A 55,805-nucleotide genomic window follows, 5' to 3' on the forward strand; every position below is an offset into this window, starting at 1 on the left:
GACCGCGACGACCATCTCTATTGCGGCACCAGGCATGGCGAGATCGTCCGTTTCTTCGCGCCGGATTATAAGCGCTCGGAGGTCTTTGCGCATATTGGCGGCTTTCCACTCGGCCTGGCCTTCGACAAAACAGGCAATCTGATCAGCTGCGTCGGCGCGATGGGCCTCTATTCGGTCTCGCCGGAGCGGGAGGTGAAGCGGCTTTCGGCGGAAACGTCGCGCTCCTGGACTTCGATCGTCGACGATGCGCGGCTGCGCGATCCCAATGATTGCGACATCGCGCCGGACGGCCGCATCTACTTCACCGATTCCACCAAGCGCTATGACGCCCACGACTGGGCGCTGGACTCGATCGAGAACCGCGCCACTGGGCGGCTGCTCGTCTATGACCCGAAGGACGCTTCGACGAAGACATTGCTCGACGGCTATCGCTACACCAACGGCGTGTGCATGGCGCATGACGGCAAGTCGCTGTTCTTTGCCGAAAGCTGGGCCTGCCGCGTGCACCGCTACTGGCTGGAAGGGCCGAAAGCAGGCACCGCCGAATGCGTCATCCGCGACATGCCGGGCTACCCCGACAACATCAACCGCGCCTCCGACGGCAACTACTGGATGGCCTGGCTCGGCATGCGCACGCCGAGCTTCGACCTGTCGCTGCGCCATCCCGACATGCGCAAGCGCATGACGCGCCGGCTGCCGCAGGACGAATGGCTGTTCCCCAACATCAACACCGGCGGTGTGGTCAAATTCAACGAGAAGGGCGGCATCGTCGAAGCGATGGGCGACCTGTCGGGCGCCGCGCATCCGATGGTCACCTCGATGCGCGAGCACAAAGGCTATCTGTTCGTCGGCGGCATCCTCAACAATCGGATCGGCCGCTACCGGATTGCCGGTGCCGACCCGAACTGGACCAGCCCCGCTTCCTATTGGGGAGCGAAGCCATGATGCTGGACCCGATCCTCGACATCTTTCGCGGCAAGGCGGTGACCATCCCGCCGCTCGATGGCGCCTTCAGGCCGAATACGCTGCTGGACGATGTTGCGGCCTTCGCCGAACTGCCCGAGCCCGATAATCTGCTGGTCGCCGACGGCCGGCTGCTGGTTTCCAGTGCCAATGCCGTCTACGCGGTCACCGCCGGTGCCGCGCCGACGATAGTCGAGACATTTCCGTCCCCGGTCATCGCGCTCGCGCGCTCGCCCGCCGGCGAACTGACGGTCGGGCTCGAAAGCGGCAGGCTGTTGATCGCAGGCAAGGACGCTTCCCTGCCGGCCGAGATCCGCTGCATCACAGCGCTCGCCTACGCAGAAGATGGCACGCTTTGGCTGGCCAATGGCTCGGCCCACCACGCGCCGTCGCAATGGGCCGCGGATCTGATGAAGAAGGGCGCTTCCGGTTCGCTGTGGAAGCGCGATCCGGCAGGCAGCGAATTCCGCAAGCTCGCCGGTGACATCGCCTTTCCCTATGGGCTGTATCCAACCGGCAAGGATGTGTTGGTCAGCGAGAGCTGGCGGCACCAACTCGTCCGCTTCGATAGCGCGACAGGCAGCCGCTCGACGGTGCTGGCGCATCTGCCTGGCTATCCCTCGCGCCTGTCGCCTGCCGCCGGTGGCGGTGCCTGGCTGGCGCTGTTTGCGCCCCGCAACCGGCTGATCGAATTCGTGCTGCAGGAAACGCACTATCGAAACGACATGCTGGCGCAAGTGCCGCCGCAGCACTGGATCGCGCCGGCACTTGCCTCCAACCGCAGCTTCCTCGAGCCGCTGCAATGCGGCGGCATTCGCACCATGGGCATTCACAAGCCATGGTCGCCGAGCCGCTCCTACGGCCTGGTGGTCAGGCTCGACCGGGAGATGCGGCCGCAATTCAGCCTGCACAGCCGCGCCAACGGCACGCGCCACGGCATCTGCAGCGTGGCGGAGAAAGACGGTCGCCTGTTCATTGCCTCGAAAGGCGGCGATTGCCTGCTGGCCATCGACTTGGGTCCAGGAGGACATCGCTGATGGAACCGATCGTCCGCCTGGAGAACGTGACCAAGACCTATCGCGGCGTGCCCGCGGTGAAGAATGTCAGCTTCGAGCTGCGCAAGGGCGAGATCCACGCGCTGCTCGGCGAGAATGGCGCGGGAAAATCGACGCTGACCAAGATCATCGCCGGCGTCGTCGACGCGACCTCGGGAAAGATGTTCCACAACGGGCAGGAGATCGCCTACGCCTCGCCGCATGCGGCCCTTCAAGCCGGTATCGCCATGGTGTTCCAGGAGACCAGCCTGGTGCCGTCGATGACGGTGGCGCAGAACCTTTATCTCGGCACGGAAAGCTTTCTCAACCGGCTGCGCGGCACCTACATTTCAGCGCAGCAATTCCTGCAGTCGTTGAACTTTCCCGTCGACCCGAACGCCATGGTGGCGACGCTGGGCGCGGCCAAACGGCAGATGGTCGAGATCGCGCGCGCCGTCCACCACAATGCCGAGATCATCATCTTCGACGAGCCGACGGCGACGCTGACGCCGGAGGAGAAGCGGCACTTCTTCGCGCTGATCCGCCGGCTCAAGGCAAGGGGTGTGTCGATCGTCTTCATCAGCCATGCGCTCGAAGAGGCGCTTGATGTCGCCGACCGCATCACCATTCTGCGCGACGGCGAACTGGTGATCACCGACGACACAGCCGCCTTCGATCGCGACAGGATCGTCGCCGCCATGGTCGGGCGCACGCTGTCGGGGCAGCTCTACAGCCAGCGCGACGAGGCCAAGCTGCGCAAGGCCGGCAAGAAGGTGCTGTCGGTGCAGGACATCTCGATGAGCAATGTCGTGCGCAACAATTCCTTCTCGATCTTCGAGGGCCAGATCACCGGGGTGTTCGGGCTGATCGGCTCGGGTCGCACCGAGACGTTCAAGATCGTTTCCGGCATCTACAAGCGCGACTTCCTGCGCGGCGGCACCATAGAGCTGGACGACCGGCCGGTGCGCTATCTCGTTCCGAGCGAGGCGGTGGCGGACGGCATCGTCTATGTCACCGAAGACCGCAAGAGCGAGGGGATTTTCGAGACCATGGACGTTGCCGAGAACCTGTTCGGCGGCTTTTTGGCGGCCGGGCGGGAAAAGGGCTGGGTGATCAATGCGCAGGAGATGCGGGCGCTGTCGGCCGAATGGACCAAGACGCTGAACGTCAAGGCGATCAACGACAATGCGCGGGTGGTCGAGCTCTCGGGCGGCAACCAGCAGAAGGTGGTGATCGGCAAGGGGCTGGTGCAGAAGCCGCGCATCGTCATCTTCGACGAGCCGACGCGCGGCGTCGATGTCGGTGCGATCGCCGAAATCCACCAGATCATCAACCGGCTGGCCGATGAGGGCCTGGCCGTCGTCGTCATCTCGTCCTACCTGCCGGAGATCATGAACCTGTCCGACCGCATCCTGGTCTGCCGGCAAGGCCGCATCGTCGAGGAGTTCTCGCCGGCCGAGGCGACGGAGGAGAAGATCATGTATGCGGCGGTTCATTAGGTTCCAGGCGATGCGTACTTCGACAATTGGCGGAGTCACCAGTCCATTCGTCATCGAGGGGCGAAGCAAGGAGCGCAGCGACGCGGCGCAGACCCCAGGATGACGACGGTGAGGGCCTCTGCATTTCCAGGGTTCTGGGCCGGCCTGCAAAACGTGAATCACCAGAGCAAGTTAGCCGCATTCGCTACCAAGCCGATTCAACGACCTCTCTCATCGATTCAAACCGAAAGGAGCCTGCCCATGGCCACCACAAGACTTCTGACCGATGCCGAGGTCGAGGCGATTCCCGCTGTGAAGGCCGTGTTCGACGACATCCGCGCGACGCGCAAATCCGATTTCGTCAATAATTTCTGGCGCGGGCTGGCCAATGATCCGGTCTCGCTGAAGCGGGTGTGGGAACAGCTCAAGGCGGTGATGGTCGCGGACAGCGCCATCGACCCGCTGACCAAGGAGATGATCTACATCGCCGTCTCGACCGCCAATGGCTGCTCCTACTGCGTCCACTCGCACACGGCGGCAGCCCGCGCCAAGGGCATGACCGAAGCGCAACATGGCGAGCTGGTGTCGATCATCGGACTGGCGGGGCAGACCAACCAGATGGTCACTGCGATGCAGATCCCGGTCGATCCGCAGTTCGAGGTGCGGTGAGGCGCGGCGCCTTCCCTTCTCCCCTTGTGGGAAAAGGTGGCCGAGCGAAGCTCGGTCGGATGAGGGTGCCGGAAGGATTGCTAGCTTGAAGACGTAAGTGCTTCAAATTGCCTGTATTTCCACCGCCGCGTTCCTTCCAACACCCCTCATCCGTCTCGGCGCTGCGCGCCAATCCACTTTCTCCCACAACAAGGGGAGAAGGGAATGCGCGCTACACCGGCCGATAAACCCGCTCCGCCGTGTTCCAGTAGATATCGGCCTCGGCGGCTGCGCCGTGCTTGCCCACCGCTTCCCGGTGCGCCTTGATCAGCTCGGCGTGGCTGGTCCACAGTTTCTCGATCGGGAAGTTCGATCCGAACATCAAATGGTCGCTGCCGAGGATGTCGATGGCATTGTCGACGATATAGCTGATCAGCGCCGGGTCGTTGCGGTGGACGAAGGTGCCGAGGCCGGACAGTTTTGCATAGAGGTTGGGGGCCGCTGACAGCGTGCGCAGGCCGGCTTTCCAGGCCTCGGTGGTCTCTGGCTCCATGTCGGTCAGCATGCCGGCGTGGGTGAGGATGAAATTGGTCTCGGGGTTCTCGCCGACAAGCGTCAGCCCGTCCTTCATCTGGGCGGGGAAAAGCTGCAGGTCGAAGGACAAGCCGTAGTCCTTCAGACGCGCCACATTGGCCCGCACCTTCGGGTCGATGACCTGATCGGCCGAGGCAGCGAAGCGGAAGGCCGGCATTTCGTGCCAGTGCAGCTGCATGCGCACGCCGCGCAGCAGGGGGTATTTGATCAGCCGGTCGATCTGGGAACGCACGTCGTCCACGGTCATGTCGGCATAGCCGACGATGGCGTGCGGCCAGCCGGTTTGTTCCGCGGTTTTCTGCAGGAAGGCGACCTCATTCTCGAAATCCTCCTTGGCCCAGTTGGTCTGGACATAGACCGCCTTCTCGACGCCCGAGCCTTGCTGGTCGGCGAGGAATTCCCCGATAGGATAGTCGCGGCGGATCGGCTCATACGGTCCGAAGATGCGCGGCACCATCGGCCCGACCAGCCAGGGCTGGTCCTTTTGGCGCCAGATGTGGAAATGCGCGTCGATCGCCTTCTGCATCACGAAACCCTCCTCCAGATTGCCGCGGCCGCCGGGGCTGGGCGGGCGAGCGACAGGATGAAATCGGTGAGGCCGGCGATCGACGAACCGTCGACCAGGTCGTCGAGCACTGGCAGGATGGCGCGAAGCGCTGCCGTCGCCGGCCGAAAGCGTGGATCGCCGGCCAACGGCGTCGCCAGCGAAAGCCGAAAGGCGCGGGCGCTCAGCCGGCGCATCGCCGTCTTCAGCTCGGCATGATCGCCGCGCTCCAGCGCATCCGACAGGATGACGATCGCCGCCCCGCGCGCAAAGGCCGAAAAACGCGGCACCGAGAGGAAGGCAAGCAGTGTCGGTCCCATGCGGGTGCCGCCGTCCCAGTCGTCGACCTGGGCAGCGGCGCGGGCCAGCGCCTGGTCGCGGTCGCGAATGCGCAGCGCCGAGGTGATACGGGTCAGTCGTGTGCCGAAAGTGAAGACCTCCGCCCGGTCGGCGCCTTGCACGGCCGCATGCGCCAGCTTGAGATAGTCTGAGGTGTAGAGTTTCATCGAGCCCGACACGTCGATCAGGATGAGTAGCTTGCGTGGCACTGTCTGCCGCCGGCGCAGCAGCGGCGAGGGGATATCGCCGTCGGCACTGACGATTTCGCGCAGCGAGCGGCGCAGGTCGAGCTTGCCGCGCGCATGCGTGCGCACCGTGCGGAAGGAGCGGCGGGCGGGCAAAGCGGTGGCGAGCTTGCGGCGGAAGGCGGCAAGCCCGTCGCTATCGCGGCTGAATTCGCGGACGCTCAACTGTTCGCTGGCCGAAGACAGTTCGCCGCCTTGCTCCTGGCGGACCACCTCGATTTCTTGTTCGCTGGTTTCGCCGTCATCCTTGATGCGGGTTTCCTCGTCGGCCTCGCCTCCGACCACTGCCGCGGTGCTGCCATAGAAATGGCTCCGAAAATGCGCCTCGAATTCGTCGCGGCGGTCGGGCGGCGGCGCCAGCGTGGCGAGCGCCGCTTCGCGGATGTCGGCCATCGAGCGCGGCCCAAGCAGCGTCACCGCTTGCATGAAGCCGGAGACCTGCTCGGGCGCCACTGAAAAGCCATAGCGGCGCAGCAGCCGGCCGAAGCCGAGGAAGGGCGTCGCCCCTTGAGGCAGATCCGCGGGGCTCACGCCAGCGCCTCCTCGACAATCTTGCCGAAGTCGGGCGCGATGCAGGAAAGGTCCTCCTCGTCCTTGATCAGCACGCCAATGGCGCGGCGAAACGCTTCCGGCCACGGACTGCCGCCTTTTTCGAGGATCGTCGCGGCGTTCGCCCATTCGACCGCTTCGGCGATGCCGGGCGGCTTCGCCAGCGGGCGGGCGCGAATGTCGCGCACTGCGGCAGCCCCCGCGCGCGCCGTGGCCTCGGCGACGTCGCCGGCGCGCAGCATGATGATCTCGGCTTCGCGCCGGGCGTCGGGATAGGTGATCCAGTGGTAGACGCAGCGCCGCCGCAGCGCTTCGGCAAGCTCACGGGTGCGGTTCGAGGTCAGGATGACGATCGGCTGCGCAGTCGCGCGAATGGTGCCGCGCTCGGGAATGCTGATCTGGAAATCGGACAGGAACTCCAGCAGCAGCGCTTCGAATTCATGGTCGGAACGGTCGATTTCGTCGACCAGCAGCACGCGCTTTTCCGGCGCTTTCAGCACCTGCAGCAGCGGCCGCGCGATGAGAAAGCGGTCGTCGTAGATGTCGACCTCGTGCTCACCGGCATGGCGGATGGCGAGCAACTGGCGCTGGTAATTCCATTCGTAGAGCGCATGTGCGGCGTCGATGCCCTCGTAGCATTGCAGCCGCACCAGGTCGCGCCCGAGCACCTCGGCAATCGCCTTCGCAGCTTCCGTCTTGCCGACGCCGGGTGCGCCTTCGAGCAGCAGCGGCTTTCCCAGCCTGATCGCCAGGAAGATGGCGGTGGCCAGGCTTTCATCGGCGAGATAGCGCGAGGCGGCGAGGCGCGACGCCACCGCCTCAGGCGAGGTCGCGACTGTCTCAGCGCTTCTCTTGGGCATTTTCAGCACTCAGTTCGGGGCTTGCGCCTTCAGCGCCCGCAGGATGCGCTCCGGCGTGATCGGCAGCGTATCGATGCGCACACCGACAGCGTCGAAGACGGCATTGGCGACCGCCGGGATCTGCGGGTTGGCGCACATTTCGCCCGGCCCCTTGGCGCCATACGGCCCGTCCGCCGAGGGCCGTTCCAGCACGATGATCTCGGTTTGCGCGAGATCGCCAGGACCCGGCATCAGATATTGGTTGAAGTCGGTGCCGCCATGGTCGCGGTTGGGATAATAGGGCTCGGTCGTTTCGTAGAGCGCATGGCTGATGCCCATCCACGAGCCGCCAACGAGTTGCTGCTCGACCATTTTCGGGTTCAGCGCGCGGCCGATCTCAAACACGTTCTTCACCGTCAGCACGGTGACCTCGCCGGTCTCGTCGTCGACCTCGACCTCCGCCACCGTGCAGGCATGGGCGTAGCAGGTAGACGGCTTCATCGCTCCGGTCTCTTTCTCCGGATAGGAGCGGGGGATCAAAAACATGCCGCGGCCGGAAATCGAACGGCCGCGCTTGAAATGCGCCGACAGCGCGACATCGAAGATCGAGATCGATCTTTGCGGCGCGCCCTTGACCAGGATGTTGCCCTCGCCATCGGTCTCGAGGTCCGAGGCGTTCACCTCAAGTTCCTCGGCCGCCACTTCCAGCATCACCTGGCGGGCTTCCCTGGCGGCCTGGATGACCGCATTGCCGGCCCGATGCGTGCCGCGCGAGGCGAAGGTGCCCATGCAGTGCGGGCCGGTGTCGGTGTCGGCGGTGTCGACGACGACGCGGTCGGTCGGTACGCCGATCGTCTCGGCGCAGATCTGTGCCATGATCTGCTTCATGCCCTGGCCCAGGTCGACGCTGGAGAGCGTGACCATGAAATTGCCGGTCGGCGTCGAATGCACCAGCGCCTGCGTCGGGTCGCCGCCGAGATTCATGCCGGTCGGATAATTGATCGCGGCGACGCCGCGTCCGCGCCTGATCGCCATCTCAAGCTCCCTTCGCGTAAGACGACATCGTCATGAACTTCTCCGCCACCGGCCAGTTGGCGGCGCGCGAGGCTTCCTGCATGCACTCGATCAGCGCCGCCCCCTCCGTCGGCTGCCGGTGTGCCTTCATGTCGCCGTCGCGGTAGGCGTTGATGAAGCGGAATTCGAGAGGGTCCATGCCGATCAGCCGGGCGAGCTTGTCCATCTGCACCTCCAGCGCGAAGTCGCCGATGGTGACGCCGAAACCGCGCATCGCCGAGGACGGGGTACGGTTGGTGTAGACGCAGTAGGTGTCGATCCAGACATTCGGGATCGTATACGGGCCAGGATAATGCCCGGCGCCCTTCTGCGCGCCGTAGGGCGAATGGCGCGAATAGGCGCCGGCATCGGTGTAGCCGGTCACTTTCCGCGCCACGATGCGGCCGTCGTTCATGACGCCGTCCTTGATGACGACCTTTTCGGCGGCGCGCGGCGAGGAAATCTGCATCTCCTCCTCGCGGCTATAGACAAAACAAACCGGTCGTCCGGTTAGTTTGGCGCCGAGGATGGCGATCGGCTCGACGATGACGTCGACCTTGCCGCCAAAACCGCCGCCGACGGTGCCGCCGACGAAATGCAGCTTGTTGCCGGGCATCTGCAGGATGATCGAGGCGTTGTCGAGCGTGAAGAACATCGCCTGCGTGTTGGTGTAGCAGGTGAAGCGGTCGTTGCCCTCCGGTGCGACGATGCAGCCGGTCGTCTCGGTCGGCGCATGCTCGATCGGCGAGGACTGATAGGTCTGTTCGAGCACGTGGTCGGCTGTGGCAAAGCCTGCCTCGACATCGCCAAAGCGCACCTTGCGGCATTCGCCGCTGTCGTAGAGGTAATAGTTCCGGCCGTGATACTCGTTGACGATCGGCGCGTCGGGCTTCAGCGCTTCCTCCATGTCGAAGACGGCCGGCAGCACCTCGTAGTCGACCTTGACCTTGGCGGCGGCTTCCTGCGCGGCGCGCTCGGTCTCGGCCAGCACCGCCACCACCGCCTCGCCCTTCCAGCGCACCTTGCCGTCAGCCAGCACCGTCTCGTCCTCCGGCCCGATCTGGATCAGGATCAGGATGGTGTAGACATTGTGCGGCACATCCTTGGCGGTCAGCACCTTGACGACACCCGGATGCTTTTCCGCCTCGGACGTATCGATGCTGCGTATGCGGGCGTGATGGTGCGGGCTGCGCACCATCTTCAGGTGCAGCATGCCGGGAAAATTGCGGTCGGCGAAATAGGTGGTCTTGCCAGTGACATGGCCGGGTGAATCCGAACGCGGCCGCGGCTGGCCGATCTCGTGCAGATCGTCCTTGCGCTGGTCGGCGAAATAGCTCTTGCGGAGTTCCATTTTCTTAACTCCCTCAAACCGCGTTCTGCGAATTGGAGCGCGCGGCGGTCAGCACCGCCTGGATGATCGGCTCGTAACCGGTGCAGCGGCAGATATTGCCCGACAGCGCCTCGACCACGTCCTCGCGGCTGGGGTTCGGCGTGTGATCGAGCAGTACCTTGGCTGCCATGATCATGCCCGGCGTGCAGAAACCGCATTGCGTGGCGAAAGCATCGAGGAAAGCGCGTTGCAGCGGATGCAGCACGCCGCCTTCCGAAAGCCCCGACGTCGTGGTGACGGCCGCACCGTTGCAGGTCTCGGCCAACGTCAGGCAGGACAGCCTGAGCTCGCCATCGATGATGACCGTGCAGGCGCCGCAAGTGCCTTGATGGCAGCCGCCTTTTGGCGAGGTGTCGCCGATCTTGTCGCGCAGCGCGTGAAGCAGCGTCGTGCCGCTGTCGATGAACTCGGCCTTTTCGGCACCATTGAGCGTGAACTGAACCGGGACCTTCGCCATCTTTATTACTCCTTGCGCCGCAGCCAGGGCTTCAGGCGAGCAGCAGCCGGCCGAGATGGACCGGCAGGACTTCGTTGCGATACCAGGCACTGGCGATCGGATCGGTTGGCGGCGAAGTGCCGTCGTGGGCAACGGCCAGTGCCGGTGCGATGCCGTCTGCGGTGAGTTTGCGGCCAATCAAGGCTTTCTCCGCCGTCCTGGCACGGATCGGCCGGCCGGCCATGCAGCCGAGCGCGATCCGCGCTGACGTGACAGTGCCGTCCGGCGTGTGTTCCAGCATGGTGGCGATGCTCAGCACCGAGACGCCCTTTGGCTTGACCCGCGACACTTTCAGGAAGCGAAAACCGCCTTCCTTCGGAAGCGTGAAGCCGACCGCAGTGACGATGGCGTGATTGCTCTCGCGCTTTGCCAGAAAGGTTTCGATCGGCAGCTCGCCGTAGTCGGTGGTGACGGTTGCGTCCAACGCCAGCAGTGCAACGGTGAAATCGCCGTAAGGCGTTGGCGCGAAGAGATTGCCGCCGACCGTAGCCATGTTGCGGATCGCCGGTCCGCCGACGGCGCTCGCGGCGTGGGCCAGTGGAGCGAGATCCGGGTGACGGGCGATCGCCGCCATGGTCACCGAAGCGCCGATGCGGACCTCGCCGCCGGAAATGTGGATGATCGACAGCGCCGGTTCGGTCGACCGGATGAAACCGGAAATCGACACGTCGCCTTCGTTGGCGGCGCGCACGACCAGTGTGCCGCCACCGAGATAGCGGGTGCCGGCGGCCTTCAGCGCGGCGCCAGCGTCCTTCACCGTCGGGAAAGTCTGCAGTGCAAGCGCCATGGAACGCTCCTGGTTGTCAGCTCAATTCAGTTCAACCTTGCCGGCGAAATGGGCCTTCAGGGCGTTGAAGCCGCCCTGGAAGACGTTGGCGCCCATGCCTTCGGCCAGCTTGTCGGCTTCTTCGGGAGGGGCGTCGAAGCTGGCGGTCCATTCGGCATAGGTGCGGTCGCCGTCGGTCACCCGCCGCAACTGCAGCGTCGCCTTGTGGTTGGTAAGCGGTTGCGGCGTCTCCAGGATGGAGTAGCTGACGAGGAAATTCTCGTCGGAGAAATCGAGCAGCTTTTCGCGGAGGCGGGCGCCGCTGGCGAGCTGGAAATTGCGCACGCAGCCGATCGTGCCGGCATCCTTGCCGTCCTCGATATGGCTTTCGACCATGCGCGGGTGCCAGGTCGGCAGACCGTTGAAGTCGCGTATGCGCGCCCAGACCTTTTCGACCGGCGCGTCGATGACGCTGGAGATGGTGACTTTCGCCATAGGATCGTTCCCTTGCAAATCAGCTGCTTGGGAGGGTAGGGCGGCAGACTCGGCGGCGCTTATCAATGCGTCTTGAACGCCTATCAATTAGTCTGAAAAACGGGCGCTCAGCTGATCGCCCGCGCCGCCTCGCGGTAAAGCGTCGGCGGAACGCCGACATGGTCGCGGAAGAAGCGCGAGAAATTGCCTTGGGTGGTGAAGCCGAGATTGCAGGCGACCGAGATCAGCGGCTCCTGCGACCACTGCAATTGCCGCACCGCTTCCTCCATGCGCAGCGTGTTCCAATAGACGTTGGGCGTCAGATTGGTCTGTTCCTTGAACAGGGCGAAGAAATGCGGCCGCGACAGGCCGACGCTGCGCGCCACGTCGTCGAAGCAGATGCGCTCGCAGACATTGGCTTTCATCAGCTGGATCGCCTTGCGGACGCGAAAATCCTGCATGGTGTTGACGCGGGCGCGCACCGTCTGCGGTGCGCAGGCGTCGGCGGCATCGAGCACGCTGTCGATGAAGCGCTCGATCTCGTAATTGGCGATGTCGTCGATGCTCTCATTGTCGCTGAGATGGTCGAGAAGGTTGGCCGCTGCCTTGTGCAGCCAAGGCTCGAGCGTGATTGCCGGGGCGGAGAACAGCGGCGCCGAGGAAGGCAGCTCGCGGCGCCTTCGAGCCCAGTCCGGATCGATGTAAAAGGCGAGGAACAGGCCGGGCGTGCCGTCGCGGGACAGAGCGTGGCTGTGCGGCTGGAAGGAATTGATGCCGGCGGCGGTGCCCGGTCCAAGCCGCACCGTCTCGCGGCCGATGGTCATCTCGCCGGCCGTGCCTTCCAGCCAGATGATGATATGCGCCTCGACATGGGCATGGGTGACGAAGTCGCTGGCGACGTTCAGGACAGAAACATGTCCGAACCGGCCCCAGTAGAGCCTGATCGCTTCCGTCATGGGTATATCCTCCCGCAGGCGCCTGCTGCGAGCGATTGTGCGGCTCAGTTCGGGCTTGCGTCAAGACGGATGTGCACGCCCGGGCGCCGGCCATGCGCCGCAGCGGCGGATTTTCAGACTCGGCGATAGGAAGAAGGCGAGCGTTTCCAGGCCGGTATGGCAAGACCGGTGCGGTCGACGGCAACCGGCACTCCCTTCGAGGCTGAGCAAGGACTTTTGCCAGCGAAGCAACTTTGCCCCGCCGGCGGAAAAGTTCAGTCGTTGCGCCTGAAATTGCGGATGCGGTCGAACAGCACGGCGAGCAGGATGGCGCCGCCGATGAACACGCCCTGCCAGAAGGCATTGATGCCGAGCAGGCCGAGGCTATTGCGGATGACCTCGATCAGCGCCGCGCCAACGACCGCGCCGAAGGCTGTGCCCATGCCGCCGGCCAGGTTGGCGCCACCGATGACGGTGGCGGCGATCACCTGAAGCTCCATGCCGTTGCCGAGATTTGTGGTGACCGCGCCCAGCCAGCCGGTCTGGATGATGCCGGCAAGGCCCGCCGCCAATGCCGAGATCATGTAGACGACAACCTTGATCTGGCGCACCGGAACGCCGGTCAGCGTCGCCGCATGCTCGTTGCCGCCGATGGCGAAGATGTGCCGGCCGAATTTCGTCCAGCGCAGCACGAAGCCGGTAATCATCGCCAGCACGATCATGTAGAGCACCGGATTGGCGATGCCGAACACCCAGGCGCCGCCGCCAAGCGCCAGCAGCTTGTCGTGGTCCGGCCCGAACTGGAAGACGACGGTGTTGTTGGAGGCGACCATGGCAAGGCTACGTGCGATCGAGAGCATGCCAAGCGTCACCACGAAGGGCGGAAAGCCGAGATAGGCGATCAGAACCCCGTTGAAGGCGCCGATGATCAGCGCCGTCGCGATCGCTGCGGCAATGCCGGTCTCGATGCCGTAGCCGGCATGCATGGTCACGGCCAGCACCATCGAGCACAGGCAAAGCACCGAGCCGACCGACAGGTCGATACCGCCGGTGATGATGACGAAGGTCATGCCGAGCGCCACGATGGCGACGAAGGTGATGTTGCGGGTGATGTTGTAGAGGTTCTTGGTCGTGGCGAAGGAATCCGTGGCCATGGACAGGAACAGGCAGGCGAGGATGACCGCGATCACCACCCAGAAGGTCTGGCTGGCAAACACCTTGCTCAGCAAGGTGTGCTGCTTGTGCGCGATCGTCTGATCAAGGGTGACTGCCATTATCGACCTTTTTTACTCTGGTTAAGGCGTCAATCATACCTGTTCGATGGCGCCGGTGATGAGTCCGGTGACTTCTTCCGGCGAACTCGATGCGATCGTCTTGTCGGCGACCTTGCGGCCGCGCCGCATGACGATGACGCGGTCGGCAACGTCAAAGACGTCGGGCATGCGGTGGCTGATCAGCACGACGGCGATGCCCTGGTCGCGCAAATGGCGGATCAGGTTCAATACCTCGGCGACCTGGCGCACCGAGATCGCCGCCGTCGGCTCGTCCATCAGCACGATCTTGGCCTGCGAAAGCATGGTGCGGGCGATCGCCACCGCTTGCCGCTGGCCGCCCGACATCTGTTTGACCAGGTCGCGCGGGCGGGTTTCGGATTTCAGCTCGGCGAAGATCTGGCCGGCACGCTTGTACATCGCGGCATAGTCGAGGATGCGAAGCGGCCCGAGGCCGCGGCGCAATTCACGGCCGAGATAGACGTTGGCGGCGGCCGTCAGATTGTTGCACAGTGCCAGGTCCTGATGGACGATTTCGATGCCATGCTGGCGCGCCTCGACCGGCTTGTGCAGGATCAGCTCTTTGCCGTCCATCTGCATCGTGCCATGGCTCGGTGGGAAATTGCCGGCGATCATCTTGACCAGGGTCGACTTGCCGGCGCCGTTGTCGCCCATCAGGCCGACAACCTGTCCGGCCTCGATCGACAACGAAACGTCGTTGACCGCCTGGATGGCGCCAAAATGCTTCGAGATGTTGGTGAGTTCGAGAACCGCCACCAGCCTTCTTGCCTCCCCGTGCTTTGCGGCCTGCGGTTCTGCCGCGGCCTTTCGCTCTCCCCAGTTCCTCCCGGAAGCAGCGATTTTGCCCATTTACGCATAAGCCACCTTGGCGTCAACCACGGCTTCTTTCGAAAAATCAGTTTTGTAGGACAAATAGCATTGACGTCGGCGACAAGGCGATATTAGCTAAGTGTCGGAGTAGCTTGCGCCGATCTCCCGGGTTGCCGGAAGGAATCGGTGAAGGTTTGTCGGTCAGGGATTTGGTAACCAGCAGTATCTGTCGGTGCCGGTCTGAGACTGAATATGAAAATGCTTATCGACCTGGCTTGGCGACACGAGTGCGACGTCCTCTGTCATCTTGCTCCGGGTCGATCTGTGTGTGGCGGGCACGTGGTGTCCGTTTGTTTCAAAAGGGAGGACTGACATGAGGAAATCACTATTGCTCGCTGCCGCCGCCGTCATGGCGTTGGGTGCCGGGCCGGCTATGGCCAAGAAACAGCTCGTCATCGTCGTGAAGGGTCTCGACAATCCATTCTTCGAGGCCATCCACCAGGGTTGCGAGAAATGGAACAAGGAAAACGCCAGCTCGGAATATGAGTGCTTCTACACCGGACCGGCATCGACCTCGGACGAAGCCGGTGAAGCCCAGATCGTCCAGGACATGCTGAGCAAGCCCGACACTGTGGCGATGGCGATTTCGCCATCGAACGCGCCGCTGATCGCGCAGACGATCAAAAGCGCCAATCCGTCGATCCCGATCATGACCCTCGACGCCGACCTCAGCAAGGAAGATGCGGCGCTGCGCAAGACCTACCTCGGCACCGACAACTACCTGATGGGTCACAAGATCGGCGAATACATCAAGAAGGCCAAGCCGAATGGCGGCAAGATCTGCACCATCGAAGGCAATCCGGCGGCCGACAACATCCTGCGCCGCGCGCAGGGCATGCGTGACGCGCTTTCGGGCAAGGACGGCCTCGCCGCGCTGGCAGGCGAAGGCGGCTGGACGGAAGTTGCCGGCTGCCCGGTGTTCACCAATGACGACGGCGCCAAGGGCGTGCAGGCGATGACCGACATCCTCGCTGCCAATCCCGATCTCGACGCCTTCGGCATCATGGGCGGCTGGCCGCTGTTCGGCGCTCCGCAGCCCTACCGCGACCTGTTCAAGCCGATGGCCGACAAGATCGCCAGCAACGCCTTCGTCATCGGCGCCGCCGACACGATCGGCGACGAGGTGGCGATTGCCCGTGACGGGCTGGTGACCGCGCTGGTTGGCCAGCGGCCGTTCGAGATGGGCTACAAGGCGCCCTCGGTGATGATCGACCTGGTCGAAGGCAAGCCGGTCGCCGATCCGGTGTTCACCGGCCTCGACGAATGCACCAAGGACACGGTCGACACCTGCATCCAGAAGTAGGTTCGCAGTTTCGGGGCGCCCTTCGACGGGCGCCCCGTCACAGACCGTCCATACGAACGCACGAGGCGACGCTGCTTTGGAGCGTAGGCCGCTGCTTTGTCGTGTCCTGAGTTCAGGCTTTCGACAAGCGGCTGCCGGGGAATACGAATGCCGGACGCGACATCAAAAAAGCGACCCGCCAAGTTGAAGGCAGAGGCTGAGCGGCCGGCCGGCGTTCGGCGTGCCGACGCCGCACACTTTCCCGGCTCGAGTGTGCACGCCTCGCTGGCCAACGAAATCGGGCTGAGGATCGTGCGCGGCGATTATCCGCCGGGAACCATCCTGCCCAACGAGGCCAAATGGTCGGAGACCTTCGACGTCAGCCGCTCGGCGGTGCGCGAAGCCATAAAAATGCTGATGGCGAAAAGCTTGCTTGCGTCGCGCCCGAAGATCGGCAGTTGGGTCGAGCCTAAGGAGCGCTGGAACCTGCTCGATCGCGATGTGCTGGCCTGGTACGCGACCTCGCCGGACCGCGAGGTGTTTCTCAGGACGGTGCAGGAATTCCGCCACATCATCGAGCCGGAGGCCAGCGCCTTTGCCGCGATGCGGCGCACCGACGAGCAGATGGCCGAGATCAGCCAGGCCTGTCGCGAAATGGGCGAAGCGACCAACCTGCAGGAGCGAACGCGCGCCGACACGCGGTTCCACCTCGCCATCCTGCGCGCCTCGGGCAACGATCTGCTGGTGCCGCTCGGCGTGCTGATCGAATCGGCGCTCGATCACCTCTTTGTTTTCGTCACACGCGAAACCAGCGACCAGCGTCGGGCGCAGGCACTGCACGAGGCGATCGAGAAGAACATCCGCCTGCAGCGGCCCGCCGCAGCCCGTGCCGCGGTGCACAGGCTTCTCGCCAACACCGACGATGTTATCGGGCGGTCGCGGCGGTGATGGTTGCACCAGGGCTGGCATTGCTCCGAACGATTGCAAAACTCGGCATTCCTTCGCGCCCCTCTCTGTCCTGCCGGACATCTCCCCCACGAGGGGGGAGATTGGATGCCACTTCGGCTTTCGCTAATCATCAACGTTAGGCAATGAGGGCGGCGACCTCGGATGGGCCAGGGATTCGGACTTTTTTACCGCCGCAGCGTATTTTGTTCTTGCTTTGTGCCGGCAGCTATGCTACTAATTTGGCTATGGTGCTGATTGGCGCCGACGACCCGCCCACCGAGGCGGGTTTTTTGTTTCTGGCTTTGAAATTGCAGTGTTGCCGATCTGAGGTCTGAGGGACAGCACCCCCCTCTGCCCTGCCGGGCATCTCCCCCAACAAGGCAGGGCAAATCGCGTAAGGAGTCCCCCTCATCCGGCCGCTTCGCGGCCACCTTCTCCCCGCTGGGGAGAAGAGGCTGACGCCGGCGCTGGCGATCTCCTCTCCCCTCGGGGAGAGGTTGGATTGCCCCGAATTGCCCTTCGCAATTCGGTTGGCAATCCGGGTGAGGGGGCTCTTGCCTACATGCGATTGCACTGCCTCAAGGGGGAAGATTGGCAGGTTCGCCAGTGGCGCTGACGCCTCGGAATGTTGCGGCAAGCTTGCGTGGCCAAAAGCTGATCGGCCGGCTCAGATCGTCTGCTTCTTGCCATCCCTGGTCGGCATCAGGTCGACGCCGTTGACCTTGCCGATATGCGTGGCCAGCATCGGCACATATTGGTCGGCGGGGCCGGCCGCGAAGGCGCCGGCGAAGGCGTTTTTGGTGGCGTTGCCGAGTGGGTTGGCGATGCCGGCAGCATCCGCCATCGATTCGAGATAGGTGAGATCCTTGAAGGCGTTGGCGATGCTGAATTTGTGCGCGTCGCGGTCGCCTTCCAGCGTCCAGCGCATGAAGGTCTGGTAGAAGCCGCAATCCATGCGGCCGTTGCGGATGACGCTGTCGAAGCGCGGCGGCGAGATGCCGACCTTCTGCGCCAGCGCCAGCGCCTCGGAATAGATCGCAGCGTAGCCGAGCGAAATGAAGTTGTTGAGCAGCTTCATGCGATGGCCGTCACCGGTGTCGCCGATATGGACGATGCGCCCGGCCCAGGTGTCGAGCACCGGCTTCAGCCGGGCAAAGACCGCGTCGGGCGCGCCGACCATGGCATCGAGCGTGCCTTCCCAGGCCTCCTTCGGGGTGCGGCTGAGCGGGGCATCGACATAGTCGACGCCGAGCGCCTTGAGTTCGGCGGCCAGCGCCACCGTCGAGACAGGATCCGAGGTCGAGCAGTCGACGGCGACCGATCCCGGCTTCAGGCCTTCCTTGAGGCCGCCTGGGCCGCGGATGATGGCTTCGACCTCGCGCGAGCCGGTGACGCAGATGAAGACGATATCGGATGCCGCGGCGACGTCGCGCGAGGTCGCCGCTTCCTTGGCGCCGCGGCCGAGCAGGTCTTCCGCCGGTGCGCGGTTCTTGCGGCCGAGAAACGTCAACGGATAGCCCTTGTCGACGATGTTCTTCGCTATGCCGTGCCCCATCAGGCCCAGCCCGATGAAGCCGATCTTTTCGCTCGCGGCGGTAGTGTTCATGTCGTTTCGTCCTATTTGCAGTGATGGATGACGGCGCTGCACCTTGCCGGCGAATTGTTGAAGCGGGTTTTTGCCGCATGCCGTGGCAGGCGATTGCAGAGTTCGATATTGTCTGACAATACACGTGAATTCCAGGGAGAGCAAAATGACGAAGCGGATCATGTTCACCGGCGGCAGCGGCAAGGCCGGGCGCCACGTCGTGCAGTATCTGGTCGAGCAGGGCTGCCAGGTGCTCAACATCGACACCAAGCCGCTCGACAATCCCAAGGTGCGCACGCTGATCACCGACATCACCGACAGCGGGCAGGTGTTCAACGCGCTGTCGAGCTATATCGGCCTGCATGAATTCGATCCGTCGCTGCGTTCGCAGCCGGTCGATGCCGTGGTGCATTTCGCGGCGATCCCGCGCATCATGATCACGCCCGACAACGAGGTGTTCCGCATCAACGCGCTCGGCACCTACAATGTCATCGAGGCCGCAGTGAAGCTCGGTATCCGCAAGGTGGTGATCGCATCCAGCGAGACGACCTACGGCCTGGTCTTCGCCAACGAACCGCGCGATCCGACGCATTTTCCGCTCGACGAGGAGTACGACGTCGATCCGATGGACAGCTACGCGCTGTCCAAGGTCGTCAACGAGAAGACCGCGCGGGCGTTTGCACAACGCGATGGCTCCGACATCTATGCCTTGCGCATCGGCAACGTCATCGAGCCGCATGAATATTCGCTGTTTCCGAAATGGTTCGCCGATCCGGGTTTCCGCAAGCGCATTGCCTGGAGCTATATCGACGCGCGCGACCTCGGCCAGATCACGCTGCGCGCCATCGAAAAGGACGGGCTCGGCTATCAGGTGTTCAACGCCGCCAATGACGACACCTCGTCCGACCTGCCGACAGCCGAACTGCTGAAGCGGTTTTACCCCGATGTGCCGGTCAAGGGCGAACTTGGCGAATACGAGACGCTGCTCTCCAACCGCAAGGCGCGCAACATGCTCGGCTTCCGGCCGGAACACAGCTGGCGGAAATATGTCAAGACGACCTGACGGGCGTACGTGATACGGAGCCGGCACTGGGCCAGCCCCGACGCGCAACGTTGAGAAGGCTCTGACTCAACCTCGAATTTGACATAGGCTATCTGCTGGCTGGTAATAACACGTTTCCCCCTTCGAGAGGAACGGTGCGGCCTGCGGGGAATTGTTGACTTTAAACGCAACTAACTCTATTCTGTATCGAGCGGTCGAAACCGGTCGGCTCGTCGCGCGGCCTGCACTTAACCAAAAGGTGGAGGCCAAGCGGTTTCTGTATGTAACGCCAAATGTTTATAGAGGATTGGCTAGGAAGGATCCCGACTTAAGCCATTTGCCGATGGCGAAAATGGAAGAACTGATAGCAATTTTTTGTTTCGGTTGGTTCGTGACGGCAAGCCTCAAAGGAGACCCAGACGAGCGGGGGCCAGACATCGAACGATTGCATTCTGTTGACGAGGTCTGGGTAATTTGTGCGCGAAAGCCTAGGCATGTCCAAGTGCGTCTGTTCGGTAGGTTTCTCGACGCCGGGGTATTCATAGGTTTAGGACTGCATTGCCAACATTGGCTAGGGATCAAAAAGAACTATAGCGAAACCGTCGCTGGAATCCCCGATCTTTGGGGCAACACCATGGGTAATGCGCAACCTTTTCGTGCAGCAACGGCGTTAGAGTACGTGAAGGGAATATGTCGAGATGTGGATGAAAAAATCTAATAAGGTTTCCGACCAAGCGTTCGTTGAAGAGTTCGAACGCGGGATACTTCGTTCGGCTTTTGTGAGCGCCTTTTGGGCGGTCATTCAAGCCAGGAAAGCGGAAACGGGGCTCACCCTAAGTCAGCTTGCCGATCGCCTCGGAATTAACAAGTCTGCGGTCTCTCGCTGGTTTTCAGGAACAAAGCCGAACTGGGAAATAGACACTATCGCGGACCTCGCGACTGCCCTTGAGGTAGACGTAGAGGTTGTGGTCGTAGACAGAAAAATGAACCGTCGGTTTGGGCCTGCGGGCGAGATACAGCCGCTTACGCTCGGAGCGGGGACCACACTAAGTTCCGGGCAGCATTCCATCCTGCCGGGAACCGATGCCGTGAGTGCGGTGTCAATACGCCTTGAGGCAGCATGATTTTGAACCCCCATGCTAGCGTCGTGTTTTGCGATGACCTTCGACAGGAGGCCAACGGGAAGCAGCTGCACATAGGGGTCTATAATGATGCCGTTTTATTCGACGGACCTTTGCCGTGGGCATTGCCCACGGGGCTGTGGTGTCTGATTAAGTATCTTGAACCGTATCCAGAAACTTTGCCTACCCTCGCGATAAAAGTTCGTCTTGAATCCAAGGCCGGTGGGGTAGTTGATTTGATAGAAGCTCCAGTGCCGAAGACCGACATCATCCCCCAGAAAGGACCCCTCGAATTTGAGAAGGATACAGTCAAATTATTGGCCCTTAGCATGAACATTCAACTGTCAACCTTGGTCTTCCAAGAGCCTGCAAAACTCGTGGTCGTAGTCGTTCGGGACGGGGAGGAAATCTCAGCTGGCCGATTGCGCATCTCGCAGTTGAGTAGGGATGGAGCCGGCAACCCCATCCCCGCTGTTTAGGCCCAAAGGGGTCAAGGTTCTCCGATACTTCACTTGTTGAAGGGGCAATACCCTTGATCAATAAGTTCTGAGCCTAGCCCTCACTCGTTTCCTGCCGTGCGGCAATTAAGCTACTTGTCTTTCCAGAATTCGGCCTGGAGTTGCGCCGCCTCATCGGCAAGCAGCGGACCAACGACTTCAGTCGGACGCTGCCCAGCTTCGAAGACGATCCTGCAGGGCAGGTCGAGTGTAGGATTCTCGACATGTGCACCCGTCGATGCCTTGAGGTCATGTTCGCTCTGGCCAAAGACGACCCGTCCGATGCCCGCCCAATAGATTGTGCCGGAGCACATCGCGCAAGGTTCGGCCGAAGTGTAGAGTGTGCAGGAGGCCAGCTTTTCGAGACTGAAATTCATCCCCGCCCATGAGGCCAGCAGCCTTTCGGCATGAGCGGTGCGGTCGCCCCCGCCGGCTTTGTAAGCGTTGGGCTGCTCGCGCAAAACATTGCCGTCCTTGTCAGCGAGGAGCGAACCAAAGGGATGTTCGCCGGCATCGCGGGCCTTGCGCGCGACTTCGAACGCCTGACGGAGCAGGCGCTCATCATAGGGGCGTTGTGGCATCGGCGGATCCTCCGGCTATGCCGCTGGACCATAGTGCCGAACAATCCGCCGACACAAGTCGGCGGCCTAAAACGCGTCGCGTTCGACCGGCCTCATGCTACGCGCTTCAGGTTCTTGTTTTGATGCATGTCGTATCGCAAACCCGCTGCACACTTTTGAGCGACATGCATCAGGACTCGTTGCGATTGGGGCGTTGAGCCAGCCAGATGCTGCCGATGACGAAAACGACGCCGGCGATTTGAGGCAAGGTCAGCGTCTGGTCCAGGAATACCCATCCAAGCAGCACGGCGGTCACCGGGCTGAGGAAAAGCAGCGATGACACCACGGCAGATTCCAGTCGCGCAATGCCCCGGAACCAGAGGACGTAAGTCAGCGCCGCACCGATCAGGCCGAGCCACACCAGTCCAAGCAGGTTGGCCGCGGTCGGGAGCGGGAGTGGAGGGCTCGAAAAGCAGGGCCACCGGAACGAGAAGCAGACCGCCGGCGGTCAGCTGCCATGCCGTAAAGGTAAGCAGCGATACTGGCGGTTGCCACTTACGGGCCAATACGCTTCCGAAGGCCATGGAGGCCGCCCCGGCGAGGCCGGCGGCAACGCCGACCGCATCGAGCGTCGCGTTCGGGGTCAGCACCAGCAATGCAACACCGGCGATCCCGACAAGGGCGGCGACGATCGCCAACCGACGGACAGGGCTGGCAAGCAGGGCAGCGGCAAGGAAAATCACGATCAACGGCTGGACCGACAGCACCGTCGCGGCGACCCCGCCCGGAAGCCGGTAGGCGGCGACAAACAACATGCTCAGGAAGATCGAGATGTTGAGGGCTCCGAGGACGAAACTGCGCAGCCACCAGATGCCCGTCGGCAGTTGCCGAACGATCGCCAGCAGCAGCAATCCGGCTGGCAAGGCACGCAGCATTGCGACCGTCATCGGCGAAAAGTTGGGCAGGAACTGGGTGGTGACGATATAGGTGCTGCCCCATATCGCGGGTGCAATGGCTGTCAGCAACAGATCGAAACGGCGCGTTTTCATAAGATTTCCAGTACTTCGGCAAGAGGGCGGCGCGGCTTTTGCGGCCAGTTGCCGGGCGCGGCGCGGCCGACCGCGATGAGCATCACCGGCACTTCATTCAGGCCAAGGCCAAACTCGCGGGCCACGCCTTCGGCATCGAAGCCTCCCATCGGACCAGCGACGAGCCCCAGCGCTTCGGCTGCAAAAATCAGCGTTGCAGCGCCAAGCGTTGCAGAGCGCACCGCTTCGTCGCGGGCAGCCCGAGGATCGGCATATTGTGCGCGGGCGCCTTCCTGCCAGCCCGAAGCCATATCCGCCGGCATGAAGCCGGCTTCGACGAAAGGACGCAGCCTTGCATTGAGGGCGGCGTGGTCGGGCAGTACGCCGCAGACGATGAAGGTGACCGCTGCTTCCTGCACCTTGGCCTGGCCATGGGCCACGCTGCGCAACCGCGCCTTTGCTTCCGGCGTCCGCACGGCGATGAACCGCCAATTCTGAAGGTTGTAGGCGGTTGGCGCGCGCGTTGCGAGACGTGCCAGTTCCTCAACCTCGGCATCCGTCAATGCGTACGAGGCATCGAACCGATTGGCCGACATGCGTCGCTCGATAAGGGAGATTGTGGGGTTGGTCATCATGTCATTCCGAAAATGAGAAAGCCGTTCGGGAAGCAGATATGGAATTTACCAACAGACGATAATATGTGACAATTGAAAGACATTGTTTACTGGAAGAGAATGGTGCAGTGGATCGCCTGACTGCGTTGCAGGTTTTCCGTCATGTGGCGGAACTGAACAGCTTTGCCGAAGCCGGACGGCGGCTCGGTCTCTCGCCTCCCGCGATCAGCAAGAACATCGCCGAGCTGGAGGCGCATCTGGGGGTGCGGCTCATCAACCGGACGACGCGGCGGACGGCGCCGAGCGGGACGTTGCGGGTCAGCGCGCCGATGACTGTCACGTTGACGCGGCTTTCGGCTGCCATTCCCGCGTTTCTATCGCGCTATCCCGATTTGAAACTCGATTTGCATCTTGATGACAGGCGCGTCGATATCGTGCGGGAGGGATTTGACCTTGCCATTCGCGGCAGCGACAATCTCGAGGATTCCAGCCTGGTCGCCAGAAAGCTTGCGGTCATGCCGCACGTGCTTTGTGCAGCTCCTGCCTACTTCGAGCAGCACGGCCGGCCTCAAACGCCTGCCGATTTGAAGGCGGCCAACTGCATCCGGTTCAGCCTCTCGGGGCATGCGGACATATGGGAATTCCGCAAGGACGGCCGCAGCGAGCGGATCGCCATCGACGGACGATATTCGGTCTCCTCGAGTCTTGCCGTGCGCGATGCGCTGCGCGCCGGCTTCGGCGTCAGCCTGATCCCCTATCCCTATGTCGAAAGCGACCTGAAAGCAGGCCGGCTGCAATCGGCTCTGGATGACTGGGACAAGGTCGAAACCACACTCTACGCGGTCTATCCGGCACGGCAGCATCTTGCCCCGAAAATCCGCGTCTTCCTTGATTTCCTGATCGAGGAATTCAGTCGGGACAAAGAGAAGCCGTTCGTGCCTCCCCGGCGTGAACGCCCGGCAAAGCGCTGTGTCGGCGAGGCGACGGATACGGAAAATCAAACCGAGATATTGCCGTCGATTTCATCTCCTTGACACGCCTCCAAATCCGGACTTTGTGGAGCCATGCAGGACGCGAAGCCGAATAAGGGAAAGACAGCGGCCGAGGCGTTCGCCGAACGCACGAGCGGTATTCGCCGCGCCGATGCGGCGCGCATGCCGGGGTCGAGCGTGCATGCGTCGCTGGCCAACGAAATCGGGCTGAGGATCGTGCGCGGCGACTATCCGCCGGGAACCATCCTGCCCAACGAAGCCAAATGGTCCGAGACCTTCGACGTCAGCCGCTCGGCGGTGCGCGAAGCCATCAAGATGCTGATGGCGAAGAGCCTTTTGTCGTCACGTCCCAAAATCGGCAGCTGGGTCGAGCCGAAGGAGCGCTGGAACCTGCTCGATCGCGATGTGCTGGCCTGGTACGCGACCTCGCCGGACCGCGAGGTGTTCCTCAGGACGGTGCAGGAATTCCGCCACATCATCGAGCCGGAGGCCAGCGCCTTTGCCGCCATGCGGCGCACCGACGAGCAGATGGCCGAGATCAGCCAGGCCTGCCGCGAGATGGGCGAGGCGACCAACCTGCAGGAGCGGACGCGCGCCGACACGCGGTTTCATCTCGCCATCCTGCGCGCCTCGGGCAACGATCTGCTGGTGCCGCTCGGCGTGCTGATCGAATCGGCGTTCGATCATCTGTTCGCTTTTACGACCCGGGAACTCGACGATTTGCAGCATGCGCAGAGGCTGCATGAGGCAATCGAGAAGAGCATCCGCCTGCAGCGGCCGGACGCGGCACGCAATGCAGTGCGCAAGCTGCTGGCCAATACCGACGGCGTCATCAAGTCCAGGTAGCCGCCGTTCGGCTCCCGGTTTGAGTGCTCAGTCGAACGGTCCGGTCGCGAGATGCCGCCGGGTCAGCCCGAGCAGCAAGGCCTGATCGCGGGCGGCGTGTTCGGGCGGGTTGACGACGGGGTCGCCATTGACGATCGCCGCCCAGAAGCCACGCATCTCCTCGACGAAGGCTTCCGCGTAGCCGGCGCGCAAATCTTTCTTCGACAGCGTGTGACCGTGCGAGGTCGTCACCGTCAGCCGGGTCGGATGATGGTTGAGCCAGGGCGAGGGGAATTCGAGCTCCAGGCTGGCATCGTCGAAGAACAGCGTGATCCGCTCCTTGTAGTCGGCGAGCTTAGGTACGGTAAGATGGGTCATGGTCCACAGCGCCTGTCCGTCCAGCAGCTTGACGGCGCCCTGGCCGCCGTCGCCATTGGCAAAGATCTGCGCGCCGACGATCTCGCCGTCCGGCACGCCGAGCGCATCGAGCAGGCCGTGAACGGCATTGACATCGTGAATCAAGGCCGAGCTGTAAGCGCCGGTAAATCCACGGAAAGCGAGATCAGTGAAAGGCACGCCAATGGCTTGTTCGACCTGGCGCTTCTGCTTGGCGGCGACAGCGGCGATCATGTCTTTTGGGATATCGGTGCCGCGCCTGTAGGGCTGATGGGCGATGAACGGCCAGGCGTCGGGATCGTTCACTTCCACCGAGACCGCGCGCAGCGTGCTCGATGTTCCCGGCAGCGAAGCGAGCGCCAGCCGGTAGCTCGGATCGAAGCGCTTCATGTAGCCCACTTGCATGATTTTCCTGGCGGCATCGCGCGCGGCGACGATCTCGGCGATTTCCGCCAGGGAACAGCAGAGCGGCTTTTCGCAAAAGACATGCAGGCCAACCGCCAGCGCCGCCAACACCTGTTCGTGATGCAATGGGTCCGGCGAGCCGATCACCACCGCGTCCAGGCGCTGGTCGAAGAGCTGGTCGACCGTTTCGAAATTGGCGATGCCATGGGTGTCGGTGACGAACTGCCGCGAAATCCTGGAGGGATCGGCGACGCCGACCAGCTCGAACAACTCACCGAGGCGCAGCAGATTGGGAATATGCTCGACCTGCGAGATCATGCCGGCGCCGACGACCCCGACGCGTAACCTGCTCATGCCATCATCCCCGCGATGTCCGATTGTCAGCTCAAGCCGCCGCAGGCGGCCGGTTGCCGATCTGGGCGAGCAGGCCGGCAATCTCCGCCTCGACCGCCTTCAGATCCTCGCCACCCGACATGATCGAGATGACCTCGTCGCGCGAGATGTCCGATTTGGCGTAGGTACCGCGATTGCGGCCGCGGTTGAGCAGCGTGAAGGTGTCGCCGACCGGATAGGCATGGTGGATGTTGTGGCTGATGAAGATCACGGCCAGGCCCCGCATGCGTGCTTCGATGATGAACTTCAGCACCATCGCCGCCTGGTGGACGCCGAGTGCCGAGGTCGGCTCGTCAAGGATCAGCACGCGCGCGCCAAAATGCACGGCGCGGGCGATCGCCACCGACTGGCGCTCGCCGCCCGACAGCGTGCCGACGGCTTGCGTCGGGTCGCGCACATCGATGCCGATATCGGCCATTGCCTGCCTGGCGATAGTGTTGGCGCGCTCCTTGTCGATGCGCGAGAAGGGCAGGCTGCTTTTGGTCGGTTCGCGGCCGAGGAAGAAGTTGCGGGTGATCGACATCAGCGAGATCATGCCGAGGTCCTGGAACACCGTTGCCACGCCGAGCTCCTGCGCGTCGCGCGGGCTGCGGAAGGTGACCGTCTTGCCGTCGACCAGGATTTCGCCTTTGCTCGGCCGGTAGACGCCGGACAGAACCTTGATCAGCGTCGACTTGCCGGCGCCGTTGTCGCCGAGCAGGCAGTGGACCTCGCCCGGATAGACCTTGATGTCGATGTCCTGGAGCGCGCGCACCGAGCCGAAATTGACGCTGACGCCGCGCAGTTCCATTGCGGGTTCGCTCATTTGGGCCCGCTCGGTCATTTGCCACCTCCGCGGCCGAGCGCCTTCAGCCTGATGTAGTTGTTGACCAGCACGGCCATCAGGATGACGATGCCGAGGAAGACCTTGAACCAGTCGGTGTCGATGCCGGTGTAGAAGATGCCCATCTGCACCAGCCCGAAGATCAGCGCGCCGAACAGCACACCATAGACTGTGCCGTAGCCGCCGGTGAGCAGCACGCCGCCGATGACGGCGGCGATGATCGCCTCGAACTCCTTGAGCAGGCCGCGCGTGGTGTCGGCGGAGCCCGCCTCCATCACCTGGATGGTGGCAAGCAGCGTCGCCGCGCAAGCGGTGTAGATGAACAGGCTGATCTTGACGCGATCGACCGGCACGCCGACGTTGCGGGCGGCGATCAGGTCGCCGCCGGTAGCGAAAATCCAGTTGCCGTATTTCGTCTGGGTGAGCACGTAGCCGGCCAGCGCCGTCAGGCCAAGCCACCAGACGATCGACATCGGAATGCCGGCGACGAAGGGAATGCCGTCGCTGCGGGTGCCGATCCAGCCTTGCGCGCCCATCCAGTGGAACAGGCCGGTGAGCAGATGGCCGTTGAACAGGCCAGCCGTCGCCGGGTCCGGTGCGCCTTCGAGGATGTAGGGAATTTGTGTGCGGCCGGTGACGGCGCGGGTGATGCCGATCGACAGTCCGCGCAGGATATAGAGCGTGGCGAGCGTGACGATGAAGGAGGGCAGGCGCGTCTTCACCACGATCAGGCCATTGAGATAGCCGGTGAGGATGGCAACGGCGAAGGCACAGGCGATGCCGCCCCATAACGGCAGGCCCCAGTATTTCACCGTCAGCCCGATGACGACACCGGCAAAGCCGACCATGGAGCCGACCGAAAGGTCGAACTCGCCGGCGATGATGAGAAGTGCTGCTGCGGTGGCGACGATGCCGAGCTCCGCCGACAGCGTCAGGAAGGTCATCGACCCCTGCAGCGAATAGAGGTTCGCCGCGCCCGGCAGCAGCGCAAAGATGATGATCGTCGCAAGCAGCCCGCCGGCAGCACCGGCTTCCGGCCGGCGCAGCCACTGGGTCAGCTTGCCGGTGCTGGCCAGCCGCTCGTCGGCGCCGGCGGCCCGCTTCGACGTCATGCCGAAGCGGTCGGTCGCCTTCAGTTCGCCCGGAGGTATCGCCTTGTCTTCCACGACCGCCATTAGGCTCTCCAATCGCTCAATTCGCAATCTTCGAACGGATCGGGAGAGCGCCTGGCGCATTCTCCCGTTCCGTCGGAGTGCTGGCCTAGCGGATGCCCTCTTTGGCGAGGGCCAGGATCGCCTTGGCTTTTTCTGGCGAGTCGATGAACAGCGGCCCGGTATAGGCGTTGTTCTGCGGCCAGAAGCCGTGCGTCGCCTGCTCGACCAGATAGATCACCGGCAGATAGCCCATCAGATATTGCTGGGCGTCCATGCCGAAGCCCATTTCGCCGGCGACGACAGAGTCGAGGACCTCCGGGCTGATGTCGAAAGTGTAGAGCTTGAGCTTGCCGAACAGTTCCTTGTCGCGGAACATCGGGATCAGCGGATTGGCGGCGGTGGCACCAAGCGCAAAGACGGCTTGGGTGTCGGGATGCGCCGACAGATAGGCTTCGGTGCGGCGCTGGATGTCGGCCGGATCGGGCGCCACGGCCAGAACCTCGGTGCCGCCGCCGGATGGCTTCAGCCCGTCATTGAGGCCCTGGCAGCGCTGGTCGAGGCTGACATTGCCGACCTCGTGGTTGATGCAGACGACCTTGAGCGTGCCTTCCTTGGCCAGCCGCTCGCCGGCCTTCTTGCCGGAATCATATTCGGAAACGGTGCCGACATAGAGCGTGGTGCCGAGCTCGGCGCCTTCCTTCTCGCCGGAATCCAGAACCACCATCGGAATATTGGCGGCAAGCCCGGATTTGACGGATTTGCCGAGTGCATTGGCGTCGGCGATGGAGACCGCGATGCCGTCCGGCTTGGTGGCGATGGCGGCGTCCAGAAGCCGGGCCTGCTCGACCACGTCGAAGACCTGCGGCGCGTAATATTCGACCTTGGCGCCGGTGAGGGCGGCCGCGTCATCGACGCCGCGCTTGACCACTGACCAATAGGGATCGGACGCCGACCCATGCACGACGAACGTGATGTGGACGTCCTTCGGATCCTTGAGGCCCGCGGCATATGCAATGCCTGTCATCAGGCCCGCCGTGACGAAGGCGCCCAATGCCGCTTTCAGAAGAGTTTTCATCTTATTCTCCCATTTGTCGTTGCAGTTCCAATCCCTCTGGCGCCGTTTTCCGGCCGCGACGATCGGCTCACGTCGCGGATCGGGTGGCCGCTTTGCGGGCCTTTGCCGACGTCAATCGCTGTTCGCCCGCGTTGTTGCCGCGGGCTGATGTTGACGATCGCCCGGCCGAGAGTGCTGCGCGAAGCTCCTCGCGCAACGGCTTCATGCCGATGACATCGATCGGCTGTGCGGCGAGCCAGTCGCGAAAGCCCTGGTCGCGGAACAGCTCGTACTCTTCGGTGCGGATATAGGCGGAGCGCGGCTCGATCAGCTCGAGTTCACCGGGCGCGTTGCAATGCAGGCAAAAGAAAGTCAGGCCCTCGCGCACACCCTCGATGAGCGCTTTGTAAACGGGCTCGATCGGCCTGGAGCGCGGCCGGCCCCAGGTCGTCTGGATGGCGGCGTCGAAAATGGCAAAGCCGCCGGCGCGGGCCAGCGCCACGCCGCGCTGGAACGCCTCCTCGGTGACGCCGACCAGATTGTCGTTGGGGGAATAAGCGGACAGGGTCTTGGTCAGCAGCACGGGCAGCTGATATTCGAGCCCGAGCTTGATGTAGATGTCGCAAAATTCGGGCGACAATGCTGCGCCCATATGCGCGTCGAGGTGGGTGACGTCGATGCCGGCGCGATAGGCGGTGTCGATCTGGGCGCGAAGCTCGGCCTCGACCGCCTGCGGCACCGCCTTGCGGCGCGTGGTCGCCACGTCGGGCCATAAGAAGCCGAACTCGTCGGTCAGGCCGGCCGCCCGCGACGGCGCGGTCAGCGGCCGCCATTTGTAGTGCTGTTTCTCGCTGTTCAGCGTCAGGTGGACGCCAAGGTCAAGGCCAGGGTTGGCTGCGGCGCTTTCGGCCATTTCGAGGAACCACGGGCACGGCACCATCACCGCGCCGGAACTGCAGACACCTAGCCCGTTCAATTCGAGAAAGGCGCTGTTGGCGCCGTGGCACATGCCGACATCGTCCTCGTGGAGCACGATCCGTTTGCTGGAGCCGGCGGCGTTCACGAATGTCGGCCTTTCCGCCGGCGCGCCGGTCTCGAGGGTCTTCCAAAGTGTGTCCCGTATTTCATGGAACCAACCGTTTGCCCAACTGGCCGGAATGGAACGCCGAAAGCTGGCTTTCCGACAGGGCCACTTTGGCGAATTCGGATGGGTACGATTTGCCTGCCGGCTGAGACACTTAGCTGCCGATTTCCCCAATCAGGGTTCAAAACCACTCATAGGAACCGTCTTCCGGGCGCAGATGGCTTGGTCGAATAGCGGCGGAGTGGTTCTTCCAAACTGTGCCGACAAGCCTACAGCTGTCCACACCATCAAGCGACCCACATTACCAAGTGACCCAAACTACCAAGTAACTTGGAGGCCTGCCATGTACACCGCCGGCGAAGAGGAAATCGAAGCCATTGCCAGGGTGATCCGCTCGGGCGCGCTGTTTCGTTACGGCAAGGACAGCGAATGCGACCGCTTCGAGGCCCGCTATGCGCAGCATCTTGGCGTCGAGCATTTCGCACTGGCCGCCAGCGGCACCTATGGGCTCGCGGCCGGCCTGATCGGGCTCGGCATCGGTCCGGGGGACGAAGTGCTGGTGCCCGCGCACACCTATATGGCGACAGCGACCGCGGTGCTGTCGGTCGGGGCCATTCCCGTCATCGTCGACATCGACGAGAGCCTGACCATCGATCCCGTCGCCTTGCGCGATGCCATCGGGCCGCGCACCAGGGCGGTCATCCCGGTGCATATGTGGGGCGCGGCCTGCAACATGAATGCGATCATGGACATTGCTGCCAAGCGCGGCTTGCTGGTGCTCGAGGATGTCTGCCAAGGCATCGGCGGCGGCTATGAGGGCCGCAAGCTCGGCTCGATCGGCCATGCCGGCGCCTATTCCTTCAACTACTTCAAGAACATGACCTCGGGCGAGGGCGGCGGCATTGCCACCAGCGACCCGAAAGTGGCGGAGCGGGCGCGCTGCGCCATCGACCCTTGCCATTTCTACTGGCAGGGCAGAAGCGACAGCATCAAACCCTTCGCCGGCATCGGCGCGCGTGCTTCCGAACTGATGGGGGCGATGCTCAACGTCCAACTCGATCGACTGGACGGCATCATCGAGGCGATGCGCGCCGAGAAGAAGATGGTGCTGGCCGGCACCCGCCATCTCGGCAATCTCGGTCTGACACCGTCGCCGATGAACAGCCCGGACGACGATTGCGCCGCACAGGTGATGTACCTACTGCCGAGCGAGCAGGCCGCGCAGACTTTTTCGAAGACCATTCCGAGCGTCGTTGCCGGCAAGACCGGCCGTCACAATTTCACCCAGTGGGACCAGGTGCTGATGCATGAAGGGGCGCATCATCCGGCGCTCAATCCTTATGCATTGCCCGAGAACCAGGGCCTGCGGCTGGATTACGCCGACGACCTCGGCAAGCGCTCGCTCGACATCCTCAATCGCACGGTGATGATCGCCATGAACCCGGCGCATGACGATACCGATATTCAGGACATGATCCACAACATCGACGCGGCGGCGCGGGTGGCGCTGGAAAATGCTTCGCTGGATGATGTCGAATTGCGCAAAGCGGCACCGGTTGATCTGCAGAAGTTCGACAGTGTGAACTAGACCAGTTCCGACACGGTTTGCTACCCTGCGGCCGAGTTCCTTGTCCGGCGGCCGGGCGGGGATTCCGGCCGGCATAACCGGTCGTCAAAAAATCCGCAGGCCCGTGTCGGATAGGCCGGGCTCCCGCTCGTCCTAGGGGCATCGATCACCAACCACGGAGGATTAACGATATGCCCGGCACCGTACGTCTGCACCGCGTTCTGACAACCAGCCCGGAGAAAGTCTACCGCGCGTTCCTCGAAGCGGATGCACTTGCGAAATGGCTGCCGCCGAACGGCTTCACCTGCACGGTTCATCACTTCGAGGCGAAAGTCGGCGGTACGTTCAAAATGTCCTTCCGCAACTTCACCACCGGCGACAGCCACTCGTTCGGGGGCGAATATGTCGAGCTCGTGCCCAATGAGCAGCTGCGCTACACCGACCGGTTCGACGACCCCAACCTGCCCGGCGAGATCGAGGTGACCGTGACATTGAAGAAAGTGTCGGTCGGCACCGAAGTGAATATCACGCAGGCCGGTATTCCAGATGCCATCCCGGTTGAGGCCTGCTATCTCGGCTGGCAGGAGTCGCTGCGAAATCTGGCGAAACTCGTCGAACCCGAGATCAAGCAGTAGGGTAAGCGCGCCCGGCTGATCCGTGGGGGCGATCTCTTCGCGCCAAGAGAGCGAAGCGGGCGCTGCCTTGGCTGCATCGGCGTCGCTAGCCGGGATCCTAGGGATTCCCGATCTTGCCAGGCAACATGCGCCGGCGCCGGAAAGCCCGGATTGGGGAAGCCTGGCTCTAGCTTCTGTCCAACCTTAGGAACGCGGCGCGCAGCGCCAGCACCGCGCGCAGGATCTGGCGTTCGTCCATTGCCGCATAGCCGAGCAGCAGGCCGTGCTCGGGTTCTGTGGAATGGTAGTTGATCGAGATGCCCTGGACGTCGAGCCCCTCCTTGACGGCGGCGGCGACCACGTCGCTGTCCTTGTAGGGCCTGACGAAGCTCGCCAGCAGCTGCATGCCGGAATCGTTTTCCGTGACGGTCAGCCATTCGGCCAGATGCTCCTGGCACAGCTTGACGAAGTTCGCCTGCCGGCGCGCGTAGAGCCGGCGCATGCGTTTGAGGTGCGTGGCGAAATAGCCCTGCGTGATGAAATCGTTGACCGTTGCCTGCAGGATCAGCGGCGCGAACTGGCCGGTGATGCTCACCGCCCGGTCGAACGGCACCGACAGTTCGCGCGGCACGATCAGATAGCCGATGCGCAGCGCCGGGATCAGCGTCTTGCCGAAGCTGCCGATATAGACGACGCGGTCGGCATGATCGAGCCCGCGCAGCGCCGGCACCGGCCGGCCGCGGAACCGGTATTCGCCGTCATAGTCATCCTCGACGATCCAGGCGCCGTTGCGTTCGGCGATGTCGAGCAACTGCAATCGCTCCTCGATGCGCATGATGGTGCCGAACGGCCATTGGCAGGATGGCGTCACATAGATCAGCCGCGGCGGCGGCAGCTCCGGATCGGCAAGATGCCAGCCACGCCGGTCGACCTTCAACGGTGCCAGCCTGGCGCCGCTGGCGAGAAAGGCGCTCTTGGCGCCGAGATAGCCGGGCTCCTCCATCCAGACATGGTCGCCTTCGTCCATCAGCACGCGCGAGACAAGATCGAGCGCTGCCTGCGCACCGGTGACGATGATCACCTGGTCGGCGGTGCAGCTGATGCCGCGCGACAGGCCGATGGTCGAGGCAATGGCCTGACGCAGGCCGGGGTGGCCGGCAAAGGAGAGATAACCAAGCAGGCTCTCGTCGCGGCTGCGTGCATTGCGCACCAGAAGGCTTGACCAGATGGTGAATGGAAACGACGCCGTTTCAGGCACGCCGGGATGGAAATTGATGACGCCGGCATTACGCGGCGGTTGCGGGCCGTTGACGATGGTCTGACCGCGCCGCGACAGTTTTTGCGGCGCTGCCAGTCCGGCGCGCAGAGATGCCAAGGGGCGGTTCTGCTGGATCGGCGCTACCCAGGTGCCCGATCCGGCACGCGCCTCGATAAAACCTTCGGCGAGGAGCTGGTCATAGGCGGCGATGACCGTGTTGCGCCCGACCTTCAGATCTTCGGCCAGCGAGCGCGTCGACGGCAGCAGCGTGTTCTGCGGGATTTGGCCGTCAAGGATGAAGCGTCGCAAGGCGGCGTAGATCTGACGATGCATCGGTTCTTCCGAAGCGCGGTCGACCGACATGATGTCGAGGGAAAGGCGCATGTGGTCGGCCAAGGCACTATCCCCCGACGAACCGGGCGGCGCGGGCGATCTTTTCCTCGTTGAGCCGACAGACGGTATCAAGCACCAGTCGCCTGGTTTCGGGGTGGACCTCGCGGCTGTTCTTCAGCGCGCGATGAACGGTGGCGGCGCCAAGTTCCGCCTTCTCGGCAATCTCCCGGATGGTGCAAAGCCGTTCCATGCCAAGCGCAGCTTCGAAAGCCATGTCGCTCCTCCTCGGTTGCATCAAGGCACGGCTTCCGGCCGGCCTCAAGCTTGAAAATCGGGGGCTTGAAATCCAGAGCCGGATTCTGCGATCCGCGCCGCACAGGGAGCAAGGCGGCGCGGATCGCCGGGCGCTTTCGCGTCGTTAACCCCATCGAGGCGCGCGCCCATTGGTTTCGTCCGGCCCTCAGTGCGAGCCGGTCATTTTGCCTGCCACGTCGCCACTTCGAACCCAGCCTTGCGGGCGGTGGCGAGCAACGAGACGTAGCCCTTGCTGGCATAGGTCAGCGGATGCGCCTTGGCCGGATCCTGCTCGGCCTCGACAACGATCCAGCCTTCATAGCCGCGCTCGGCGAGGGGTTTCAGCAATGACAGGAAATCGACCGAGCCGTCGCCTGGCACGGTAAAAATGCCTTCCATCACCGCCGCCATGAAGCTCATGTCCTCGCGGCGCGCTCTATCCAGCACCGGCCTGCGAACGTCCTTGCAGTGGAAATGCACGATGCGGTCGAGATGCCGTTGCAATAGCGACAGCGGGTCACCGCCCGAGAACAGGCAGTGGCCGGTATCGAATAAAAGGCCGACGCTTTGGCCCGTCGCCGCCATCAGCCGGTCGACTTCATTGTCGGTCTCGACGATCGTGCCCATGTGGTGGTGGAAGGCCATGCCGACCCCGAACGCGGCCATGCGGTCGGCGAGCATGGTCAGTTTCTCGCCATAGGCCCGCCAGTCGCCGTCGGTGAGGCGCGGACGCTCCGAGATTGGTGCGAAAATGCCGTTATGGCGACCGCGTGAGGTGTCGGCATAGACGACAATTTTGGCGCCAAGGTCTCGCAGCAGCTTCAGATGCGGGGCGATCACTGCAAATTCTTCGTCGACCGTACGGTCGAGAATGCGGCCATCATACCAGCCGGAGACGAGTTCCAGCCCATAGGAGGACAGGATCGGCCCAAGCACTTCGGCCTGCCGCGGAAATTTCCCGCCAAGCTCGGTGCCTCGGTAGCCGGCCTGCACGGTTTCCGACAGGCAGGTCTCCAGCGGCGTGTCGCCGCCAAGTGCTGGAACGTCGTCATTGCTCCAGGTGATGGGATTGATGCCGATCTTGACCGTCATGGCGCCAGGCTTTTGCGGGCTTGGGAATACAAGCCGAGCCTGCAAATTGGCGGCAAAGAGGACCTGTCACTAGGTCCAGTTCAGCCTGATTTGGCAGAACCAATCAATAGTGACCGATTCTAGTCTTCCTTTGGGCGGCCAAAAAGGACGCGCAGTTCGTCCTTTGCGTCCTCCAGCACTTTCTTCTGCGCCGCCGGCAGGTTCTTGCCGGCGCGGTTGATGTAGAAATTCAGCATCGACATGGCGGATTGAAACGGCCCCGCCTTGCGCCGGTCGCTGTGCTCGGCCGACCGCCTCAGCGAGGCGGCGATCTTCCTCGGATCGTGGGATTCGAAGATGTGCTCCTCGAGATCCAGCGCGTCGCTATGCTCGGTGACGTCGGCAGACCATTTCCGTTGCGCGGTCATGGCAAACTCCTTCCACAAGCTCGTTCGAAAAGAAAACGCCCTATGGTGCGCCACTGTTCCACTTCGGCCCGCATCCCTGGAGCCACGGATTGGCCCGTCGTGGCGCTGCTCCGCGATGCGAATGCGCTGATAGTGGTCAGAACCGCCGATTTAAGAACTGCGGACAGGAAACGTTCTTGACCCCCATCGTCTCAAACCAGGCAGCAAGTTCCGGCATCGACAGTGCCTATGCCTGGATACGGCTCGGCGTCTCGATGCTGCTGGCAACCATAGGCGGGGTCGGCATGTGGGCGGTGGTCGTGGTGCTGCCCGCCGTGCAGGCAGAATTCGGCGTCGATCGCGCCGCTGCCTCGATGCCCTATACTGCGACCATGGTCGGCTTTGCCGCCGGCAATGTGCTGTTCGGCCGCGCCATCGACCGCGTGGGGTATTGGGTTCCGGCGCTGATTGCCGCGATTACACTTGGCGCCGGCTTCCTGCTGGCGTCGCTGACCAGTTCGATCCTGCAGTTCACCCTCGTCCAGGGCCTGTTGATCGGCGTCGGCTCGTCGGCGATCTTCGGGCCGCTGATTGCCGACATCTCGCACTGGTTCAACCGGCGCCGCGGCGTTGCGGTGACGGCTGCCGCGTCCGGCAACTATCTCGCCGGAGCGATCTGGCCGACGGCGATGCCCTATGTCATGCAGACCGAAGGCTGGCGCTTCACCTATGCCGCGATCGGCGTCGTCTGCCTGGTCACCATGGTGCCGCTGATCCTGCTGCTCCGGCGCGGCGCACCGCCCCACGCGGCTCCCGGATCGCCGGGCAGCCGCGTGGTCCAGCCGATCTCGCTGTCGCCGGCGGCCTTGCAGGCGCTGCTCATCGTCGCCGGACTCGGCTGCTGCGTGGCGATGTCGATGCCGCAAGTCCATATCGTCGCCTACTGCATGGATCTCGGCTACGGCGTGGCGCATGGCGCCGATATGCTGTCGATCATGCTGGCGGCGGGCGTCGTCAGTCGGCTTGGCTCGGGCTTCCTTGCCGATCGCATCGGCGGCGTCAAAACCCTGCTGATCGGCTCGGTGCTGCAATGCCTGTCGCTGTTGTTCTACATCCCGTTCGACGGGCTTGCCTCGCTTTATGTCGTCTCGCTGGTCTTCGGCCTGTCGCAGGGCGGCATCGTGCCCTGTTATGCGATCATCGTGCGCGAATATATGCCTGCCAAAGAGGCTGGCCAGCGCGTCGGCATCGTCATGATGGCGACCATCTTCGGCATGGCAATCGGCGGCTGGATGTCGGGCTGGATCTACGATTTGACCGGTTCGTATGCCGCCGCGTTCCTCAACGGCATTGCCTGGAACCTGCTGAACATTTTGGCCATGGTGCTGCTGCTGTGGAAGGCCCGGTGGAGCGCTGCTGTGACGGCCTGAAGCACGGCGACACGGGCACAGTCTCTCCGGCGGTCGCTTGACAATAGCCGAGGGCTGCGCGACGCCAGACAAGGTGTGGCAACGGGTTGGCAAGGCAGCAGTGGCAAAGACCCTGAACATCGTCTCACGGTCGCGTCTGGGCGGTTGCCCGGCGTCGGGACGAGTATAGTGATCAAGCCGCGCTCGCGCCGCGGCGGCGGCCGCCCGACCATCGCCGACGTCGCCCGCAAGGCCGGCGTCGGCGCCATTACCGTATCGCGCGCCTTGCGTGAGCCGGGGCGCGTCTCGGAAGATCTGCGCCGCCAGATCGAGTCTGCGGTGAACGAGCTCGGCTATGTGCCCGACCCGAATGCGCGGGCGCTGGCGTCGGCGCGCGCCGAGGTGTTTGGCGTCCTGGTACCGTCGCTTACCAACAACGTCTTTGCCGAAGTGGTGCGCGGCATCTACGACAGCCTGTCGGACGGCCCTTTCCGCATCCAGCTCGGCAACACCCACTATTCCGGCCTCGAGGAAGAGCGGCTGCTGCAGGTGTTTGGTCCGCAACGCCCGGCCGCGCTGATCGTGGCCGGCATCGACCAGACGCCGGCCTCGCGAAAACTGCTGGAAACGGCAGGCTGTCCGGTCGTGCAGGTGATGGAGACCGGGCCCGATCCGGTCGACATGATGGTCGGTTTCTCACATTTCGAGGGCGGCAAGGCGGCGGCGGAACATCTGATCGAGGCGGGCTATCGCCGGATCGGCTTCATCGGCGCGCGCATGGATCCGCGTTCGCAGCGGCGGCTTGCCGGCTATCGCGCGGCGATGGAGGCGGCCGGCCTGTTCGATCCGAGGCTCACCACCACGACGCCGGTGCCCTCCAGCGTGACACTCGGCCGCGAATTGTTCCGCGACGCGCTGGCCAAGGTGCCGAGCCTCGACGCGGTATTCTGCAACAATGACGATATCGCGCTTGGCGTGCTGTTCGAATGCCATCGCGCTTCGATCGCCGTGCCGAAGACGATCGGCATCGTCGGCTTCAACGATCTGGACATGATGGAGGTTGCTTTCCCGTCGGTCACCAGCGTTCGGACCTATCGCTACGAGATCGGCCGGCGGGCTGTCGCTATGGCGCTTGCGGCTATCGAGGGCAACAGGCCGGAGCAGCGGGTCGTCGACCTCGGCTTCGAACTCAAGCGACGTGAAAGCACGGCGCGCTGAAGCGAGCTCAACGCAATGTAAATGGCGCTTTACATAACGTCATGGTAGCGCTACCACTTTCCACGGTCGGAATTTCGCCTCGAAGAGCGGAGTCTGTTTATTATACATAAGCGACAGCTCATGCTTGTTTATTATGTATAATATGATAGTTTTTTGCGGGATTAGCCGGGCAATAAAGGAGGAAATCGGGTCGGCATTCGGCCACCTGAACGCGCAACGGGTAAGGCGGGAGGTGCCGGGCCGGGAACGCGCAAATTCATCGACGTAACAACAAACAAAACTGCAACTGGGAGGAATATCGATGATCAAGTCACTCGTTGGCGGTATCGTTGCCGCCACTGCTTTTGTCATGCTGAGCTCGTCGGCGATCGCCGATCCTGAAATCGTCAAGGGGCCATCGGCCGAGCCTGAGTGCTTCGCGCCCTGGTCTGCCGATACGCAGTTCTTCAAGTTCCCCAAAAAAGACGGCCCGTACCGCATCGCTCTGGCCAACGGCTACATCGCCAACACGTGGCGCATCCAGATGGTGCAGACGGCGAAGGCCTATGCGGCGCAGCCGGAGGTCGCGGCCAAGCTCAAGGAATTCAAGGTGGTCTCGACCGGCGAAGACGTGCCGGCCCAGATTTCGGCAATCAACAATTTCATCGATTCCGGCTATGACGCGATTGTCGTCAACGCCCAGAACCCGACCGCATTCGGCCCTGTCATCAAGCGGGCCAAGGAAGCCGGCGTCGTGCTGGTCGCTTTCGACAACATCCTCGACACCAAGGATGCCATCAACGTCAATGTCGACCAGAAAGGCCTTGGCGAATTGTGGGGCAACTGGCTGGTCAAGCATGTGCCGAACGGCGGCAAGGTGCTGGAAGTGCGCGGCGTCGCCGGCACGTCCGTCGACACCGACCGTCACAACGGCATCCACGAGGTTCTCGACGCGTCCGGCAAGAAGTGGGATGTCACCGAGGTCGTTGGCAAATGGGATGACGGCGTTGCGCAAAAGGCTTCGGCCGACGCCATTGCCACCAATGGTCCCTTCGACGGCGTTACCGGGCAGGGCGGCGATACCGGCATCGTGCAGGCGATGATCGATGCCAAGCATCCGTTCGTGCCGTTCGGCGGCGAGACGGAGAATGGCTTCCGCAAATTCTGCGCCAAGTTCGCCGCTGACGGCCTGAAATGCTCGTCGGCCGGTACCGGCCCGGCCCAGGTTGCGGTTGCCATCAAGACAGCGATTGCGGCACTTGAAGGCCAGGTCGTGCCGCAAGCGGTCAAGCTGCCGCTGGCGATCGTCGAGGATCCGAACTTCAAGGCAGGCCAGGATTACTTCCCCGACCAGTCCGACAATTTCTTCGTCGGCAATTCCTTCCCGACCTGCGGCATCAATTTCACGGCGCAGGAAATCATGGGCCAGAGCAAGGAAAACCAGTAAGCTCCAACAGCCCGACGCCGCGGGAAATCCCGCGGCGTCGGCGCTCGACATCCTGATTGCCAAGCGCCTGGGGAGGGCCGATGGACGGTGCGGTTCCGCTCTTCCGCATGGAAGGCATATCCAAGCGCTATGGCGGCGTGCGGGCGCTGGAAAAGGCCGAGCTGTCGGTCACTCCAGGCAGCATCCACGCCATTCTCGGCGAGAACGGCGCCGGCAAATCGACGCTGATCAAGGTCATGGCGGGGGTCGTCGCGCCCGACGAAGGCCGCATGATGCTGGACGGAAGCGAAGTGACCTTCGCTTCGCCGGCCGCCGCCAACCAGGCCGGCATCGTGTGCATCTTCCAGGAACTGTCGCTTGTCCCCGAACTCAGCGTGGCTGACAACATCGCCATTTCCGATCCGCCCAAGCGTTTCGGCATGATCGACCGCAAGGCACAGCGCCGCGTTGCGGAAGAAGCCCTGGCTCGCGCCGGCGCCTCCGATATCCATCCACTGGCGCTGGTCAAGGATCTTCCTCTTTCAAGAAGGCAGATGGTCGAGATCGCCAAGGCACTGGCGCGCAAGCCACGCATCCTGATCCTCGACGAGGCGACCTCGGCTCTGACCGCCGCTGACGTCGCCAGGGTTTTTGCCGTGTTGAAGCGGTTGCGTTCGGAAGGGCTGGCGCTGCTCTACATATCGCACCGCATGAACGAGATCGCCGAGCTGGCCGACCAGTGCACGGTGTTCCGCAATGGCCGCAATGTCGCCAGCTATGCGGCCGGCACCAAGAGCGACAATGAGGTCGTCGAACTGATGATCGGGCGCGAATACAGCCACATCTTTCCGCCCAAGCCCGCGCGGGCGGCTGCTACAGCCGCGCCGGTTCTCGAGGCGCGCAGCCTGTCATGGACGGATCGGCTGCACGATGTCTCGCTGTCGGTCGGGGCGGGCGAGGTGGTAGGGCTTGGCGGCCTCGACGGCCAGGGCCAGCGCGAATTGCTGCTCGCCTTCTTCGGTGTGCTGCGCGGCCTGTCGGGCCAAATCCTGATCGACGGCAGGCCGGTCGCGATCGCCAGCCCGGCCGCCGCGCGCGATGACCGGATCGGCATGGCGCTGATCCCGGAGGACCGCAAGACCGAAGGCTTGATGCTGCCGATGACGGTGCGCGAAAACCTCTCCTTCGCCGCCCTTGACCGGCTGTCCAGGGCCGGCATCATCGATCGCGCCGCCGAGCAGCGGCTGATCGACGACATGGTCGGTCTTCTGGCGATCAAGACGGCCGGCCTCGACATTCCGGTCGGCGCGCTGTCCGGCGGCAACCAGCAGAAGGTCGTCATCGCCAAATGGCTGATGCGGCAGCCGCGGATCATCCTGCTCAACGACCCGACACGCGGCATCGATGTCGGGACCAAGCAGGAGCTTTACCAGTTGATGCGCAAGCTTGCCGACCAGGGCGCGGCAATTCTGTTCTATTCGACCGACTATGACGAGCTGATCGGCTGCTGCGACCGGGTGCTGGTGCTCTATGACGGGGCGGTGAAGCGTGAACTGGTCGGCGCCGAAATCACCGAGCGGGCGCTGATCGCCAGCGCGCTCAACATTCACGAAGAGATGCCAAAGCAAGGAGCGGACGCGTGAAGGATTGGCGCTACTGGCTTGCCGAACAGCGCGGAACGCTGCTGGCGTTCGGCATCTTCGTCGTCATGTTCGTCATCTACACCTCGAACCATCCGGCGGGCTTCACCGCCAACGTCGTACAGACGGCTTCGAACAAGGGCGTGCTGCTCGCCTTCGTCGCCATGGCGCAGACGCTGGTGGTGATCACCGCCGGCATCGACCTCTCCGTCGGCATGATCTTCACGCTGACCAACTGCCTGGCGTCGTGGCTGGTCGTCGGCACCGGCATCGAGACCGCCTTCGGCGTCATCGCCGTGCTCGGCACCGGGCTGCTGTGCGGGGCAATCAACGGCGCCATCGTTATCTATGGGCGCCTGCAGCCGATCGTCGCCACCATCGCCACCGGCGCGGTCTATTTCGGCATCGCGCTGCTGCTGCGGCCGTTTCCGGGCGGCTCGGTCAATGAGGGGCTCGCCGACGCGCTGACCGGGCGCCTGTTTGGTATTGTGCCGGCGAGCCTGGTGGCGCTGGTGGCGGTCGTGCTTGTCGTCTGGGTGCCGTTCAGCCGGTCGGTGCTCGGCCGCGCCGCTTATGCAGCCGGCTCCTCGGAGATGGCGGCCTACATGTCCGGCGTGCCGATCCGGCGTGGAAAGTTCGCCGCCTATGCGCTTGCCGGGCTGCTTGCCGCGATCGGCGGGCTGTTCCTGACGTTCTTCACCTATACCGGCGATGCGGCCTATGCGAGCGGCAACGCCTATACGCTGTTTTCAATCGCCGCGGTCGTGCTTGGCGGCGTGTCGCTGTTCGGCGGCAAGGGCAGCGCCATCGGCGCGATCTTCGGCGCGCTTGCCTTCCGCACCATCGGCGACCTGCTGTTCGTCTTCGATTTCGATCCGCTCTGGCAGCCTCTGTTCCAGGGCGTCATCCTGCTGATCGCGGTCAGCCTCGGCGCCTTCGCCCTGTTCCGGGTCCGCAACCGGCTGGAGTGGTTCCTGTGAGCGAAACGACTGTGAGTGGTCTCGCCGGCCGCATGCCGAAATTCCTCCGCCGCGCCGACCCGGCGGTGCTGACGGCGTTCGCTTGTATCGTGCTGCTGCTTTTCCTCGGCAGCCTCTATTCGCGCAGCTTCCTGTCGCCTGAATACCTGTTGCAGCAGCTCAAGGTGGCCTCGTTTCTCGGCGTCATCGCCACCGGCATGATGCTGGTCATCCTGCTCGGCCAGATCGACCTGTCGGTGCCATGGTCGGTGGCGGTCGGCGCCATGATGGCCTGTGCCGCAGCCGCGTACGGCCCTGTCGGCGTGGCGCTTGCCATTCCGTTCGGCATCTTCTGCGGTGTCCTGATCGGCATCGTCAACGGCATTGGCGTCGCCTATCTGCGCATTCCCTCGATGATCATCACGCTCGCCACCAACGCGGTCGCGCAGGGGCTGATGGTGGTCTATACGGGCGGTTTCTCGCCGCAGGATTCGGCAACCGGTGCGATGCGCTATCTGGCGACCGGCTTTGCCGTTCCTGGCGTGCCGAACGCAGTTCTCATCTGGGCGCTGATCGGCGCCGCAATGGTGTTCGTGCTGACCCGCACCGGCTTCGGCCGCACTGTCTACGGCATCGGCAACCGCGAGCGTGCCGCCTATCTTTCCGGCATCGACACACGGCGCGTGGTGATGATCGCCTTTGCGGTTTCGGGCGGGCTCTCGGCCTTCGGCGGCGTGCTGTTGGCCGGCTATGCCTCCAAGGCGGCACAGTCGATGGGCGATGCCTATCTGCTGCCGTCGATCGCTGCCGTGGTGCTCGGCGGCACCTCGATCCTCGGCGGACGGGGCTCGTATCTCGGTACCGTCGCCGGCGTCATCCTGATCACGCTCCTGCAATCCATCCTTTCCGTCATGCAGATGCCGGAGGCGGGGCGGCAGATCATCTACGGCGTCGTCATCGTCGCCATGCTGCTGCTCTATGGCCGCGCGCCGGCAAGCCGCTGACCTGCATGACCGGGAACGACGTGTCATATAAGCCGGCGAGCACTGTTCGAACGATACCCGCCATCGTGGTGATGGGCGTTGCCGGCTGCGGCAAGTCGGTCGTCGGCGAAGCGCTTGCAGCGGCATTGGGCGCCCTCTTTATCGAAGGCGACAGGCTGCATCCGCCCGAAAACGTCGCGCGCATGGCGAGCGGACAACCGCTTACCGACGCGCTGCGCGCAGGCTGGCTCGACGCGATCGGCCAGCGCATGGCCGCGTCGATCGCAAGCGGGCAACGTGTGGTCGCCGCCTGCTCGGCGCTGAAGCGCAGCTATCGCGATCGCCTGCGCGGCTTTTGCCCGGATATCGTTTTCGTCTATTTGGAGATCGACCCGGCAACGGCGATGCGGCGCGTCGGCAATCGCAAGGGCCACTTCATGCCGGCAAGCCTGGTCGACAGCCAGTTCGCCACGCTGGAGGCGCCAGCGACGGACGAGGCGGCAATAACCTTGGATGGCACGCGTCCGGTCGCCGACATCGTCGCGACTGCCTTGAGCTTGCTGGCACGCTAGTTTAGCGCCTCGTTCAGTCCTGCAACTTTCGAGATTGGCTGTCATCCCTGGATTTCGCCAATCACAATGGTGAAGAGCGTAGAACTCGACGCGTGTGCTTGCATCGCTCTATGCCTCATCGCCATCGTCGAGCAAGCGGGTGGCGCGCCAGCGGGTGAGCACGATGTTGGTCTGTTCGATGACGAAGAAGCGCGCGGAATCGCGGTCATAGCCTTCGGCCAGCAGCTTTTCGTAGTCGGTGTGCATATGGCGGATGTGGGCTATTGTCGCCAGCCATACGGCAATGCTCGGTGGCAAGGTCTTCATATGCACGGCGCCGGCATCGGCACGGATCTTTTCCATGTCGGCATAGGGCGCCAGCGGCAGGAGCGCTGTCAGTGCCTTGGCGATGGCGCGGCGGCGGCCGGTCGGGGCGCTCACTGCTCATCCGATCTGGGTGACTCGTCCCGCCCGGCCATGGTCGCCTCGGCGAAGGCATCGGTCGAAGCGAAATAGGGCTTGATGTCGATGACCGGCGTGCCGTCGAGCACGTCGATGGCGTCGAGATCGATGCGGCCGATATCGATGTCGACGGCAACCAGCCTGGCTACATGCAGCCCAATTGGGTTCGGCCGGGCAGGGGAGCGCAGTGAAAAGACGCCCTTCGGTTCAACTGCATGGCGGGGTTTCTGGACAATCAGTTGCCGCGGCGCATGGTGCAGCCAGGACAGGATGATCACGTGGCTGGCGCGTTCCAGCCCAAGCAGGCCATCCCGGTAGAGCGGGTCGATGACCAAGTGCGCCGGCTGTCCTGTCTCCCGCGCGGCCCTCATGTTTTTGGGGCAGGTTTCCCGTGTCGTCCAAGGCGAAGCGATGCGGCCGATGAAGACGACATGGCCATCCGGCGGCATCGTTTCCGGGTCGGTTTCCAGAAGCTTTTCGCCGCTGCGCGTTTCGAACATGGTTCTCGCCTCGATGCTTGCGGCTTTGCGCGATCCGCCACGCATGCGTCATTTTCTTGTCCGGAAGCGACATAGCGCTTGCAAGCCTATCAAAATCGACATAAACATATGTTTATATCTTTTCAAAGAGAATGCTCGCATGCATGTCGCTCTCGACACGATGGTAGATACGTTGAAGGCGGCAGCCGAATCCAGCCGGCTGCGTATATTGGCGCTGCTGTCGCGCGGCGATCTAACCGTTTCCGATCTCACCGAAATCCTCGGCCAGTCGCAGCCCCGCGTCTCGCGCCATTTGAAATTGCTGCTGGAGGCCGGGCTGATCGGCCGCTACCAGGAGGGCTCGTGGGCCTTCTTCCGGCTTTCGGATTCCGACACGTCGCGCGATTTCGTGCTCAGGCTGGTCTCCGGCATCCGCGGCGCCGATCCACAGGTCGAGCGTGATCTCGAACGGCTGGCCGCGGTCAAGCGCAAGCGGCAGGACCGGGCCGCCCAATACTTCTCGGTCAACGCCGCAAGCTGGGACCATATCCGTTCGCTGCACGTGCCGGACCGCGCGGTCGAAGCAGCACTCGTAAAGCTCGTCGGCAAGCGGCCGTTCCAGTCGATGCTCGATCTCGGCACCGGCACCGGGCGCCTGCTCGAGATCTTTTCGCCGCTCTATCGGCGCGGTGTCGGCATCGATATGTCGCGCGAGATGCTGACGGTGGCGCGCGCCAATCTCGACAAGGCCGGCGTTTCGAATGCGCAGGTGCGGCAGGGCGATATTTTTGCGCCGCCGGTCGAGCGCGACGCCTTCGATCTCGTTACCATCCATCAGGTGCTGCATTATCTCGACGATCCTGCCCGCGCCATCCGCGAGGCGGCACGGCTGTTGCGCCCGGCCGGCCGGCTGGTGATCGTCGATTTCGCGCCGCACACGCTGGAGTTCTTGCGCGAGGAGCACGCGCATATGCGTCTCGGCTTTTCCGACCGGCAAATCGGCGACTGGTTTTCCGAGGCTGGCCTCGATCTCGAGGACAGCCAGGAATTCGAGCCGCGCGGCGGCAACGAGGCCAAGCTCACCGTCAAACTCTGGCTCGGCCGCGATCGGCGCATGCTGATTGCCGAGCCTTCCAACGACAGACAACCGGCCAATGCGTATCCGATAGGGGAAACCGCCTGATGAACCAGTTCCGCTTCTCCCGCCGCCCCGACATCGGCGACAAGGTCAGGGTTTCGTTCGAGTTCTTTCCGCCGAAAAACGATGAGATGGAAGCAAGGCTGTGGGACACGGTCACCCGGCTTGAGCCGCTCAAGCCGAAATTCGTCTCGGTCACCTATGGCGCCGGTGGTTCGACCCGCGAGCGGACGGCCCGCACCGTCAAGCGCATCCTCAATGAAACGACGCTGACGCCGGCAGCGCACATGACTTGCGTCGATGCGGCGCGTCACGAGGTCGATGCGGTGATCCGGGAGTTCGCCGATATGGGCGTCAAGCGTTTCGTCGCTCTGCGCGGCGATCCGGCCGAGGGCGTCGGCGCGGCCTACCGGCCGCATCCGGAAGGCTATGCCAATGGCGCCGAACTGGTTGATGCGCTGAAGGGCGCCGGCGATTTCGACATATCGGTCTCGGCCTATCCGGAAAAGCATCCGGAAAGCCCGGATTTCGCCACCGACTTCGACATGCTGAAGCGCAAGGCCGACAACGGCGCGACGCGGGCGATCACCCAGTTCTTCTTCGACAACGATCTCTATGAGCGCTATGTCGAGCGGGCACGGCGGGCCGGCATCTACATACCGATCGTGCCGGGCATATTGCCGGTGCACAATTTCACCCAGGTCGCCAACTTCTCGGCGCGGTGCGGCGCCTTGGTGCCGGCATGGCTGGCCGAGCGTTTCGATGGGCTGCAGAACGATCCGCAAACGCATGCGCTGGTGGCATCTGCCGTGGCGGCCGAGCAGGTGCTGGACCTTGTCGAGCGCGGCGTCGGCGATTTCCACTTCTACACGATGAACCGGGCCGATCTGGTCTTTGCCATTTGCCACATGATCGGCATCAGGTCGCACGAAGTCGAGGCGGCGGGATCAGCCGCGGCGTAAGGCGGCAGGCACTTTTTGAAATGTCAAAGATCGGGGGAATGCAAAAGGGCCGGGCAAAATGCCCGGCCTTTTCAATGGTTTGGAATATTCTGTGCTGGTCTTCCCCCGCTCAGCGGCCTTATGGAAGGACGCCCATAATGAGGGCGCCGATGAATGCAAACGCAGCACAAATCATCAATGCGTTGATCGGCCTCGTCAGTCCCATGTCATAGCCTCCTCTTAAAGAGCTATGGCGAGAGTCTAGGGTCATTTGTGCCACAGGCAAGCAGAAACTTTGCTGCAATGCGACGAGATTGTGGAATTTGCGACCTGCCGTTTGCCGTTAGGCATTGAAACTCTTTGTCAAAAGCCGGCCCGGGACCTGTGAATAATTTGTGGCAAAGCCGGGGCAGCAACGAGAATGGCAGCGCTACCGCGGCGGAAATCGGAATCGATTTTCGGACCGACTGAAGATTCGACGCATCCTTTGCGCATCCAACCGGATGCTGCACGCTATACGCACGCTATACGAATGCGGTGGGCAATCGGCAGCGTTGTGAGATAGCCAGGACTTGAATTTTCTGCCAATTGGCAGTATATTGACTGCCAAGTGATGGAGGTCGGAATGAGTGTCGCTTATGCGGTTCGCGATCCTGCAAATCAGGCTTTGCCGGCAAATCTGGCGGATGCCTCGGCACGGGCGCGGCTCACGCCAGCGGCTGTTGCCGGCATCGTCAGGCTCGCAGACATCTGGCATCTGACCAGCGCCGAGATCTGTACCTTGATCGGCGACGTGTCGGAGAGAACCTGGTTCCGCATGAAGAAAGGCGAGTGGGAGGGCGTTCTCTCCCAGGATTCGCTGACACGCATCAGCGCCCTGATCGGCATCTTCAAGGGACTGCGGCTTCTGTTCTCCGAAGCGCTTGCCGATGAATGGGTGCGGTTGCCGAACAAAGGGCCGCTTTATGGTGGCCGGCGCCCCCTGGACGTAATGATCGAGGGCGGCATTCCGAAGCTGCTGCAGGTTCGCCAACATATCGACGCTTTGCGCGGTGGACTTTGAATGCCGATCCCGCCGCGCGCTGACATTTCCCAGCGCGACCCGATCCGGCTGATTTCGACAGGCAGGCTCAAGGAACCGGTCCTGATGCCGTTGGCCAGGAATCATGGAGATTTGGAGGACCTTGCGGAACTCGAAGGGGCCACCAGCGGCCGTCTTCAGGCGCAGCAAGGGGGATTGCCCGACCTCGATCCGCGCGAACTGGTTTTCGGGAGACCGGGCTACACCTTCATCAATGCGGCGTTCGCTTACACCCGTCCGGGCGGCAATCGTTTCAACGATGATGCCAGGGGCGTCTGGTACTGTGCGTTCGATGCGGAAACCGCGCTCGGCGAGGTCTCGTTTCATCTGACGCGCGAGCTTGCCGCGATCGAACGGTTCGAAAACGTCACCGACTATGCGGAGCTCGTTGCCGACTTCATAGGCTCGTTTCACGATCTGCGCGGCGCTGAGTTCAGCAAGGACCCGGTGCTCGATCCGGATACTGCCTTAGCCTATCCTGCCGGGCAGGCGCTGGCGAAGCAACTCCGCAAGCAAGACGCCGCGACCGGTTTTATCTATCCTTCCGTGAGACATGTTGGCGGGACCTGCCTTGCCGCCTTCCATCCAGATCTCGTTCAGAATCTCCGGCAAGGCGGTCTCTGGCGTCTGGAATGGCAGGGTTCATCTGTTCCGGCGATCACGCCCATATAGCGCCATCTCTAACGCCGCCCGAACAGGCGACCGTCGATGGTGACGAGGCCAAGCGCAATCAGCGCCATGCCGCCCAATTCGAACAGTTCGAGCCACTCGCCCAGGAACAGGAAGCCGAGCAGGATGGCACTGGCCGGCACGATGAGCGTGACCAGCGAGGCGTTGGTGGCGCCGGCCGAGGCGACAAGGTTGAAATAGAGGATATAGGCGAAGGCGGTCGACAGCAGCGCCAGCGCCAGCACCGCCGCCCAGACCGGCGGCGAAGCCGAGAACAGATTGGCGGTCCCGTAGGTGAACAGAACGACCGGGATCATGATGATGGTCGAGCAAGTCAATTGTCCGGTGGCAATGACCGGTGACGGCACACCCTTGAAGCGGCGGGCAATCATCAGCGCAACCGCATAGGATAGTGACGCTCCGATGAGCGCGAATTTCGCCCAGACCGGGCCGCCGAGCCCGGCGACGAGGCCGGGACCGATCATCACCGCCGTTCCCGCGATACCGAGGGCGATGCCGGCAAGCTTGTTCCACGACAGCTTTTCGTCGCTGGTCAGGGCGTTGGCGAGGATCAGCGTCCAGAACGGCGTCGTCGAATTGAGCACCGAGGCGACGCCGGCGCCAAGCTCGGTCTGGCCGGCAAAGATCAGCGAGAAAGGGATGACATTGTTGGCGAGCGCCAGCAGGAAGAACAGGCCGGCATGCGGCAAAGCGAGGCGAAAGGATGGGCCGCGAACCGCAAGATAGAGCTGAAGTGCCGCCGCCGCGATGGTGACGCGGAACAGCACCAGCACCAGCGGAGGAAGTTCCGCCACCGCAATGCGGGCAAAGAAGAACGAACCGCCCCAGATGGCGCCGAGCAGCAGAAGCTGCGCCCAGTCCTTGAGCACCATCGGCCCGCGCATCGTGGTGGTGGCAGCTATCGCCATTGGTCGTCCTCCCAGACGAGATGCCTTGCTCTTCAGGCGTCTGTTCACGCCATACCCGATCCGGCCGCAAGGGCCACCCGAAACCTGAGCGATGGCCTAGCTCGCCCATAACCGGCGTACAGAAAGGCGTAGCGCCGCGAAGCCGGGGCGGCGAGACATAGAATTGTTTTCATTAGCCGCTAGCTTGGATTAATTGTGCGCAGCCTCAGTCAAGGGATTCGTCCATGCAGCGATTCGAAAATGCCCGCGAGGCAGCGCTGGCGCTGCGCCCGGACGATCCGATCTATTGCTTCCGCCCGCAGGTGCTGAAGGCGGACGCCAAACAGTTCATGGGCATGTTTCCCGGCAAGACCGCCTATGCGGTCAAGACCAATGGCGAGCAGATCGTGCTCAACGCACTGGTCGAGGCCGGCGTCAGCGCCTTCGATGTGGCCTCGCCCGGCGAATTCGCTGCCGTGCGCGCCGTCTCGCCGGACGCCGAGATGCTCTACATGCACCCGGTCAAGGCGCAGTCGGACATCAGGCTGGCGCTGGAAAAGTACGCCATTCGCGTCATTTCGCTCGACCATGAGGACGAGATCACCAAGCTGACCAGGGTGGTGCGGGCGCTCGACATCGATCCGGGCGCGATCACCGTGTTCGTGCGCATCCAGACGAAAGGCTCGGCGGCCTACGAACTGTCGAAGAAGTTCGGCGCCGGACCGGCCAATGCGGTGGAACTCGCCGAACGGCTGAACCGAACCGGCTACAAGGTCGGGCTGTGCTTTCACGTCGGCAGCCAGATCGAGGATCCCGACACCTATGAGCGGGCGCTGGCTTCGGCCGACTGGGTGCGCAACCGCGTCGGTTTCGACATTGCCGGGCTCGATGTCGGCGGCGGCTTTCCGGCCGAATATGGCCATGACCCGAACAGCCGCAAGCCGGAGATGCCGTCGCTCGGCCAGATCATGTCGCGATTATCGGGCGACCTCCAGGAGTACCAATTCGACCAGATGCCGCTGGTGGCCGAGCCCGGCCGGGTGATCGTGGCGCGCTGCCTGTCGCTGATCGTGCGCGTGCTGCTGCGCAAGGGCAAAAGGCTCTACATCAATGACGGCATCTGGGCGTCGCTGTCGGATTCATGGACCGGCAAGATCACGCTGCCGGCGCGCTTCATCCCCGATCCGGCGATCCGCTCGCGCAATGGCGAGGACAAGACCATCGTGCCCTTCAAGGTCTGCGGCGCGACCTGCGATTCCGTCGATATATTGTCGCGGCCGTTCTGGCTGCCCGAAACCGTCGATACCGGCGACTGGATAGAGATCGGCCATATCGGCGCCTACTCGCTGTCGCTCAGGACACGGTTCAACGGCTTCTATCCCGACACCTTCGTCGAGGTGGCAACGCCATTCGACGAAGGCGACGCGCCGCAAGGGTTCGCCAGCCTCGAGACGATGGCGGATTAGTGAATAGTGAATAGTGAATAGTGAATAGTGAATAGTAGTAGCTCTTGTGCTCTGCGCGGCTCAGGTGTTGTTCTTTTCACCATTCACCATTCACCATTCACCATTCACCATTCACCATTCACCATTCACCATTCACCATTCACCTTCACCATTCAGTCAGGCTACTCCGCCGCCGGCCTGGATGTTCTCGCCGGTCAGCCAGCGAGCTTCGTCCGAAGCCAGGAAAACCGCGACATCGGCGACGTCGCGCGGCCCTCCGATCCGGCCGAAGGGCGACATGCCGGCGGCCACGGCCCGGTCCCGCTCCGGAAGCAGGTCGGTGTCGGTGAAGCCTGGCGAAAGCGCATTCACGGTAACGGCGCGCGGGCCGAGTTCGCGCGAGAGGACGCGGACGAACTGCTCGACGGCTCCCTTACTGCCGAGATAAAGCGCCGTGTGCGTGAAGAACATCTTCGTTCCACCGGTGGAGACGGCAATGATGCGGCCACCGTCGCGAACGCGGCGCGCCGCTTCCTGAAGCGTGAAGAAGGTGCCCTTGGCATTGGCCCCGAACACATGATCGAAGTCCGCTTCGGTGGCCTCGACGAGCGGCTTTATGACGGCGACGCCGACATTGGCTACGACGATGTCAATCGGCCCCATCTGCCGTTCGGTTTCGTCGAACAACTTGCGAATGTCGGGGATGCTGGAGACGTCCGCCTGCATGGCGACGGCTTTTCCGCCAATCCCTTCAATGGCGGCAACGACTTCCCTGGCTGCTTTCTCGTTGCCGACATAGTTGACGACCACGGCAGCACCCTTGGCCGCGAGCCCCTCGGCGATGGCGCGTCCGATGCCGCGCGAGCTGCCGGTCACAAGTGCGGTCTTGCCTTCGAGTGGACGATGCATGGCTGTTCCTTCGTCTGGCTACGGCCGCCTCGATCGAGCGGCGTTCCGGGGAAAAGCTAGGGGCGTGCTATTGCTCAGAGAATAGCCTATTATCTAACTGACTTGTTAAGCCTGAGGTACATAATGCGAGGAAGCGAGTTTTCCGAACTCACGGCATTTGCAGCAATCATCGAAGAGGGAAGCTTTGTCCGCGCCGCGGCCAAGCTCAGGATTTCGCCTCCAGCACTCAGCCAGACGATACGTGGGCTGGAAGAGCGTCTCGGTGTCCGCCTGCTTAACCGCACCACGCGCAGCATGTCGCCGACCGCTGAGGGCGAGAAGCTGTTTGCCCGCATCGCACCGGCATTCGGCGAACTGGAAGGCGCCGTCGCGGACGCGCATGCATCACGCGGCCGGCCAGCAGGCTCGCTGCGCATCAATGTTCCGCGCATCGCCGCCACGCGTTTCATCGCGCCGATCCTCGGCGATTTCCGCCGCGCCTATCCCGATATCGCCCTCACAATCATTGTCGACGACATGCTCACCGACATCGTCGAGGGCCGCTTCGATGCTGGAATCAGACTGGGTGAGCGGCTGCACAAGGATATGGTGGCTGTGAAGCTCAGCGAGGAGCTCGAGATGGCTGCAGTGGCGGCGCCGAGGTATCTGCAGCATCACCCGATACCCCGTCACCCCGCGGACCTGCATCAGCACCAGTGCATCAATTTCCAGTGGCCGAGCGGCGGCAATCTCTACCGGTGGGAGTTCGCCCGAGGCCAACGTGCCCTGGAAGTGGCCGTCAGCGGTGGCCTGACGGTCAACGATACGGACCTGATGATCGGGGCGGTTCTGGATGGGGTCGGCGTGGCGTACATGCTGGAATACCAGGTCCGGCCGTGGATCGAAGCGGGAAAGCTCATCCGCTTTCTCGAAGCCTGGTCGCCGAGATTTCCGGGTTTTTATCTATATCACGCAAGTTCCCGGCAGGTTCCCGCGCCGCTGCGAGCCTTCATCGATTTCTTGCTTGCCAGGCGGTGATGTGAATAGTGAATAGTGAATAGTAGTAGCTCTGGTGTTCAGTGCGGCTCCGGTGCTATTCTTTTCACCATTCACCATTCACCATTCACCGCCCTCACAGCCCCGCCAGCAGCTCGAGCGTCGGCCAGCCGTCGACCGGCAGGCCCAGCCGCATCTGCTCCTTGCGGATCGCTTCGCGGGTGTTGGTGCCTAAAATGCCGTCGACGGTGCCGACGTCATAGCCTTTCGCCTCGAGCTTGGTCTGTAGCGCCTTCATCTGGTCGCCGTTGAGGCCGGGTTCCGGGTTGCGCGGATCGAATCGCGGCGCGCCCCCCAGCCGGGCGGCAAGATTTGCCGCGGTCAGGGCATAGGTGAAGGATTGGTTCCACTCGAGATAGACGTCGAAATTGTCGTAGGTCAGGAAGGCTGGCCCCTTGCGACCCATGGGCAGCGCCAGGCCGGCCTTCAGGCCGTTGTCGAGAAGCGGCGTACCGTCGGGCCTGGTAACGCCCCACTGGGTCCATTGCATCAACGGCAGCTTGTTGGTGCGTCCCGTCTGCTCCCACGGCAAATCGTCGGGCACACGGACTTCCTCGATCCAGGGCTGGTCGCGCTTCCAGCCGCGCGACTGGATCTTGCTGGCCGTGCTCATGATCACATCAGGCGCGCTGCCGCGCAGGTCGACCAGGCCATTGCCGTCGCCGTCCACGCCGTGGCCGAGATAGTCGGAAGGCAACATCTGCGTCTGGCCGATCTCGCCGGCCCAGGCACCGGTCACGTCGGCCGGCACCACGCCGCGATCGATCAGCATCAGCAGCGGCACGATCTGCGGCCGGAACAACTGCGGGCGGCGGCAGTCATGCGAGAGGCTGACCAGTGCGTTCAGTGTGTGGAAATCGCCTTGCACGGCGCCAAAATCGGTTTCCAGGGCCCAGAAAGCAGCGATGACCGGCGCCTGGACGCCGAATTCGCGATCGGCGCGGGCAAAGATCTCGGCATATTTTTGCAGATTGGCCGCGCCTTGCTTCAGTCGATGCGACGAGATCATGCGGTTCGAGAATTCGATGAAGGTCTGGGTGAAGACGCCCTGGGCGCGGTCGCGTGCCAGCGCCTTCTCATCGAGGGTGGCGTTTTCCAGCGCATCAAGGCCGGCAGCGCCGACGCCGGCCGCCCTGGCCTCCGCCGCCACGCCCTGCTTCCATGCCTCGAAATCGCCGCCGCATTGCTGTGCCGCGGCCGGCACGGCGGTCAGGAGCAGCGCCGCGAGAATTCCAAAGCGCGATCGCATCGCCATCCTTCCGAGAAGATTACCAGCGGTTGCGGGTATTCGTCATTGGCTGTGTCGAAAAGCAGGCGGCAGGCCTGGTGTCAACGGGTGTTCTGCCGCAACCACTTCTTCCAGGCGGCTTCGGAGCCGTTGAAGACGTTGATGTCGGCGTTTCCGGCCATGCCCGGCACGACGCCCGTTCCGGTATACTGCCAGAAGGTGAATGGATGGCTGCCGTATTTCTGGCGCGGGTGCCCGGCGACGGAGCGCAGCCAGTAGGGGTAGGCCCGGAAACCCGATAGACCATTATCTTCGAAGAAGTCGACCGACGTGTAGATGATCGGCTTCTTGCCGTAGTGTTTTTCGACGATTTTGAGGAATGTGCTCATCTCGCTGCGTACCGTGGCGGAATCTGGCCGCAGCTTGCAGGTCGGCGATTTCGGGTTCCATTCCATGTCGAGAACGGGCGGCATCGCCGAACTGTCTTTGGGCACGTTCTGGATGAACCAGCGCGCCTGGGTAGCGGCCGGCGTGCAAAAGTAGAAGAAATGATAGGCGGCACGGGGGATACCCGAGGCCTTCGTGCGGCTCCAATGCTCGTTGAAAGCTTCATCGAACCGGTCTCCGCCTTCGGTAGCCTTGATAAAGGCAAAGGAGATGCCGCTGGCCCTGGCCGCCGGCCAGTCGATCGATGTCTGGTATTTGGAGACGTCGGTGCCGTGGACGGCGTAGCTCCACGGTGCGCCGCTATCCCATTCATGCGGGTCGGAATCGGCAAAACGGGGCGCGCGTACCGCAACCGTCGGGGCGCTGGACGACGACAGCGATGGCGTCAGATCATCGACCGTCGAGCAGGCACCAAGCAGCATCAGCGTGATGAGGACCGCGAAACGGCGCATCGCTACTTCCCGAGCCGGTTTCAGCCGGCCGCTGATGGGTCTTTCCGCGGGTGGCCCCTCGACCGGGCGCGACGCGTTTGAAACTGACTTACGCGAAGCGCCTGGATCTTCGTTTCATGCATTCCCAAACCGTTGCGCAGTTTGGGACACATGCATGCAAGCCCAGCCGGACGATCACCCCACAGAATCGCCCAGTCCCTCGTGATCGCCGATCATGGTTGATATTCGGTTGACGGCGCTCGACAAGAGCCGCGATTTTGCCGAAACAATGGCGGCAAATCGATGACATAGATCGCGCTCGGGGGGAATTCGAAAAAAATGCAGATCCTTCTGAAGTTCGTCAAATGGCTGCTGGGCCTGGCTGTGCTGGCCGCTGCGATGCTCGCCGGCTGGCTGTATTTCGCGCCGCCGGAACTGATCCGCGTCGGTTCCGGCTATTCGGCCAAGATCGTCTGTTCGAACGTCTTCATCGCAGGGCGAGACGCCGACGACGTGCTCGCCGTCGATGTGCAGGCGCCGGGCCATCCGCTGCTGAAGCTGATGAGAGTGTCGGTGGACAAGGAGAAGGGAACGGTTTCGGCGGGCCTGTT

At 63.1% G+C, this 55,805-nt stretch carries 57 protein-coding genes and 1 pseudogene (2 of these 58 cut by a window edge); 28 read left to right on the forward strand and 30 right to left on the reverse strand.

All coding sequences use genetic code 11. The features are described from left to right. From NKH89_RS10605 to NKH89_RS10620, 4 genes are all read left to right on the forward strand, one after another. On the forward strand, positions 1-945 hold the end of the coding sequence (locus NKH89_RS10605; RefSeq protein ID WP_352908825.1) for an ABC transporter permease. 1,179 nt of this gene lie to the left of the window's left edge; 945 of the gene's 2,124 nt are visible here — the last part of the coding sequence; the start codon falls outside the window, past its left edge; the stop codon is at positions 943-945. Next, positions 942-2,000: an SMP-30/gluconolactonase/LRE family protein gene (locus NKH89_RS10610; protein WP_352815676.1), complete on the forward strand. Its 1,059-nt coding sequence runs from the start codon at positions 942-944 to the stop codon at positions 1,998-2,000. The genes NKH89_RS10605 and NKH89_RS10610 overlap by 4 nt, the downstream gene beginning before the upstream one ends. Next, the gene (locus NKH89_RS10615; protein WP_023721268.1) at positions 2,000-3,496 is read left to right on the forward strand and encodes a sugar ABC transporter ATP-binding protein; all 1,497 of its coding nucleotides are present in this window, start codon (positions 2,000-2,002) and stop codon (positions 3,494-3,496) included. Before NKH89_RS10610 ends, NKH89_RS10615 begins: the two co-directional genes overlap by 1 nt. Before the next feature lie 240 nt (positions 3,497-3,736). After that, positions 3,737-4,144 (forward strand): carboxymuconolactone decarboxylase family protein, encoded by a 408-nt coding sequence (locus NKH89_RS10620; protein ID WP_352788618.1) that lies wholly within the window; start codon positions 3,737-3,739, stop codon positions 4,142-4,144. A gap of 211 nt (positions 4,145-4,355) precedes the next feature. Here the strand turns inward: NKH89_RS10620 and NKH89_RS10625 are convergent, their stop codons facing one another. From NKH89_RS10625 to NKH89_RS10675, 11 genes are all read right to left on the reverse strand, one after another. Then, a complete protein-coding gene (locus NKH89_RS10625) occupies positions 4,356-5,243 on the reverse strand; it encodes an amidohydrolase family protein (RefSeq protein WP_352788730.1) in 888 nt (295 codons plus the stop codon). Beyond that, complete coding sequence (locus tag NKH89_RS10630) at positions 5,243-6,376, reverse strand: vWA domain-containing protein (RefSeq protein WP_352908827.1); 1,134 nt, start codon at positions 6,374-6,376, stop codon at positions 5,243-5,245. The genes NKH89_RS10625 and NKH89_RS10630 overlap by 1 nt, the downstream gene beginning before the upstream one ends. Beyond that, the gene (locus tag NKH89_RS10635) at positions 6,373-7,254 is read right to left on the reverse strand and encodes an AAA family ATPase (RefSeq protein ID WP_352908829.1); all 882 of its coding nucleotides are present in this window, start codon (positions 7,252-7,254) and stop codon (positions 6,373-6,375) included. Before NKH89_RS10635 ends, NKH89_RS10630 begins: the two co-directional genes overlap by 4 nt. A gap of 9 nt (positions 7,255-7,263) precedes the next feature. Further along, positions 7,264-8,268 carry a xanthine dehydrogenase family protein molybdopterin-binding subunit gene (locus NKH89_RS10640; RefSeq protein WP_023721264.1) on the reverse strand — a complete coding sequence of 335 codons (1,005 nt, stop codon included), beginning with the start codon at positions 8,266-8,268 and terminating at the stop codon, positions 7,264-7,266. Position 8,269: 1 nt separating this feature from the next. Further along, a complete protein-coding gene (locus tag NKH89_RS10645) occupies positions 8,270-9,637 on the reverse strand; it encodes a xanthine dehydrogenase family protein molybdopterin-binding subunit (RefSeq protein WP_023721263.1) in 1,368 nt (455 codons plus the stop codon). Positions 9,638-9,650: 13 nt separating this feature from the next. Beyond that, entirely contained in the window at positions 9,651-10,133 is a 483-nt protein-coding gene (locus NKH89_RS10650) for a (2Fe-2S)-binding protein (RefSeq protein ID WP_352481581.1), read from the reverse strand. A gap of 31 nt (positions 10,134-10,164) precedes the next feature. Continuing rightward, positions 10,165-10,959 (reverse strand): FAD binding domain-containing protein, encoded by a 795-nt coding sequence (locus NKH89_RS10655; protein ID WP_352908830.1) that lies wholly within the window; start codon positions 10,957-10,959, stop codon positions 10,165-10,167. 21 nt (positions 10,960-10,980) lie between these two features. After that, positions 10,981-11,433 (reverse strand): SRPBCC family protein, encoded by a 453-nt coding sequence (locus tag NKH89_RS10660; protein ID WP_352481579.1) that lies wholly within the window; start codon positions 11,431-11,433, stop codon positions 10,981-10,983. A 107-nt stretch (positions 11,434-11,540) separates the two neighbouring features. After that, positions 11,541-12,368, reverse strand: coding sequence for an AraC family transcriptional regulator (locus tag NKH89_RS10665; protein ID WP_023721259.1), 828 nt, complete (start codon positions 12,366-12,368; stop codon positions 11,541-11,543). Positions 12,369-12,622: 254 nt separating this feature from the next. Next, on the reverse strand, positions 12,623-13,621 hold the full coding sequence (locus tag NKH89_RS10670) for an ABC transporter permease (protein WP_352908832.1): 999 nt from the start codon (positions 13,619-13,621) through the stop codon (positions 12,623-12,625). Positions 13,622-13,654: 33 nt separating this feature from the next. After that, complete coding sequence (locus NKH89_RS10675) at positions 13,655-14,395, reverse strand: ATP-binding cassette domain-containing protein (RefSeq protein ID WP_023675804.1); 741 nt, start codon at positions 14,393-14,395, stop codon at positions 13,655-13,657. A 427-nt stretch (positions 14,396-14,822) separates the two neighbouring features. On the opposite strand from NKH89_RS10675, the gene NKH89_RS10680 reads away from it, so the two are divergent. Beyond that, the gene (locus tag NKH89_RS10680; protein ID WP_023721257.1) at positions 14,823-15,812 is read left to right on the forward strand and encodes a sugar-binding protein; all 990 of its coding nucleotides are present in this window, start codon (positions 14,823-14,825) and stop codon (positions 15,810-15,812) included. Positions 15,813-15,959: 147 nt separating this feature from the next. Further along, positions 15,960-16,739: a FadR/GntR family transcriptional regulator gene (locus tag NKH89_RS10685; RefSeq protein ID WP_023721256.1), complete on the forward strand. Its 780-nt coding sequence runs from the start codon at positions 15,960-15,962 to the stop codon at positions 16,737-16,739. Positions 16,740-17,406: 667 nt separating this feature from the next. On the opposite strand, the gene NKH89_RS10690 is transcribed toward NKH89_RS10685, so the two are convergent. Further along, complete coding sequence (locus tag NKH89_RS10690) at positions 17,407-18,345, reverse strand: NAD(P)-dependent oxidoreductase (protein WP_352641212.1); 939 nt, start codon at positions 18,343-18,345, stop codon at positions 17,407-17,409. A 145-nt stretch (positions 18,346-18,490) separates the two neighbouring features. Between NKH89_RS10690 and NKH89_RS10695 the strand changes: the two genes are divergently transcribed. The 4 genes from NKH89_RS10695 to NKH89_RS10710 all read left to right on the forward strand — a co-directional run bounded on the left by NKH89_RS10695 (position 18,491) and on the right by NKH89_RS10710 (position 20,966). After that, entirely contained in the window at positions 18,491-19,387 is an 897-nt protein-coding gene (locus NKH89_RS10695; RefSeq protein WP_352589816.1) for an NAD-dependent epimerase/dehydratase family protein, read from the forward strand. Positions 19,388-19,718: 331 nt separating this feature from the next. Then, entirely contained in the window at positions 19,719-20,084 is a 366-nt protein-coding gene (locus tag NKH89_RS10700) for a hypothetical protein (protein ID WP_352908835.1), read from the forward strand. Further along, positions 20,071-20,490, forward strand: a complete 420-nt coding sequence (locus NKH89_RS10705; protein WP_198030531.1) for a helix-turn-helix domain-containing protein — start codon at positions 20,071-20,073, stop codon at positions 20,488-20,490. Before NKH89_RS10700 ends, NKH89_RS10705 begins: the two co-directional genes overlap by 14 nt. Next, positions 20,487-20,966, forward strand: a complete 480-nt coding sequence (locus NKH89_RS10710; protein ID WP_023721252.1) for a hypothetical protein — start codon at positions 20,487-20,489, stop codon at positions 20,964-20,966. Before NKH89_RS10705 ends, NKH89_RS10710 begins: the two co-directional genes overlap by 4 nt. Before the next feature lie 110 nt (positions 20,967-21,076). On the opposite strand, the gene NKH89_RS10715 is transcribed toward NKH89_RS10710, so the two are convergent. The 3 genes and pseudogenes from NKH89_RS10715 to NKH89_RS10725 all read right to left on the reverse strand — a co-directional run bounded on the left by NKH89_RS10715 (position 21,077) and on the right by NKH89_RS10725 (position 23,204). Further along, positions 21,077-21,565, reverse strand: a complete 489-nt coding sequence (locus NKH89_RS10715; protein WP_023721251.1) for a nucleoside deaminase — start codon at positions 21,563-21,565, stop codon at positions 21,077-21,079. A gap of 169 nt (positions 21,566-21,734) precedes the next feature. Further along, positions 21,735-22,593: pseudogene (locus NKH89_RS10720) on the reverse strand (EamA family transporter). Then, entirely contained in the window at positions 22,590-23,204 is a 615-nt protein-coding gene (locus NKH89_RS10725) for a nitroreductase family protein (RefSeq protein ID WP_352481572.1), read from the reverse strand. Before NKH89_RS10725 ends, NKH89_RS10720 begins: the two are co-directional and overlap by 4 nt. A 110-nt stretch (positions 23,205-23,314) precedes the next feature. Between NKH89_RS10725 and NKH89_RS10730 the strand changes: the two genes are divergently transcribed. Next, entirely contained in the window at positions 23,315-24,220 is a 906-nt protein-coding gene (locus NKH89_RS10730) for a LysR family transcriptional regulator (RefSeq protein ID WP_352908837.1), read from the forward strand. 30 nt (positions 24,221-24,250) lie between these two features. Continuing rightward, on the forward strand, positions 24,251-25,024 hold the full coding sequence (locus NKH89_RS10735) for a FadR/GntR family transcriptional regulator (protein ID WP_023721247.1): 774 nt from the start codon (positions 24,251-24,253) through the stop codon (positions 25,022-25,024). A 27-nt stretch (positions 25,025-25,051) separates the two neighbouring features. Here NKH89_RS10735 and NKH89_RS10740 read toward each other — a convergent pair whose 3' ends face one another. From NKH89_RS10740 to NKH89_RS10760, 5 genes are all read right to left on the reverse strand, one after another. Beyond that, positions 25,052-26,158, reverse strand: a complete 1,107-nt coding sequence (locus NKH89_RS10740; protein WP_352908839.1) for a Gfo/Idh/MocA family protein — start codon at positions 26,156-26,158, stop codon at positions 25,052-25,054. Positions 26,159-26,189: 31 nt separating this feature from the next. Continuing rightward, positions 26,190-27,002 (reverse strand): ATP-binding cassette domain-containing protein, encoded by an 813-nt coding sequence (locus NKH89_RS10745; RefSeq protein WP_352788587.1) that lies wholly within the window; start codon positions 27,000-27,002, stop codon positions 26,190-26,192. 14 nt (positions 27,003-27,016) lie between these two features. Next, positions 27,017-28,132 (reverse strand): ABC transporter permease, encoded by a 1,116-nt coding sequence (locus NKH89_RS10750; protein WP_352788727.1) that lies wholly within the window; start codon positions 28,130-28,132, stop codon positions 27,017-27,019. 148 nt (positions 28,133-28,280) lie between these two features. Next, a complete protein-coding gene (locus NKH89_RS10755; RefSeq protein WP_023721243.1) occupies positions 28,281-29,249 on the reverse strand; it encodes a rhizopine catabolism ABC transporter substrate-binding protein in 969 nt (322 codons plus the stop codon). A gap of 67 nt (positions 29,250-29,316) precedes the next feature. Continuing rightward, positions 29,317-30,291, reverse strand: coding sequence for a polysaccharide deacetylase family protein (locus NKH89_RS10760; protein WP_352908842.1), 975 nt, complete (start codon positions 30,289-30,291; stop codon positions 29,317-29,319). Between the two features lie 364 nt (positions 30,292-30,655). Here NKH89_RS10760 and NKH89_RS10765 point away from each other — a divergent pair, with 364 nt between their 5' ends. After that, the gene (locus NKH89_RS10765) at positions 30,656-31,900 is read left to right on the forward strand and encodes a DegT/DnrJ/EryC1/StrS family aminotransferase (protein ID WP_023721241.1); all 1,245 of its coding nucleotides are present in this window, start codon (positions 30,656-30,658) and stop codon (positions 31,898-31,900) included. A gap of 170 nt (positions 31,901-32,070) precedes the next feature. After that, complete coding sequence (locus tag NKH89_RS10770; RefSeq protein ID WP_352481566.1) at positions 32,071-32,514, forward strand: SRPBCC family protein; 444 nt, start codon at positions 32,071-32,073, stop codon at positions 32,512-32,514. 166 nt (positions 32,515-32,680) lie between these two features. Here the strand turns inward: NKH89_RS10770 and mocR are convergent, their stop codons facing one another. The 4 genes from mocR to NKH89_RS10790 all read right to left on the reverse strand — a co-directional run bounded on the left by mocR (position 32,681) and on the right by NKH89_RS10790 (position 35,877). After that, the gene (gene mocR / locus NKH89_RS10775; protein WP_352908844.1) at positions 32,681-34,147 is read right to left on the reverse strand and encodes a rhizopine catabolism transcriptional regulator MocR; all 1,467 of its coding nucleotides are present in this window, start codon (positions 34,145-34,147) and stop codon (positions 32,681-32,683) included. Between the two features lie 4 nt (positions 34,148-34,151). Beyond that, complete coding sequence (locus NKH89_RS10780) at positions 34,152-34,358, reverse strand: LacI family DNA-binding transcriptional regulator (RefSeq protein WP_023721239.1); 207 nt, start codon at positions 34,356-34,358, stop codon at positions 34,152-34,154. Between the two features lie 200 nt (positions 34,359-34,558). Continuing rightward, positions 34,559-35,470 carry a myo-inosose-2 dehydratase gene (iolE, locus tag NKH89_RS10785; RefSeq protein ID WP_352908846.1) on the reverse strand — a complete coding sequence of 304 codons (912 nt, stop codon included), beginning with the start codon at positions 35,468-35,470 and terminating at the stop codon, positions 34,559-34,561. Between the two features lie 119 nt (positions 35,471-35,589). After that, positions 35,590-35,877: a DUF3175 domain-containing protein gene (locus NKH89_RS10790; protein ID WP_352481563.1), complete on the reverse strand. Its 288-nt coding sequence runs from the start codon at positions 35,875-35,877 to the stop codon at positions 35,590-35,592. 176 nt (positions 35,878-36,053) lie between these two features. Between NKH89_RS10790 and NKH89_RS10795 the strand changes: the two genes are divergently transcribed. The 7 genes from NKH89_RS10795 to NKH89_RS10825 all read left to right on the forward strand — a co-directional run bounded on the left by NKH89_RS10795 (position 36,054) and on the right by NKH89_RS10825 (position 44,042). Then, on the forward strand, positions 36,054-37,286 hold the full coding sequence (locus NKH89_RS10795) for an MFS transporter (RefSeq protein WP_352495777.1): 1,233 nt from the start codon (positions 36,054-36,056) through the stop codon (positions 37,284-37,286). 168 nt (positions 37,287-37,454) lie between these two features. Beyond that, positions 37,455-38,483: an HTH-type transcriptional regulator GntR gene (gntR, locus tag NKH89_RS10800; protein WP_352481561.1), complete on the forward strand. Its 1,029-nt coding sequence runs from the start codon at positions 37,455-37,457 to the stop codon at positions 38,481-38,483. A gap of 301 nt (positions 38,484-38,784) precedes the next feature. Next, complete coding sequence (locus NKH89_RS10805) at positions 38,785-39,909, forward strand: sugar ABC transporter substrate-binding protein (RefSeq protein ID WP_352481560.1); 1,125 nt, start codon at positions 38,785-38,787, stop codon at positions 39,907-39,909. Positions 39,910-39,989: 80 nt separating this feature from the next. Then, entirely contained in the window at positions 39,990-41,531 is a 1,542-nt protein-coding gene (locus tag NKH89_RS10810; protein WP_352481559.1) for a sugar ABC transporter ATP-binding protein, read from the forward strand. After that, on the forward strand, positions 41,528-42,508 hold the full coding sequence (locus NKH89_RS10815; RefSeq protein WP_023721232.1) for an ABC transporter permease: 981 nt from the start codon (positions 41,528-41,530) through the stop codon (positions 42,506-42,508). Before NKH89_RS10810 ends, NKH89_RS10815 begins: the two co-directional genes overlap by 4 nt. After that, positions 42,505-43,491: an ABC transporter permease gene (locus tag NKH89_RS10820; RefSeq protein WP_352495779.1), complete on the forward strand. Its 987-nt coding sequence runs from the start codon at positions 42,505-42,507 to the stop codon at positions 43,489-43,491. The genes NKH89_RS10815 and NKH89_RS10820 overlap by 4 nt, the downstream gene beginning before the upstream one ends. Before the next feature lie 5 nt (positions 43,492-43,496). Next, the gene (locus tag NKH89_RS10825) at positions 43,497-44,042 is read left to right on the forward strand and encodes a gluconokinase (RefSeq protein WP_352495780.1); all 546 of its coding nucleotides are present in this window, start codon (positions 43,497-43,499) and stop codon (positions 44,040-44,042) included. Between the two features lie 108 nt (positions 44,043-44,150). Here the strand turns inward: NKH89_RS10825 and NKH89_RS10830 are convergent, their stop codons facing one another. After that, the gene (locus NKH89_RS10830; protein ID WP_352481556.1) at positions 44,151-44,462 is read right to left on the reverse strand and encodes a DUF2293 domain-containing protein; all 312 of its coding nucleotides are present in this window, start codon (positions 44,460-44,462) and stop codon (positions 44,151-44,153) included. Beyond that, positions 44,459-44,983 (reverse strand): tRNA (N6-threonylcarbamoyladenosine(37)-N6)-methyltransferase TrmO, encoded by a 525-nt coding sequence (tsaA, locus tag NKH89_RS10835; protein ID WP_352495781.1) that lies wholly within the window; start codon positions 44,981-44,983, stop codon positions 44,459-44,461. Before tsaA ends, NKH89_RS10830 begins: the two co-directional genes overlap by 4 nt. A gap of 139 nt (positions 44,984-45,122) precedes the next feature. On the opposite strand from tsaA, the gene NKH89_RS10840 reads away from it, so the two are divergent. The 4 genes from NKH89_RS10840 to NKH89_RS10855 all read left to right on the forward strand — a co-directional run bounded on the left by NKH89_RS10840 (position 45,123) and on the right by NKH89_RS10855 (position 48,794). After that, a complete protein-coding gene (locus NKH89_RS10840) occupies positions 45,123-46,145 on the forward strand; it encodes an ArsR/SmtB family transcription factor (RefSeq protein WP_352717169.1) in 1,023 nt (340 codons plus the stop codon). Continuing rightward, the gene (gene metF, locus NKH89_RS10845; protein WP_023676795.1) at positions 46,145-47,062 is read left to right on the forward strand and encodes a methylenetetrahydrofolate reductase [NAD(P)H]; all 918 of its coding nucleotides are present in this window, start codon (positions 46,145-46,147) and stop codon (positions 47,060-47,062) included. Before NKH89_RS10840 ends, metF begins: the two co-directional genes overlap by 1 nt. Before the next feature lie 604 nt (positions 47,063-47,666). Further along, positions 47,667-48,104 (forward strand): antitoxin Xre/MbcA/ParS toxin-binding domain-containing protein, encoded by a 438-nt coding sequence (locus NKH89_RS10850; RefSeq protein WP_352495783.1) that lies wholly within the window; start codon positions 47,667-47,669, stop codon positions 48,102-48,104. An 84-nt stretch (positions 48,105-48,188) separates the two neighbouring features. Next, on the forward strand, positions 48,189-48,794 hold the full coding sequence (locus NKH89_RS10855; protein ID WP_352908849.1) for an RES family NAD+ phosphorylase: 606 nt from the start codon (positions 48,189-48,191) through the stop codon (positions 48,792-48,794). An 8-nt stretch (positions 48,795-48,802) separates the two neighbouring features. Here NKH89_RS10855 and NKH89_RS10860 read toward each other — a convergent pair whose 3' ends face one another. Then, on the reverse strand, positions 48,803-49,720 hold the full coding sequence (locus NKH89_RS10860) for a DMT family transporter (protein WP_352495785.1): 918 nt from the start codon (positions 49,718-49,720) through the stop codon (positions 48,803-48,805). Positions 49,721-49,944: 224 nt separating this feature from the next. Here NKH89_RS10860 and NKH89_RS10865 point away from each other — a divergent pair, with 224 nt between their 5' ends. Further along, on the forward strand, positions 49,945-51,165 hold the full coding sequence (locus tag NKH89_RS10865; RefSeq protein ID WP_023721223.1) for an alanine racemase: 1,221 nt from the start codon (positions 49,945-49,947) through the stop codon (positions 51,163-51,165). A 156-nt stretch (positions 51,166-51,321) separates the two neighbouring features. Here the strand turns inward: NKH89_RS10865 and NKH89_RS10870 are convergent, their stop codons facing one another. Beyond that, positions 51,322-52,053 (reverse strand): SDR family oxidoreductase, encoded by a 732-nt coding sequence (locus NKH89_RS10870; protein WP_352908850.1) that lies wholly within the window; start codon positions 52,051-52,053, stop codon positions 51,322-51,324. Between the two features lie 123 nt (positions 52,054-52,176). Between NKH89_RS10870 and NKH89_RS10875 the strand changes: the two genes are divergently transcribed. Beyond that, positions 52,177-53,070 (forward strand): LysR family transcriptional regulator, encoded by an 894-nt coding sequence (locus NKH89_RS10875; protein WP_023721221.1) that lies wholly within the window; start codon positions 52,177-52,179, stop codon positions 53,068-53,070. 94 nt (positions 53,071-53,164) lie between these two features. Here the strand turns inward: NKH89_RS10875 and NKH89_RS10880 are convergent, their stop codons facing one another. Together NKH89_RS10880 and NKH89_RS10885 are read right to left on the reverse strand one after the other, a co-directional pair. Beyond that, positions 53,165-54,337: a lytic murein transglycosylase gene (locus NKH89_RS10880; RefSeq protein ID WP_023721220.1), complete on the reverse strand. Its 1,173-nt coding sequence runs from the start codon at positions 54,335-54,337 to the stop codon at positions 53,165-53,167. Between the two features lie 80 nt (positions 54,338-54,417). After that, complete coding sequence (locus tag NKH89_RS10885; protein ID WP_023721219.1) at positions 54,418-55,215, reverse strand: glycoside hydrolase family 25 protein; 798 nt, start codon at positions 55,213-55,215, stop codon at positions 54,418-54,420. A gap of 318 nt (positions 55,216-55,533) precedes the next feature. Between NKH89_RS10885 and NKH89_RS10890 the strand changes: the two genes are divergently transcribed. After that, positions 55,534-55,805, forward strand: partial view of a serine hydrolase domain-containing protein gene (locus tag NKH89_RS10890; RefSeq protein WP_023721218.1) — the start only. The gene runs 1,108 nt beyond the window's last position; 272 of the gene's 1,380 nt are visible here — the first part of the coding sequence; it begins with the start codon at positions 55,534-55,536; its stop codon lies beyond the right edge, outside the window.

The sequence above is a fragment of the Mesorhizobium sp. M0923 genome (genome assembly GCF_040319365.1).
Taxonomy (GTDB): Bacteria; Pseudomonadota; Alphaproteobacteria; order Rhizobiales; family Rhizobiaceae; genus Mesorhizobium.

Excerpts from the sequence above, each read along its gene's own strand:
- NKH89_RS10625 (WP_352788730.1), bottom strand. The coding sequence starts at position 5,243 with ATGCAGAAGGCGATCGACGCGCATTTCCACATCTGGCGCCAAAAGGAC.
- NKH89_RS10710 (WP_023721252.1), top strand. The coding sequence starts at position 20,487 with ATGATTTTGAACCCCCATGCTAGCGTCGTGTTTTGCGATGACCTTCGA.
- NKH89_RS10615 (WP_023721268.1), top strand. The coding sequence starts at position 2,000 with ATGGAACCGATCGTCCGCCTGGAGAACGTGACCAAGACCTATCGCGGC.
- NKH89_RS10715 (WP_023721251.1), bottom strand. The coding sequence starts at position 21,565 with ATGCCACAACGCCCCTATGATGAGCGCCTGCTCCGTCAGGCGTTCGAA.
- NKH89_RS10750 (WP_352788727.1), bottom strand. The coding sequence starts at position 28,132 with ATGACGTCGAAGCGGGCCGCCGGCGCCGACGAGCGGCTGGCCAGCACC.
- NKH89_RS10780 (WP_023721239.1), bottom strand. The coding sequence starts at position 34,358 with ATGGCTTTCGAAGCTGCGCTTGGCATGGAACGGCTTTGCACCATCCGG.
- NKH89_RS10680 (WP_023721257.1), top strand. The coding sequence starts at position 14,823 with ATGAGGAAATCACTATTGCTCGCTGCCGCCGCCGTCATGGCGTTGGGT.
- NKH89_RS10825 (WP_352495780.1), top strand. The coding sequence starts at position 43,497 with ATGACCGGGAACGACGTGTCATATAAGCCGGCGAGCACTGTTCGAACG.
- NKH89_RS10700 (WP_352908835.1), top strand. The coding sequence starts at position 19,719 with ATGGAAGAACTGATAGCAATTTTTTGTTTCGGTTGGTTCGTGACGGCA.
- NKH89_RS10850 (WP_352495783.1), top strand. The coding sequence starts at position 47,667 with ATGAGTGTCGCTTATGCGGTTCGCGATCCTGCAAATCAGGCTTTGCCG.
- NKH89_RS10695 (WP_352589816.1), top strand. The coding sequence starts at position 18,491 with ATGACGAAGCGGATCATGTTCACCGGCGGCAGCGGCAAGGCCGGGCGC.
- iolE (WP_352908846.1), bottom strand. The coding sequence starts at position 35,470 with ATGACGGTCAAGATCGGCATCAATCCCATCACCTGGAGCAATGACGAC.
- NKH89_RS10690 (WP_352641212.1), bottom strand. The coding sequence starts at position 18,345 with ATGAACACTACCGCCGCGAGCGAAAAGATCGGCTTCATCGGGCTGGGC.
- NKH89_RS10610 (WP_352815676.1), top strand. The coding sequence starts at position 942 with ATGATGCTGGACCCGATCCTCGACATCTTTCGCGGCAAGGCGGTGACC.
- NKH89_RS10770 (WP_352481566.1), top strand. The coding sequence starts at position 32,071 with ATGCCCGGCACCGTACGTCTGCACCGCGTTCTGACAACCAGCCCGGAG.
- NKH89_RS10735 (WP_023721247.1), top strand. The coding sequence starts at position 24,251 with ATGCAGGACGCGAAGCCGAATAAGGGAAAGACAGCGGCCGAGGCGTTC.
- NKH89_RS10640 (WP_023721264.1), bottom strand. The coding sequence starts at position 8,268 with ATGGCGATCAGGCGCGGACGCGGCGTCGCCGCGATCAATTATCCGACC.
- metF (WP_023676795.1), top strand. The coding sequence starts at position 46,145 with ATGAACCAGTTCCGCTTCTCCCGCCGCCCCGACATCGGCGACAAGGTC.
- NKH89_RS10740 (WP_352908839.1), bottom strand. The coding sequence starts at position 26,158 with ATGAGCAGGTTACGCGTCGGGGTCGTCGGCGCCGGCATGATCTCGCAG.
- NKH89_RS10650 (WP_352481581.1), bottom strand. The coding sequence starts at position 10,133 with ATGGCGAAGGTCCCGGTTCAGTTCACGCTCAATGGTGCCGAAAAGGCC.
- NKH89_RS10860 (WP_352495785.1), bottom strand. The coding sequence starts at position 49,720 with ATGGCGATAGCTGCCACCACCACGATGCGCGGGCCGATGGTGCTCAAG.
- NKH89_RS10685 (WP_023721256.1), top strand. The coding sequence starts at position 15,960 with ATGCCGGACGCGACATCAAAAAAGCGACCCGCCAAGTTGAAGGCAGAG.
- NKH89_RS10840 (WP_352717169.1), top strand. The coding sequence starts at position 45,123 with ATGCATGTCGCTCTCGACACGATGGTAGATACGTTGAAGGCGGCAGCC.
- NKH89_RS10810 (WP_352481559.1), top strand. The coding sequence starts at position 39,990 with ATGGACGGTGCGGTTCCGCTCTTCCGCATGGAAGGCATATCCAAGCGC.
- NKH89_RS10620 (WP_352788618.1), top strand. The coding sequence starts at position 3,737 with ATGGCCACCACAAGACTTCTGACCGATGCCGAGGTCGAGGCGATTCCC.
- NKH89_RS10665 (WP_023721259.1), bottom strand. The coding sequence starts at position 12,368 with ATGACGGAAGCGATCAGGCTCTACTGGGGCCGGTTCGGACATGTTTCT.
- tsaA (WP_352495781.1), bottom strand. The coding sequence starts at position 44,983 with ATGTTCGAAACGCGCAGCGGCGAAAAGCTTCTGGAAACCGACCCGGAA.
- NKH89_RS10805 (WP_352481560.1), top strand. The coding sequence starts at position 38,785 with ATGATCAAGTCACTCGTTGGCGGTATCGTTGCCGCCACTGCTTTTGTC.
- NKH89_RS10880 (WP_023721220.1), bottom strand. The coding sequence starts at position 54,337 with ATGCGATCGCGCTTTGGAATTCTCGCGGCGCTGCTCCTGACCGCCGTG.
- NKH89_RS10635 (WP_352908829.1), bottom strand. The coding sequence starts at position 7,254 with ATGCCCAAGAGAAGCGCTGAGACAGTCGCGACCTCGCCTGAGGCGGTG.
- NKH89_RS10705 (WP_198030531.1), top strand. The coding sequence starts at position 20,071 with ATGAAAAAATCTAATAAGGTTTCCGACCAAGCGTTCGTTGAAGAGTTC.
- NKH89_RS10655 (WP_352908830.1), bottom strand. The coding sequence starts at position 10,959 with ATGGCGCTTGCACTGCAGACTTTCCCGACGGTGAAGGACGCTGGCGCC.
- NKH89_RS10870 (WP_352908850.1), bottom strand. The coding sequence starts at position 52,053 with ATGCATCGTCCACTCGAAGGCAAGACCGCACTTGTGACCGGCAGCTCG.
- NKH89_RS10875 (WP_023721221.1), top strand. The coding sequence starts at position 52,177 with ATGCGAGGAAGCGAGTTTTCCGAACTCACGGCATTTGCAGCAATCATC.
- NKH89_RS10725 (WP_352481572.1), bottom strand. The coding sequence starts at position 23,204 with ATGACCAACCCCACAATCTCCCTTATCGAGCGACGCATGTCGGCCAAT.
- NKH89_RS10885 (WP_023721219.1), bottom strand. The coding sequence starts at position 55,215 with ATGCGCCGTTTCGCGGTCCTCATCACGCTGATGCTGCTTGGTGCCTGC.
- NKH89_RS10855 (WP_352908849.1), top strand. The coding sequence starts at position 48,189 with ATGCCGTTGGCCAGGAATCATGGAGATTTGGAGGACCTTGCGGAACTC.
- NKH89_RS10765 (WP_023721241.1), top strand. The coding sequence starts at position 30,656 with ATGTACACCGCCGGCGAAGAGGAAATCGAAGCCATTGCCAGGGTGATC.
- NKH89_RS10660 (WP_352481579.1), bottom strand. The coding sequence starts at position 11,433 with ATGGCGAAAGTCACCATCTCCAGCGTCATCGACGCGCCGGTCGAAAAG.
- NKH89_RS10745 (WP_352788587.1), bottom strand. The coding sequence starts at position 27,002 with ATGAGCGAACCCGCAATGGAACTGCGCGGCGTCAGCGTCAATTTCGGC.
- NKH89_RS10755 (WP_023721243.1), bottom strand. The coding sequence starts at position 29,249 with ATGAAAACTCTTCTGAAAGCGGCATTGGGCGCCTTCGTCACGGCGGGC.
- NKH89_RS10645 (WP_023721263.1), bottom strand. The coding sequence starts at position 9,637 with ATGGAACTCCGCAAGAGCTATTTCGCCGACCAGCGCAAGGACGATCTG.
- NKH89_RS10790 (WP_352481563.1), bottom strand. The coding sequence starts at position 35,877 with ATGACCGCGCAACGGAAATGGTCTGCCGACGTCACCGAGCATAGCGAC.
- NKH89_RS10865 (WP_023721223.1), top strand. The coding sequence starts at position 49,945 with ATGCAGCGATTCGAAAATGCCCGCGAGGCAGCGCTGGCGCTGCGCCCG.
- NKH89_RS10670 (WP_352908832.1), bottom strand. The coding sequence starts at position 13,621 with ATGGCAGTCACCCTTGATCAGACGATCGCGCACAAGCAGCACACCTTG.